The organism is Saccharothrix sp. NRRL B-16348, from assembly GCF_001280085.1.
In the GTDB taxonomy this organism is placed as follows: domain Bacteria; phylum Actinomycetota; class Actinomycetes; order Mycobacteriales; family Pseudonocardiaceae; genus Actinosynnema.
Genome location: NZ_LGED01000231.1, coordinates 1 through 57,524, shown reverse-complemented (window position 1 = coordinate 57,524; position 57,524 = coordinate 1). Strand labels below are relative to the sequence as shown.

Sequence of the window (57,524 nt, the reverse complement as noted above, 5' to 3'; positions counted from 1 at the left end):
CAGCCGCGCCGGGAAGTCCGGCTAGCGGGGAAACGTTTCCGCCACGCTGCTGTTCAGTGCTGCGCGCACACTTGGTGCGTCCGGGCTTCCCACCCAGCGGTTCCAGCTGAAGAGGAGTGCCTCGTGACGGTTCAGGATCCGGACGTCGTGGCGACGAGCGGAGCCGAGTCCGCCGCGGCCGACAGCCCGCGGGCCGGGCAGCTCGGACTCGCCGCGCGCACCGCGGCCGATGGCGTCACCGTGCTCGCGGTGAACGGTGAGGTCGACATGCTCACCGCACCGCAGCTGCGCGCGGACGCGCTCAAGCACCTCGACGCGGGCAACGCGCTGGTGCTCGACCTGTCGGGCGTGAGCTTCCTCGGCTCGGCCGGTCTGGCCGTGCTGGTGGAGGCGTCGCAGCACGCCAAGCGCCGTGACGCGGCGTTCCGCGTCGTGGCGGTGGAACGCGCCGTGACCCGCCCGCTGGCCGCGACCGGCCTGGGTGAGGTGTTCAGCGTGTTCGAGTCGGTCGAGCAGGCGCTGGAGGCGGACGAGCCGCGCTGAGCGGCCGGACGACGGGACTAGACGTGCGGCACCAGGTCGACGACTTGGTCGACGCCCGCCGCGACGAGCGCGCGGCGGGCGTGGCCGTCTTCGGGTGCGCGCACGACGACCCGGTTGCCGGCCGCGGCGGCGGCCTCCGCGACCGCGCGCAGGCTCCGGACCAGACCTTCGTTGCGCTCGCCGAGAGACCGCAGGTCGACGACCACCGGCACGGTGCCGCCGCGTGCGGCGGTCAGGATGCGGCGGCGGACGGCGGGCGCGGCGTGCGCCGGCACGTCACCGCGCACGTGCACCTCCACCCAGCCGTCCCGCGCGGTCACGTCCACCGGATCGGGTGGTGGCGGCGCGGCGAGGAACGTGCCGCGGTGCGGGTGGCGGGGCGCGAGGAGCAGGGTGACGGTGGTGCCGCCGGCGCCGCGGTCGACCAGCACCTCGTCGACGTTCTCGCGCATGAGCAGCAGCCCGCGGCCGCGGGCGGTCAGGGTCGGCGGCGGCACGCGCCAGCCACCGTGGTCGGCGACGACGACGCGCACGCTGCCGTCGGGTCTGGCGTCGGCGTCGATGTGGACCACGCCGCCCTCGTCAGGGCGGTACGCGTGCTCCACGGCGTTGCTGGCGGCTTCGTTCACCGCGAGGAGCAGGTCGTACCGGTCGTCCTCGGGCAGGCCCTCGGCGGCCAGCCAGGCGTCGAGCCGGGCGCGGACCGCCGCGAGCTGCCCGGGCTGTGCCGGGAACTCCACTCCCCAGTGGTGGTCCGCGAGTTGATCGGTCAAAAGGCCTCCCCGTCGCACCAGTCAGTCTTCCCGGCCCGCGCGTCGGCTACACGTGTGAGCGACGATCAATTCGGGTACCGATAGCTTCAGCAGCACAACGAGACAGAACGGACGACGAGGTGAGCGTGTCGCACACTGAGCCGCGAAGCGGTGAGTCGGATAACGCCCTGGCCGGGGTCGAGTTGCGGATGGCGGCCGACCCCACGCAGCTGTCGATCGTCCGAGCCGTGGCGGCGGACATCGCCATGCGGCAGGACTTCGACCTTGACTCCATCGAGGACCTGAAGCTGGCGGTCGACGAGGCGTGCTCGACCCTGATCTCGCTGGCCGCGCGTGGCGCCGTGCTCAGCGCCCAGTTCGTCGTGGTGGACGGTTCGGTGCAGGTGTTCACCAAGGTGGGCTCGGAGCGGTCCGCGCCACCGGACCGGGACAGCTTCGGCTGGCGCGTGCTGAGCGCCCTGGTCGATTCGGTGACGACGTGGGTCGCGCCGCAGTCGGACGCGTTCGAGGTGCACATCGACCTGGTCAAGCGGTCGCTGGGGACGGTGGATGCGTGACGGGGTCGGACGGGGGCACGACGCGGTCCGGCACCCAGGGTGACTACGACCACCTGGCGCCGCTGTTCGTCCAGCTCGCCGCGACCGCGAAGGACGACCCGGAGCGGGAGCGGCTGCGCGACGAGCTGGTGACCGAGCACCTGCCCGTGGCCAAGCACATCGCCCGGCGGTTCGGCCACCGGGGCGAGCCGCACGACGACCTGGTGCAGGTGGCCACGGTCGGGTTGATCAACGCGGTGGACCGGTTCGACCCGGAGCGCGGCAGCGACTTCCTGTCGTTCGCGGTGCCGACGATCATGGGCGAGGTCCGGAAGTACTTCCGGGACTCCAGCTGGTCGGTGCGCATGCCGCGGCGGCTCAAGGAGCTGCACCTGGCGATCAACGCGGGGTCGGCGCGGCTGTCGCAGGAGCTGGGCCGCGCGCCGACGCCGAGCGAGCTGGCGCAGCACCTGGGGTTGACCCGGGAGGAGATCCACGAGGGCCTGGCGGCGGGCAACGCCTACCACAGCGCGTCGTTGGACGACCTGCTCGTGGCCGACGACAGCTCCATCTCGCTGGGCAGCACGCTCGGCGAGGAGGACCCGGAGCTGGAGGCGATCGAGCAGCGCGAGGCCCTGCACCCGTTGCTGGAGAAGCTGCCGGAGCGGGAGCGGAAGATCGTGGTGATGCGGTTCTTCGGGAACATGACGCAGACGCAGATCGCGCAGAAGGTCGGCATCTCGCAGATGCACGTGTCGCGCCTGCTGGCCAAGACGCTGCGGCAGTTGCGCGAGGGACTGACCGAATAGGACGACGCGCGGAGGCCGCCTGACGATCGGGTCAGGCGGCCTCCGCGCGCGTGGGGTCCGGGGCGGGGGCGGGCCCGGGCGACCGGCGGCGACCGGCCGTCAGGCGGCGGAACGGCGGCGGTTGGCGATGATTCGGCGGCGTTCGTCCTCGCCCATGCCGCCCCAGACGCCGTACGGCTCCTGCACCGCGAGCGCGTGCTCGCGGCACGGGTCCACGACGGGACAGCGGGCGCAGAGCTGCTTGGCCTTGTCCTCGCGGGCGGCGCGGGCGGAGCCGCGCTCGTTGTCCGGGTGGAAGAAGACCGCGCTGTCACGGCCTCGGCACAACCCTTCCTTCTGCCAGTCCCAGACGTCGGTCACGGGCTTGGGCAAGCGCGCGGTGCTGGTCATCGGATGAACCCCCTTGCGGTGTCACAGGTGCTTGATCACGGCTTACCCGCTGGTCCCCGGGGGGCAAACGTGGTGCGCCTCATCGGATGGATTACCGGGCCGGCGGGATTCACTCCGGCTCCTCCTGCGCCAGCCGCTCGTCGAGCGTCTCGCCCTCGCGCAGCTCGCGTTTCGTGGTGCCGTGGCGGTCGGCGGCGCTCCAGTGCTCAGGCGGCTCGACACCGCGCTCCAGCGGATCCACGCCGAGCTCGTCCTCGTCGAACTGCTCGATCTCGTCCAGCGGTCGTTCGTTCGGATCGGTCATCGCACTCCTCCCCGCGCGGCGACGGCGCCCGTCAGCTCGGGCGCGACGGACTCGGCCCAGAACGAGAAGAACCGCTCCTGGTCCGGGCCGATCTGGTTCACGTACACCTCGTCGTAGCCCGCGTCGGCGAACTCGCGGACGCGGTCCAGGTAAGGCCCCGGGTCGGGCCCGACGGGCAGCGCCGAGGCCACCATGTCCTCGGTGACCAGCTCCGACGCCTGCTCGAAGTGCCGGGGCGTCGGCAGCACCTGGGCCAGTTCGCCGGGCAGCTGCTCGTTCGCCCACAGCCGGTGCGCCGTCTTCACGGCCGCTTCGGCGGACGACGCGTGGCACACCTTGAACCCGGCCTGCGTCGGCTTGCCCGCGCCGCCGGCGGCCCGGAACTTCGCGAGCAGCGCGGAGTCCGGCATCGTGGAGCACAGGCCGTCGCCGATCCGCCCGGCCACCTCCGCCGCCTTCGGCCCGAACGCCGACACGTACACCGGAACGGGTGACGGCGGCACCGTGTAGAGCCGCGCGTTCTCGACCGTGTAGTGCTCGCCGCGGTGGCTGACCTCCTCGCCGGTCCACAGCGCCCGCATCACCTCGACGGCCTCTTCCAGCATCTCCAGCCGTTCCGGGGCGGACGGCCACGGGTCGCCGAAGATGTGCTCGTTCAACGCCTCGCCGGTGCCCACCCCGAGGGTGAACCCGCCCCGGCACTGGACGGCGGCCGTCGCCGCGGCCTGAGCCACCACGGCCGGGTGAATTCGTAACGTCGGACAGGTGACAGCGGTCGTGATGGGCAACGACGTGACCTCCGACAGCGCCCCGATGACGGACCACACGAACGGGCTGTTCCCCTGCTCGCGGTTCCACGGGTGGTAGTGGTCGGAGATCCACAGGCGCTCGAACCCGGCCCGCTCCGCCCACCGCGCCTGCTTCACCAGCTCGCGCGGCCCGTGCTCCTCGCTGGAGAGGAAGTAACCGATGCTCACCATGGCCACCGGTTACCCGCGCAGGAACTCCTGAACCTTGGTCGCCACCCCGCGCCGGACCACGTCCCACGCGTCCGGGTCGCCCCTCAGCATCGCCTCGGCGGTGGCCTTGGTCTGCTCGAACGTCGTGTGCGGCGGGATCGGCGGCACGTTCGGGTCGCACCGCACGTCCAGCACCACGGGCCGGGAAGCGGACAGCGCCTCGTCCCACGCAGCGCCCAGGTCGGCGGGGTCGGACACGTCGATCCCGCCCAACCCGACAGACCGGGCGAACGACGCGTAACCCACGTCGGGCAGCACCTGCGACTGCTCGAACTTGGGCGCGCCACCCATCGCCCGCAACTCCCACGTCACCTGGTTGAGGTCGTTGTTGTGCAGGACGCACACCACGCACCTCGGATCCGACCACTCTTCGTAGTAGCGCGCGATCGTGATCAACTCGGCCAACCCGTTCATCTGCATCGCGCCGTCACCGACCAACGCCACCACCGGCCGTTCCGGATGCACGAACTTCGCCCCGATCGCGTACGGCACCCCGGCGCCCATCGTCGCCAACGTGCCCGACAACGACCCCCGCATCCGCCCCCGCAACTTCACCAACCGCGCGTACCAGTTCGCCGCGGAACCGGAATCAGCGGTCACGATCGCGTCTTCGGGCAACCGCGGCGACAACTCCCACATGATCCGCATCGGGTTCACCGGCTCCGCGTCCACAAAGGACTGCCGACGCAACGCCTCCCACCACTCGGCCACCCCACCCTCGACAGCCTCCCGCCAACCCCGGTCCTCCTTGCGCCGCAACAACGGGACCATCGCCCGCAACGTCGCCCCCGCGTCACCGACCAAGTTCACCTCGGTCGGGTACCGCATCCCGATGAACCGCCCGTCGACATCCACCTGCACCGCCCGCGCCTTGCCGAACTCGGGCAGGAACTGCGAGTACGGAAAGCTCGAACCCACGATCAACAACGTGTCGCAGTCCCGCATCAACTCATAACTGGGCCGCGTACCCAACAACCCGATCGACCCGGTCACCCAAGGCTCGTCATCAGGCAGCACGTCCTTGCCCAACAACGCCTTCGCCACCCCCGCCCCCAACAACTCGGCCACCTGCCGCACCTCGTCCGCAGCCCCCCGTGCACCCTGCCCGACGAGAATCGCCACCTTCTCCCCCGCGTTCAACACCTCCACCGCCCGCTCCACGTCCTCCGCCGCCGGCACGGCCGTCGCCCACCCCCTGCTGGGCGCACTGGACGGCACGTGCTTGAACGCGTGCCCGGGCGGCGAGTACTCCAACTCCTGCACGTCCGCCGGAATGATCAACGCCGTGGGCGCCCGCTCCGCCTCCGCCGTCCGAATGGCCCGGTCCAACGCGTTGGGCAACTGCTCGGGCACCGTCACGTCCACCAAGTACTCCGACGCGACATCCTTGAACAACGAGTGCAGGTCCACCTCCTGCTGATAACTCCCACCCATCGCCGTACGAGCGGTCTGCCCCACGATCGCCACCACCGGCACGTGGTCCAACTTCGCGTCGTACAACCCGTTCAACAGGTGAATCGCCCCGGGCCCGGACGTCGCCATGCACACCCCGACCCGCCCACCGAACTTCGCATACCCCACGGCCTCCAACGCGGACATCTCCTCGTGCCGCGCCTGCACAAACCTGGGCCGATCACCACTCCGCCCAAAAGCCGCAACCAGCCCGTTGATGCCATCACCCGGATAGGCGAAGACGTGCTCGACACCCCAGTCCCGCAGACGGCGCAGCACGAAGTCGGCAACGGTGTCGGTCATCGCGTCCTCCCTAGCTCTTCCTAGAAAGGAACGGGTACCCGCCCACAACGGACCCGCAACCGCCCGCAGAGGCCCTCACCCACCCAACAGCCTCACAACGGACCCGCAACCACCCCACCGAGGCCCGATTTGACATGGGTTCGGGTGCTTTAGGCTGGTCGAAGCCGGCAGGCCTGGCGGGACGCTTTACCCCGCCGGGCCTGCCGGCTTTNNNNCGGCAGGCCTGGCGGGACGCTTTACCCCGCCGGGCCTGCCGGCTTTGGCCTGCCTGGAGTGCCCGTAAGGGCCCCATGTCAAATCGAGCCGGACCGGACCACCGAGCCGCCGCCGAACCACTCACAACGGCAGCAACAACCGCCCACCCACCACCAGCGTCCCCACCGTCACCCCGGCGAACACCAGCACCCACACCAACCCGGGCACCCGCGTGATCCGCGCCAATTGGTCGGCATCGGACTGCCGCGCCAACCCCCTCATCCGCCGCCGCTGCAACTCCCCCACCGGCCGCACCCCACCCAGCAGCAAGAACCACGTCACGAACAGCGCGAACGCCGCCTGCCACTCCGCCGTCGCGTACCACGACACGCCGAACATCACCGCCCCGGTCAGCACGACCGACAGCACGCCGAACGCGTTGCGGATCATGATCAGCATCCCGACCAGCAACGCCACCGTCGCCCACAGCAACGGCCTGACCTGCTCGGACGTCACCAGGGCCGCCGCGCCCAGCCCGAGCAACGACGGCGTCACGTACCCCGCGAAGTACATGAGCACGACCGCGAAGCCGGTCGGCCTGCCGCGCGACACCGTGACCCCGGACGTGTCCGAGTTCAGCTTGATGCCCTCCAGCCGACGGCCGGTGAGCAGCGCGACGAGGGCGTGCCCGGCCTCGTGCGCGATGGTGATGACGTGCCTGCTGTACCGCCACACGCCCGGACTGGCCACGAGGACCAGCGCCAGCACGGCGGGAGCCCATTTCGTCAGTGTCGACATCACCACCCAGCATGCCAGGGGCTTGACCTGGACCGCGCTCCAGCACCCAGGCTGACCGGCATGAGACGACAGCGCATCGGTTCACTGGAGGTCAGCGCCCTGGCACTGGGCACGTTGCCGTTCGGCAAGGGGGTCGACCAGGAGACCTCGTTCGCGATCATGGACCGCTTCGCCGAGGCGGGCGGCACGTTCCTGGACACGGCGAACAACTACGTGTTCTGGGACGGTGGCACGGGCGACGAGAGCGAGCGGATGGTCGGCCGCTGGCTGGCCGCGCGGGGCAACCGCGACGAGATGGTGGTGGCCACGAAGGTGGGCGCACGTCCGCTGACCCCCGGCACCGGTCTGGAGAACGCCGAGGGCCTGGCCGGGCACACCGTCCGCCGTGCCGCCGCGGCGAGCCTCGAACGGCTGGGCGTCGACCACATCGACCTCTACTACAGCCACATCGAGGATCGCCGCGTCACGTTCGAGGACACGCTCGGCGGGTTCGCGTCCCTCGTGGACGCGGGCAAGGTGCGCGAGATCGGCGCGAGCAACCACGCCACGTGGCGGTTCGACCGGGCGCGGACCGTGTCGCGGGACAACGGCTGGCCGGTCTACACCGCCGTGCAGCAGCGGTACAGCTACCTCCGCCCCCGGCCGAACGTGAAGCTGCCCGAGGGCGGTCACGTCCACATGACCGACGAACTGCTCGACTACGCCGCGAGCGAGGGTGACGTGACGCTGGTGGCGTACTCGGCGCTGCTCGCCGGCAGGTACCGGGACAAGCCGTTGGGCGAGGAGTACGACCACCCCGGCACCACTCGGCGGCTGGCGGTGCTGCACGAGGTCGCGGCGGAACTCGGGGCCACCGTCAACCAGGTCGTCCTGGCCTGGCTGCTGCGCCAGGACATCATCCCGCTGGTGGGGGCGACCTCGGTCGCACAACTGGAGGAGACCTTGGGGGCGCTGGAGATCAAGCTGGACGACGACCAGGTGGACCGCCTGGACTCGGCCGCCTGAAGTGCCGCACACACAACGGTGCACGGTCCGCTCGGGACCGTGCACCGTTGTCGCTTCTCGCTCTCAGCTCTTGTTGCCGTCAGCTCTTCTTGCCGTCAGCACGTCACACGTCGGCGACCTCAGATCAACGTCCCCTGCTGAACCGCGACTTGTGCTGCTCCGCGATGGCCGGGTCGACCGGCTGGACGGGCCGCGGGCTCACGGTCGGGTCCATCGACTCGATCCGCTCGTCGCGGTGCGCGCCGTGCCGGGAGTCGTCGACGCGCTGCGTCGGCATCTCCTGCGTCACCGGATCGGCCTTGGGGTCGCGAATACTCGCTTCCCTCTCGTAACCAGGCCTCTCGTAATCAGCTGTCGGCACGACCGGCTCCCCGGTCCGCGTGTCGACAGGAGGTTCCGTCACGATCTTGCGCCGCGCCGGCAGCACCGCGATCAGCAGGCCGAGCGCGGCGATGCCCAGGTGCAGCCAGTTGTCGTTGACGTTGAGCGCCAGCGGGTTGCCGAGGCCGGAGACGGGGTTGGTGGAGAACACCCCGGCCAGGGCCAGGCCCCACAGCAGCACGGCGCCGTAGCCGATGAACAGGATCCAGCCGTACAGCCGGGCCAGGCCGGACGTGCTCGCCATGAGCAGGCCGAGCACACCGAACGCCAGGTGGACCACGTTGTGCAGCGGGTTCAGCGTGAACCCGAGCAGCGTCGCGTGCTGGTCGCCCGCGAAGTCGCCGAACCCGGTGCGCACGAAGCCCAGCACACCCAACGCGAGGAAGACCAATCCGACCAGGCCTGCCAGCACCTGGGCGGGTTGCAGGCCCGCGACCTTGACGCGACCGACGGTCGAGTGGTGGGTCATCTCGCCCTCCAACTGAGGACCACGAGCCCGACTGACCGGGCTCCGGACGCCCACCGACTACCCGTCCGGTTCGAACCGCAAACAGCACGCCGCCACCCGGACGCGACCCTGGGCCGAATGGCCGCGGGGGACGGGCGCACGAGCCCGTCCCCCCTTTCCCGACAGGAGTCACCCACCCCGTCGTGCCGGGGTTTATCCGCCCCGACCCACCCCATGAAGGTCGGGCCGCCGTAGCCGCGCCGAATGCGCGCCGATCATTGCGACCAATAGGCCGATAAGATTTTCCAATAATCACGCACCGTATCGTCGCATTCGACGTACGGGCAGGTCAGGAGCGCTGGCCCCGGTCACCGAACGTGCGCGTCGCGGAGCCGTTCCACTCGGTCTCCCTGCTGTTCACGTGGTCCCCTTTGTGGTTCGTCGAACACCACCGCGGTGTCGACCTGACTATCTCCGAACAGACCGCTCCACGTCAAAGCAATTACGGCGTTCGCGAATTGGTCGAACGTTCGGCCGACACCCACGACACCCGGCTCGATCGCCCGACCGGACGACCGTCACACCAAGATCACTTGACCTCGACTTAACTGGAACTCCTAGCGTGGCGGGCAGGACTTCAGAGGGGAACACGAGATGCACGCCATCGTTCAGCACGCGTTCGGCCCGGCCGAGAACCTGCGCTACGAGCAGGCACCCGACCCGGAGCCGGGCGCCGGGCAGGTGCGGGTCGCGGTGTCCGCGGCCGGGGTGCACCTGCTCGACACGTCGATCCGCCGCGGTGAGCACGGCGGGCCGTTCCCGTTGCCCGAGCTGCCCATGACGCCGGGTCGTGAGGTCGCGGGGGTCGTCACGAAGCTGGGTGACGGGGTCGAGCCGCACTGGCTGGGCAAGCGCGTCGTCGCCCACCTCGGCCAGGCCGGCGGCGGGTACGCGGAGCAGGCCGTGGCGAACGCCGCCTCGCTGCACGAGCTGCCCGACCACGTGTCCGACGACGCCGCCGTGGCCATGATCGGCACCGGGCGCACCGCCGTGGGCGTGCTGCGCATCGCCGAGCTGACCGCGGACGACGTGGTGCTCGTGACCTCGGCCGCGGGCGGGCTGGGGGCGTTGTTCGTGCAGGAGGCCAAGGCGGTCGGCGCGAAGGTGGTCGGCGTGGCGAGCACCGCCAAGCTGGACCTGGTCCGCCAGCTGGGCGCGGACGTGGTGGCCGACTACACCCGGCCGGACTGGGACGAGGGCATCGGCGAGGTCACCGTCGTGCTCGACGGCGTCGGCGGCGAAGCCGGCCGCAAGGCCCTGGAACTGCTCGGCATCGGCGGGCGGATCCTCCTGTTCGGCTGGTCGGCGGGCGATCCGACGCCCATCGAGACCGCCGACCTCTACCGCCTCGGCATCACCGCGTCGGTCGTCGTCGGACCGCGGATGATGAAGGGCACGAACCTGCGCGGGCTGGAAGAGCTGTCGCTGCGCGCGTTGACCGAGGGCCGGCTCACCCCGCTGACCACGACGTTCCCGCTCAGCGAGGCCGCCAAGGCGCACACCGCGCTGGAGAGCCGCGCCACCGTGGGCAAGGTCGTGCTCAAGCCCTGACCCCCGATGAGGCCCCCGTGCGCGATGACGCACGGGGGCCCAACCGGCCGCACCAACCAGCCGCACCGATCAGACCGGCCGACTACACCGGCACCGTGACGATCCGCTCGTCGTCGAAGTTGCGCACCTCGATCGCCGCGACGTCCTCGGGCGCGATGAGCGCCGAGCCGTCGAGGTTGGTGCCGTCCTTCTCACCGGCCGCCGAGACGAGCCAGCTGCCCGCCTCCGCCCGCCGGCCGTCCTTCGCCACGACGAACAACCTGCACTTCTCGTTCTGCTCGATGCCCGCGACGGACGCGTTCACCCGCACCCACCCGGCGGCGGGCTTGACCTGCACGGTCATCCGAGCGCCGGTGTCCGGGTCGGTGGCCGACCCGAGCTTGGTCCCGGCAGGCGGCGCGGGCGCGGTCGACGTCTGCGGGATGGCGCCCACGTCGGGCGCGGTGCCCCGGCCGACCGCGAAGCCGCCGCCGAGCACGACCGCGGCCACGGCCGCCGCGACCAGCCCCAGACCGACCTGACGACGGCGGAGCTGCCCGCCGCGTTCGGACCGCACCTGCCGCAACGTGCGCTGCAGCAGCAGGTCACCGCCCTCGGGCGGGCCGTCGAGCAACGCCTCGGGCGGCACGTCGCCCATGGCCTCCTCCATCGCCCGCAGCTCGGCCAAGTCGGCGTGGCACCGCGAGCAGGACGCCAAGTGGTCCTCCACGGCACGCGCCTCCCGCTCGTCGAGCACGCCCAGCACGTAAGCACCGAGCAGCTGTGGATCGTGGTTCGTGGTCATCCGGCCACCCCCTTCAGCGCGACCTGTTGCCCGACGAACGTCTCTCTCAACGCCCGCAGCGCGTAGTGGGATCTCGATTTCACCGTGCCCGGCGGCACCCCTAACGCCTCGGCCGCCTCCGTCACGCTCCGGCCGCGGAAGTAGATCTCCATCAGCACGTCGCGGTGGTCGGACGACAACCGGTCCAGGGCTTCGAGCACCACCATCGAGTCCACCACGGAATCCGCGTGATCACGCTCCACCGGCGGGGTCGTCGGCGTCTCGGCCACCTCCTGGGGCCGGGCCGCCTTCGCCCGGAACCGGTCCGTGACGATGTTGCGCGCCACCGTGAGCAGCCAGCCGCGGACCGAGCCCTTGCCGTTCACCAGGGTGTCCGGGTGCCGCCAAGCGCGCACGAGGGTTTCCTGGACGACGTCCTCGGCCGCCGCCCGATCACCGGTCAACCGCGTCGCGTACGCGAGCAGCGCCCGACCGTGCTCCTCGTAGAGGGATCGGATCAGTGCCTCGTCGGCCGCGGCCTCCCGTTTCCGGGACCACAGAGCCGCCATCCACCCACTCCTCTCGTCAACTCTCGCCCCGGACACGGACGCCGGACGGGTTCGGTTCACCGCGGGCGGAAGAAAGTTTCACCCGGCGGGGCGCGGTCACCCGTCAGGAGCAGGTCTGGCCGGTGTTCAGGCAGGTCGTGACGCGGTCCATCAGCTCGACCGGCATGACGTTGACGAACATCGCGTGGTCGGTGCGCGGGTCGCGCAGCTGCTCCGGGAAGCTGTCGATGGCGTACGGCCGGCCGGCGGGCACGGCGTACGCGACCCGCACGCGCAGCTTCGGCATCGGGAACGTGCCCGGCCGGCACACCCCGTTCGAACCGGGGAACTCGGCGTGCGCCCGGTGGCTCGGGCTGTCGGTGTTGCGGCCGTCCCAGCAGCTCGGGAAGTCGAACGTGCGCAGCACGTCGCTGCCCGGCGCGCACTCCGGGTAGCGGTCGGTGCGCCGGTCCTCGAACCCGGTGCAGCTCCACACCGCCCGGCCGCGACCGCTGTTCAGCGCCGCCGGGTCGCCGGTGATCATGCGCAGGAACCTCGGCATCGGCACGACCTCGCTGACCGGGCTGCCGGTGAACGTGATCTCCACCTTCGCCGGCGGCAGCACCTCGCCGGTGTTGCCGTGCGCGCCGCCGCCGGGCGCGTGCTCGTCGTGCCCGGTCCGGTCGGTCAGCCGCAGCACCGGCCAGTAGTAGGTGGACCGGTCGCCGGTCGTGCACGTGGTGCCGGCGGCGGCCAGCGAGTCGTCGGTCGAGCCCGCGTGCGTGCTCAGGTTGCCGACGTACTCGTGGGTGTGGTGCGCGCCGAACGGCTGACCGGGCGCGATGACCATGTTGTCGGCGTTGAGGTGGCGCGGTTCGTTGCGGCCGCAGTCGACGCGGAACGTGCCGGTCGACGCGTCCTCGGTGGTGGTGACCGACTCGACCGCCACCGGCACCTCGTCGATGGCCACGGTGCGGCTGTCCGCGCAGCCCGTCGCCAGCAGCACGAGCACCAGCAGCAGGGGCGACCACCTCACGGACGACAGCTTATTCGGACGCGGCAGGCGGACCACGCGCCTACTGCCCGGCTGAGACGGCAGGTGTGCCCGAGTGGGCAGATCACGGCGTCCGGGTCTTGGGCTGTGGTCACGCTGTCCAGGTCTCGAGCTGTGGTCACGCCGTCCGGGTCGCGGACGTGACCAGGACCCGGCCGTCCTCCGTGACGACGCTGACGGCGGCGACCTCGTCCGGGTCGACCATCGCGGCGCCGGCCAGGGCCGTGTCGCCGAGCCGTGAGGCGACCCAGCCGCCCGCCACGTAACGCCGGCCGCGCACGTCGGTGACCACGAGCTGGCACCGCTCCCCCGCGTCGATGCCGGCCACCACCGCGCGCAGCCGCACCCAGCCGTCGGCGGGCGTGACCGTCGTGGTCATCCGCACGCCGTCGGCCGCGGTGGCGACCAGCACCCGTTCCCCGGGCACGCTGTGCCAGCCGAGGTACACGCCACCGGCCAGCACCGCGGCGGCGAGGGCGGTGCTCACCGCCGTGACGACGCCGCCCCGGCGCCTGCGGTCGCGCGCCTTCTCGGTGCGGACCTGGCGCAGCGTGCGTTCGAGGATCGGATCGTGCATCTCTTCTCGTTCAGCTCGTGCTCGGACGTGTCCCGAGCGGCGACGGGTTGCGGCGGGGTGGGGTGGTCGGGTGGGTCGGGCGGCGGCGGGTGGCGTGCATCGGCGGGCCTTCCTCGACTGGCGACTGGCACCCCTGACACGCACCCGTGGGACGTTCGGTTCAACCGTTCCCCGACGAGCCGCGAGGCGGCCCCGGACCGAGCACCGGGACCGCCTCACGCTGGTTCGAGCACCGGTCAGTTCAGCTGCACCCGCAGGATCCGGGAGTTGGAGTTGTTCGGCGTGCTGTCCCGGTCGTCGCTGGTGGTCAGCCACAGGCTGCCGTCCGGCGCCGGCTCGACGGTGCGCAGCCGGCCGTACGTGCCCTGGAAGTGGGTCGTCTCCGAGCCGACCGACGTGCCGCTGATCACGAGCCGGTAGAGCCTGCTGCCGCGCAGCGTCGCCATGTACAGCGCGTCGTTGACGATCGCGATGCCGCTCGGCGAGGCGGTGGACGTGCTCCACGTCCGCTTCGGCGCGATGTAGCCGGCGCAGCTGCCCGACGTGCCCTCGCACGAGGGCCAGCCGTAGTTGCCGCCGCGCTCGGACAGGTTCAGCTCGTCCATGATCGTGTTGCCCAGCTCGGCCTGCCACAGCCTGCCCTGCCGGTCGAACGCCAGGCCCTGCACGTTGCGGTGCCCGTAGGTCCACACGTACCGGGCGTTGCCGCCGTTGCCGTAGTAGGGGTTGTCGGTCGGCGCGGAGCCGTCGGCGTTGAGCCGCAACACCTTGCCGCCCAGGTTCGCCAGGTCCTGCGCCCAGTTCCCGTTCTGGCCGTCGCCGGTGCCCGCGTACAGCTTGCCGTCCGGGCCGAACCGCAGCCGGCCGCCGTTGTGGTAGCGGTTGCGCGGGATGCCGGTGAGCAGCACTTGCAGCGACGCCTGCACCAGCGTGTTGTTCTCCACCTTCATCCGCACGATCCGGTTGTCGTTCGCGGCCGTGTGGTAGATGTACAGGTAGTGGTCGGACGCGAAGTTCGGCGACACCTCGATGCCGAGCAGGCCGCCTTCACCGCTGGTCGTGACGACGTTCGGCACCGTGCCCAGCGTGGTCTTCACCCCGGCCGGCGACAGCTTCACGATGTCGAACGCGTCGCGCCGCGAGTAGACACCCGACCCGTCGGGCAGGAAGTCCAGGCCCCACGGCACGTCGTTGTCCGTCGCCAGCTGCGTCACCGCGCCGACCTGGTCGCCGCCGGACGACGTGGTGACGGTGATCGCCATGCTCCAGTCGGACACGTTGCCCACCGCGTCGTACGCCCGCACGTTCATCAGGTACGAGGTGTTCGGGCGGCGTCCGCCGATGGTGGCCGACGTGCCCGTGGTCTCGCCCACCGCGGCACCACCCGAGAGCACCTCGTAGCGCGTCACGCCGATGTTGTCGGTGGACGGGTTCCACGCCAGCGACACGGAGTTCGCCGTGACGCCCGTGACGCGCAGCCCGGTCGGCGTCGTCGGCGGCTGGGTGTCGGCCTGCGCGGGCGGTGTGGTCACCTCGACGTTGTTGCCCGCCTGGGAGATGTTGCCGGCGGCGTCCTTGGCGTTGACGTAGTAGACGTACGAGCCGTTGGGGCTCAGGCCGGTGATCGTGGTGGCCGTGCCGGTGACGGACTTGACGAACTGGCCCCGCTGGTACACCTCGTAGGACGTCACGCCGACGTCGTCGGTGGCCGCGTCCCAGGCCAGGTCGACCGACGTCGGCGTGACGTTGGCCGACCGCAGGTTGGCCGGCGGCGACGGCGGCGTGACGTCCGCCTGCCCGGTCTCGCCGAACACCTGGAACTCCTGCAACGAGTAGCTGTTGTAGGGCGCGGTGCGGCAGCGCGTGGTGCCGTACATGCGGACGTACCGACCGCTTCCGCTCACCACGAGGTCTTCCACGCCGCCCGCGCCGTTCGCGGTGGCGAAGACGCTGCTCCACGTGCGCGCGTCGGACGACGTCTCGAGCCGGTAGGCGCGGGCGCACGACAGGTCCCACTGGAGCCGGACCCTGGTGATGGCGGCGGTCGCGCCGAGGTCGACCTGGAGCCACGACGGGTCGATGCCGCCCTGGCTGGCCCAGCGCGTGGACGAGTTGCCGTCCACCGCCATCGAGGGCGCGAGACCGGAGCTCCCGGAGGAGGACGCGGTCGCCGGTTTCCCCTGGGACAGCAGGACGGGCGCCGCGCTCGCGGGCGCGGCGGACACCAGGCCGGACGCCACCACGGCCAGCGCGGTGGCGAGGGTGCCGAGCGAGGTCGACAACCTTCTGGTACGGGGTGCCACAGAAGCCTCCACAGTCGTTGGCGACTCCCCCGCGACGCTGGGGGAATTGGTGCGGCGGTGTGGCGGCGGCAGAAGGCGGGTACGTCGGTCGCGTGCAGCCATTCCTCCTGTGACCGAAACGGTAAGGGCTTTCCCCCGGCAGCGTCCAGTGGTGTCCTCCGCACCGGCCCGATCAGCCGGTGAACGGCTCGGCGACGAGGCGGCCCCACACCACGAAGGCCAGCAGCGCCAGGTAGACCAGGTCCACCGCCATCAGCTTGAACTCGCGGCGCCGGAAGCGGACGATCGCCGCGCCGACCATGATGATCATCAGGCCGATGGCGGCCAGCGGCACCAGGACCGGCGCGATGTCGAGCACGGCGGGCAGGACCAGGCCCACCCCGGCCAGCACCTCCAACGCGCCGATGGCCTTGATGCCGCCCGCGCTCCAGTCCTCGGTCCACGCCGCGCTCGGGCCGGTGGCGGCTATCTTCTGCTTGGACAGGACGAGCTTGCCGCCGCCGCCGAAGAAGTAGGCGGCGGCGAGCACGCCGGTGATGATCCACAGGGCGAGGTTCATGGCGTTCCTCCTGGTCGTGCGTCTTGGTCGACCAGAAGACGCCGGTGTTCCGAGCCCTGTGACAGGGCGGCCGCGTGACGCGCGTTACAACCGTCGGCCGAGCGGAGGACAGGAGCCACCGATGGACGGCAAGGCCGACACGCGCCCCGCGACCGAGACGTTCGTGGCGCACCGCAACCTGCTGTTCACGGTCGCCTACCAGCTGCTCGGCTCGGCCGCCGACGCCGAGGACGTCGTCCAGGAGACGTGGCTGCGGTGGACGGGCGTCGACCTCGACTCGGTGCGCGACCGGCGCGCGTACCTGGTCCGGATCGTCACCCGCCAGGCGCTCACCCGGCTGCGCACGCTCGGCAGGCGCAAGGAGTCCTACGTCGGGCCCTGGCTGCCCGAGCCGCTGCTGACCACGCCCGACGTGGCCGAGGACGTCGAACTGGCCGACAGCGTCTCGATGGCGATGCTGCTGGTGCTGGAGACGCTCGCGCCGACCGAGCGGGCCGTGTTCGTGCTGCGCGACGTGTTCGACGTCGGCTACGACGAGATCGCCGAAGCCGTCGACAAGACCCCGGCCGCCGTGCGGCAGATCGCCCACCGGGCCCGCGCGCACGTCGCCGACCGCCGGCCGCGCGGCGTCACGTCCCCGGACCAGACGCGGGCCGCGCTCTCGGCCTTCCAGCGGGCGGTCGAGACCGGCGACCTGCAGGGCCTGCTCGACGTGCTCGCGCCGGACGTCGTCGTCCTCAGCGACGCGGGCGGGCTCAAGCAGGCCGCGCGCAAGCCCGTCGTCGGCGCCGACAAGGTGGCCCGCTTCCTGGCCGCCCGCTGGGACGCCGTCGGCGCCCGGACGACGGTCGAACCGGCGCAGGTCAACGGCGCCCCGGCGGTGATCCTGCGGCTCGACGGCGAACTCGACGGCGTCGTCGCGGCCCTGGTCGAGGACGGGTTGGTCACCGGCCTGTACTTCATGCGCAACCCGGAGAAGCTGTCGCACGTGGCGCGGGAGACCGCGTTGAGCCGGTGACGGCTACGGCAGCAGCAGGCCCCAGTGCACGGCCCAGGGCACGAACAGCGCGCCGCCGGCGACCAGCAGGCCGAGCCGCACCCGGCGCCCGGTCGTGAGGTCCGCCCTGGCCTGCCACGCCTGCCGGGCCGTGACGACGGTCGCGACCACCACCGCCACCGCGAGGAGCTGGAGCGCGAGCCAGGGCAGCGGCCGACCGAGCACCACCACGCCGAGGCTCTTCGCGCCGGTGGACGCGAGGTGGCCGAGGTAGCCGAGCAGGCCGAGGACGCTCAGCAGGCCCGTCGTGGCGAGCAGGCGCGCCGGTCGTCGCACAGGTGCCTTGCCCGCTCGTCGCCACCGCACCCCGTACGCGGCGAACGCCACCAGCAGTAGCACGACCGCGGCGAGCTGCACCGCCGGCGACCCGGCCTCGACCGGCGCGCTCTGCCGCTCCTGCCGCGGCAGCGGGCCGACGTCGGCGGCAGGCGGTTCGGCGCTGTTCACCCAGGCGGCGACCTGCTCCAGGTAGGCCGGGGACAGGTCGTCGCCGCGCTGGAAGCCGTCCGGTGACCGGCGCATCGTGTGATCGGCGCCGGGCACGGAACGCAAGGTGTAGTGGCGGTTGCCGCCCCGGTCGAGCGACTCCTGGAACACGCGCAGGCTCTCGACTCCGGGGATCACCCGGTCGAGGTCACCCCACAGGCCGAGCACCGGTTGGGTGATCCGGGCCAGCACCGGCGCCGGGTCGTAGCCGGCCTCGGGGAACTGGCCCGCGCCGACGAGCAGGCCGAGCGTCGTGCGCGAGACGGTGTCCACCAGGGAGCCGGACACGCCGGCGGCGGCGAGGCGGTTGACCAGGTTCCAGGACTGCTGGCGTTCGGGCGCCACGCCGGGTGCGCCGACCGTGACCACGAACGCGACGTCGGTCGAGCCGGCCGCGGCCAGCGGCGCCACCCAGCCGCCCTCGCTCACGCCCCACAGCCCGGTCCGGTCCGGGTCGACGCCCGGGTGGGTCCTCAGCGCGCGCAGCGCGGCCAGCGCGTCGTCCGCCAAAAGCTCGAAGTCGACGTCGGACTTGGATTGCTTGGGCCGCTTGTCGTAGATCAACGTGACGATGCCGGACCGCGCGAACGCCTCGGCCTCCTGGCGGTAGCCGTCCCGCGACACCCGGCCGGAGCCGTGCACCATCACCATCGCGGGGTGACGGGTGCCGGTGTCCGGGGCGATCACGGTGCCGTGGAACGTCAGCTCACCACTCGAAAAGGTGATTTCCTGCTCGACCAACCCGGCGGGGTCCGCTCGGGCGGGCGGCGCCGCCGCGCTGATCACCACCATCGCCGCCACGGCGCACAGCCGGACGAGGGCACGACGAAGTCGCGAGTTGCGTTCGGGGAGCACGGGTGCTCTCCTTCCTGAGGAAGTTCGCACGTACGAGGAACACGCCGGATTCGGCGTGGTGCTGCGGCTTCCGCCCCGCCCGGGTCGTCGAGTGCCAGCTCGACGGCCCGGGCCTGTGTCAGGGGCGGTCTGTGGGCACGGGGAACGCGAAGAAGCGCACGGCGACGTGCCGTGCGCCCGCGGGCGTTTCGTCCACTGGCCGTTGGTAGCGCTTGAGCAGCGCCATGTACTCGTCGAAGAACTCGTGCAGCTCGGGCAGCGTCACCCGCACCGAGCCGCGCGAGTACGGCAGCGCGTCCGCCCACTCGCCCAGCTCCGACCGCCGGGCCAGGAACTCGTCGAACAACTCCTGGTCGGCGGCCAACTTGAGCTGCCTGAGCTGGTCCACCAGGGACCGCACTTCCGGGTCCTCCGGCGCACGGGGCCCGCGCAGGTCCTGCACCGGCGCCCGCCACCACCGTTCACGGCCGTGCGCGCGCTCGGGCACTTCCTCCACGAACGCGTGCTTCGCCAACATCCGGAGGTGGTAGCTGGTCGCGCCGCTGCTCTCGCCCAACGCCTTGCCGAGGATGCTGGCCGTCGCCGGACCGTGCTGCCCGAGGTGGCGCAGGATCCGCTGGCGCAACGGGTGCGCCAGCGTCCGCAGTTCGTCGACGTCGGAGATCTCGCGCGGTGCGACCATGATGCAAAGCTACCGTTGCAAAGACATCTTTGCAACCTCGTCCTGCAGCCTCTGCCAGTCCTCGTGCCGGTCTCGCCACGCGGCGCGCTCGAACAGCGCGGCCTTCGCCTGCCCCAAGGAGAGGCCGAGGACGCGTGCCGCGACGTAGATCGCCTCGACCGGCGACTTCCCGCGTTCCCGCAGCTCGTGGAACACGTGCTCACCGTCCCGACCGGCCATGCCCGCCGCGAGAGCGTCCAACTCCACCCGATCCACCGAGCCTCCCCTCCGAGGCCGTGGACCGAGGTGGCCACGCCGCACGACGAGCATCAGATCAGGCGTAGAGCCCGTCGTACAACGCGGCGTGCGTGGCGTGCACGACCTTCCGCTTCACCTTCAACGTCGGGGTCAGCTCGCCGTCGTCCTGGCTCAGGTCGCGGTCCAGGAGGGCGAAGCGCTTGACCTGCGAGACGTGCGCGAAGTGGGAGTTCGCCTCGTCCACCACGCCCTGGATCAGGTCACGCACCTCGGGCGCGCGGGCCAGGGAGGGCAGGTCCGTCGGCAGGCCCTGCGCCTTCGCCCACGGCACGATCTCGTCCTCGTCCAACGTGATCAACGCGACCAGGTACGGCTTGAGGTCTCCGTAGACCACCGCGTGCGAGATCCAGCGCGACTGGCGGAGTTGGTTCTCGACGTTCGCGGGCGCGATGTTCTTGCCGCCGGCGGTGATGATGATGTCCTTCTTGCGGCCCGTGATGGTGACGAAGCCGTCGTCGTCGACCTCGCCCAGGTCACCCGTGTGCAGCCAGCCGTCGGTCAGCACCTCGGCGGTGGCGGCGGGGTTGTTCCAGTAGCCCGCGAACACGTGCGGCCCCTGCATCAGCAGTTCGCCGTCCTCGGCCACCTTGAGCTGCAGGCCCGCCATCCCGAACGTGCCGACCGACCCGAGCTTGTGCCGCGCCACCGTGTTCACCGTGCCCACGCCCGTGGACTCGCTCATGCCGTACCCCTCCAGCACGGGCACGCCGGCGGCGGTGAAGAACTCCAGCACCTCCACCGAGATGGGCGCCGCGCCGGACAACGCCTGCCGCAGCCGGCCGCCGAAGATCGCCCTCACCCGCGCGAACACCGGGTCCACCTGCTCGAACGCGGCGGCCAGCTCGGGCGGCAACGGTTGGTCGGCGGCCTGCAGCCGACGCACCGCCAGCCCCACCTTCACCGCCTGCCGCAGCTGCTCCTCCGGCACGCCGGCCGTGGCGGCGGTGTAGATCTTCTCGAAGATCCGGGGCACGGACGGCAGGAACGTCGGCCGCACCTGCGCCAGCTCCGCCACGACCTTCGACGTGTCACCGCCGTAGAACGCGACCGCGTGCCCGGTGTACAGCGCGCCCAGGTGCACGATCTGCGCGAACACGTGCGCCAGCGGCAGGAACAGGTACGCCACGTCGTCCCGCAGGACGTACGACAGCTCCTCGCTGAGCCGGCACATGGTCAGCCAGTTCCGGTTCGTCAGCACGCAGCCCTTGGGCGGACCCGTGGTGCCCGACGTGTAGATGATCAACGTCGGGTCGTCGGGGTCGATCGCGGCACGGCGGTCGTCCAGCTCGCCCGGCAGCGGTGACGTGCGGCCCTGCGACCGCAGCTCGGCCAACCCGCCGCCCTCGATCACGACCACGTCCCGCAGCGAGGGCACCTGCGCGCGGACCGACTCGACCTTGGCCCGCTGCTCCTCGTCCTCCGCGACCACGAGCACCGCGCCCGAGTCGCCGATGATCCACGCGCACTCCTCCGCCGCGCTCGACGGGTAGATCGGCACCACCACACCACCCGCCGCGAGCACCGCCAGCTCCACCGCCGACCACTCGGGCCGCGTCTCCGACAGCACGCACACCCGGTCGCCCGGCTCGACGCCGAGGTGCACCAGCCCGGACGCCAGTTCCATGACCCACTCGGCGACCTCGGTGAACGTCAGGTCGTGCCACTGCCCGTCACGCAGGTGGCGCCACGCCACCCGGTCGTCGTGCGCCTGGGCGGCCACGAAGGGCAGGTCGGCGATGACGCGCGCAGTCGTCGTCACGGGCATGGCGGTGCTCCTCACTGGGCTGCGGAAGGGGTGACGCGCACGTGGACGCCGTTGAGCACGGCGGTGCCGGACAGCGGGTCCACGGCCAGGTCGTCGGTGAGCAGGTTGACGTTCACGCCGGGATGGGCGCGTGCGGTGGCGAGTCGCGTGCCGGGCCGGTCGTGGCCCCAGCCGTGCGGCAGGCTGACCACCCCGGCGGCCAGGTCGGCGCTGACCTCGACGGTCGCCTCGACCTCGCCGACCCGTGACGTCACCCGCGCCGCGCCGCCGTCCTCAAGACCCAGCCGCGCGGCGTCGGCCGGGTTGACCAACAACGTGCACAACTGCTTGCCCTTCACCAACGCGGGCACGTTGTGCAGCCACGAGTTGTTCGACCGCAAGTGCCGCCGCCCGATCAGCACCAGCCCGTTCACGGGCGCCCGCAACGCCGCCGCCACCCGGGGCACGTCGGCCACGATCGGCTCGGGGCACAGCTCGATCCGCCCGGACGGCGTGCGCAGGACCTCCGGGATCCGGCTCGTCAACGGCCCGAGGTCCACGCCGTGCGGCCGTGCCAGCAGGTCGTCCACCGACAACCCGTACGCCCCGGCCCGCAACCGCGCGTCCAGCAGCCGTTCCTCACGGGTGTGCTCCGACTCGCCCGACAGCCCGACCAGCGCGTCCAGGTCGGCGTCGGGCCCGAGCCCGCCGAGGATCCCGGTCAACCGCAGCAGGATGTCGCCCTCGTCCAGCTCGTCCGGCCCGAGCGGCACGGCGGGCCGCGAGTACTTCGCCACGTTCCGCACCGTGAACGACAGGAACGCCAGGTCGTAGTGGGCACGCCTGCCGGGCGGCGGTGGCGGCAGGATCACGTCCGCGTGCCGCGTCGTCTCGTTCAAGTACGGGTCGACCGACACCATGAAGTCCAAAGTGGACAGAGCCGCGTCCAGTCGAGCCGAGTTGGGCACCGACAACGCCGGGTTCCCCGCCACCGTCACCAACGCGCGGACCTGCCCGTCACCGGGCGTCTCGATCTCGTCGGCCAACGTGACGACGGGCAACTCCCCCGCCACCTCGGGCAGCCCCCGCACCCGACTGCGCCACCGCCCGGTGACGAACCCCTTGCCCGTCCCCGTCCCCCGCCGGTGGTGCGCGGGCAGCGGGAACATCGCGCCGCCGGGCCGGTCCAGGTTCCCGGTCAGCACGTTCAGCACGTCCACCAACCAACTGGCCACCGTGCCGAACTCGACCGTCGTCGTGCCGATCCGCCCGTACACGGCCGCCCGCTCCGCCGCCGCGAGCCGGTGCGTCAACGCCCGGATCTCCTCCGCCCCGATCCCACACCGCCCCGCCACCGCCTCCGGCGTGAACGGCGAGGCAAGCTCCCGCACCCCGTCCACGCCGTTCACGTGCGGCGCAAGTGCCTTCAGGTCGACCAGCGACGCGGCGAACAACTCGTTCACCATGGCCAACAGCAGGAACACGTCCGTGCCCGGCACGATCGCCAAGTGCCGATCCGCTGCCGCCGCCGTACGACTGCGACGCGGATCGACCACCACGAACGCCCCACCACGCCGACGCAACGCCTTCAACCGCCCCGGCGCGTCCGGCACGGTCCACAGGCTGCCGTTGGACGAGAACGGATCCGCACCGAGCAACAACAGGAAATCCGTCCGGTCGATGTCCGGCACCGGAATCGTGTAGATGCCGCCGTAGAGCATCCCGGACGACACGTGCTTGGGCATCTGGTCGACCGTGGACGCCGTGAACACGTTCCGCGACCCCAACGCCTTCCTCAACCCACCCGCGTACAACCCACCGGCCAACGAGTGCACCATCGGATTGCCGAGGTACATCGCCACCGCGTCCCGCCCATACCCACCGATGACCGCACTCAACCGCTCATCGACCAGCGCGAACGCCTCATCCCACGACACCGCCTCAAACGCCCCACCACGCCGCGCCAACGGCCCCCTCAACCGATCCGGGTCAGCGTCCAACGCCCCCAACGACGCACCCTTGGGACACAGGAACCCACCGCTGAACGTGTCCTGCCGATCACCACGAACCCCGGTGATCCGATCGCCCTCGATCGTCAACTCCAGACCACAGGTCGCCTCACACAACGGACACGTCGTCAATGCGGTGCGCATACGCCCTCTCAACAACCTTCCGGACCACCCTGGCCCTCACCAACGGCCCACAACGGACCCGCAACCCGCCAGGCCTCCTGACCCAACGGCCGAACAACGGACCCGCAACCACCCCACCGAGGCCCGATTTGACATGGGTTCGGGTGCTTTAGGCTGGTCGAAGCCGGGCAGGCCTGGCGGACGCTCTTCGGACGCTCTTCCCGCCAGGCCTGCCCGGCTTTGGCCTGCCTGGAGTGCCCGTAAGGGCCCCATGTCAAATCGAGCCGGACCCGAGCGTTGAACTCACCGCTCCCGAACGTAGGACTCTCGCCCCGCGAACGTAGGACTCTCGCGACCTGAGTGTTCGACACGCACGACCTGAGGGTTCGACACGCGCGACCTTGAACGTAGGACTCTCGGCACGTCACCAACACAACACGCCCGGGTTACCACCGGGTCAGTGCGGCTTCCACAACAACTAAGCGAACAACTAAGCGCGCCCGTCCAGCACCCGCGCCAACTCCAACCGCGACGACACCCCCAACTTCGCGTAGATCCGCGACAGGTACACCTCGATCGTCCGCGGGCTGTAGTGCAGCGCCGCCGCGATGTCCCGGTTCCGCATCCCCTGCTGCACCAGCCGCGCGACGTTCTCCTCCGCCGCCGTCAACACCCCGGGCGCCCGCCCCCGCGCCCGCGGCACCTTCGCGCCCAACTCCCTCAACCGCCCACCGGCCTGCCGCCGCAACCCGTGCGCCCCCACCCGCTGGAACATCGCGTACGCCTCCAGCAGCTCGGCCACCGCCGCCCCGTCCACCAGCCCCAACGCCAGCTGCCCCCGTGCCCTCTCGAACACCAGCCCCGCGACCTCCGCCTCACGCACCGCCTCGCGCAGCTCCGCGCCGTCCCGCTCGACCACCCCGCTCACCCGCCGAACGGTCGTCCGGGTCCACGGCGCCACCCGGTCGGCCGCCACCTCGCGCAGCCTGCCCAACACCCGCCGCGCCTCCTCCACCTTCCCCCCGGCGAAGTCCAGCTCGACCAGACGGCCCAGCAGCACGCAGCTGTACGCGGACATCCCGTCGTCGTCGACCGCCTCGACCAGCACCGCCCGCGCACCTTCGACGTCACCCCGCGCCGCCAGGTACCCGGCCATCGCCAACGCGTGCAGCCGAGCCATGTTGGGGCTGTTCGGCACGCCCAACGCGGCCAGTCGCGCCGCCACGTCCAGCTCACCCCGCCAGGTCCGGACCTCCAGCTCGATCGCGCGCAGCCCGTCCAACATCATCAGCTCCTGCCGCGACTCCAGCTCCGCCGCGGCGCGCCCCACCCGCTCCAGGCACGCGTCCCACTCCCCGCCGAACCAGTCCAGCGCCACCCGCGCCATCTCCAGCTCGCCGCGGAACGCGTGGCCGCCTGCCCGTTCCCGCAGCTCCTCGGCCCGCCGCAACCGCCACGACGCGTCATGCACCAGGCCGGCCAACGCCCCGGTGGACGCACCGACCGCCAGCGCCTGCAGCTCCAACGCTGGCTGGCCGGCCGCCGAGGCCAACGACCGGTTGGCGTAGTCGACCGTCTTGTCGTGCCGGAACAGCATGGACGTGATGACCGCCAGCCGGTCGAACACCACCACCCCTTCGGCGGCCGACGTCAGCGGCATGGCCTCGATCCGCTCGGCGGCGGCCAGCGCCTCGGCGTGACGCCCGGTGAACACCAGCAGCAACGCCCGCTGCGCGTGCAGGGCGGCCGGCGCGTCCCCCGCCGCCACCTCCGCGTCCACCAGCCGCAACGCCTCCGCGAACCGCCCGACCAGGAACATGCTGGTCAGCACCACCACCGCGCACCGGGACCGTTCCACCCCGGCGGGCAACGCCGCCAAGGCCGCCAACCCCGGCCCGATCGCCGCGCCCGGCCGTGACGCGTGCGCCAACGCCCGGCACTGCGAGGCCAGCAGCCCGGCCCGCTCCGGCGCGGCCATCGGCAGCAGCTCCAACGCCCGCGCGCACAACGCCGCCGCCGTCTCCGGCGCGGTGGTGCGGTTCGCCGCGGCGGCCTGCGCCATCACCCGGACGGCACGCAGGTCGCCCGGCGGCGCCGACTCGGCCAGGTGCCAGGCCAGCTCCATCTCGTCGACCGCCAGCCCGCGCGCCCGGTCGTCCAGCAGTCGGGCGCTGATCAGGCTGTGCAGGTGCCTGCGCTGGGCGGGCCCGATCTCCTGGTACAGCGCCTCGCCGACCAGCGTGTGCGAGAACCGGTACCCCCGGTCCTCGTCACGCACCACGATGTGCGCGCGGAGCAGCCCGTCGAACGCGTCCACCACGACGTCCTCGGGCAACGACGACACCCGCGCCAGCAGCCCGATCTGGTCCAGCCGCACCCGCCGGAAGATCGACACCGCCCGCGCCACCGCCCTGGTGTCCCGGTCCAGCGGCGCGACCCGCCGCAGCACCGCCTCCCGCCTGGTCAGCCGGATCGCCGACGGCGACACGGCGAGCCGCGCCCGGTCGCCGTCCACCGCCACCAGGTCCAGCTCGCGCAGCGACCGGGCGATCTCCACCGCGAAGAACGGGTTGCCGTCCGCCCGCTGGTGCACCTCGTGCGCCAGGCCGTCGTCCACCGGCGTGCCCAGCACGGTCTCCACGATCCGCGCCACGTCACCGCCGCTCAACGGCGCCAGCCGCACGCGGACCACGTCGGCGTGCCGTTCGATGCGGTCCAGCAGCTCCTCGACACCGGGGTTGCGGTGGTGCTCGCGGACCGCGGTGATCAGCACCAGCGGCGCGGCCGTGACCCGGCGCAGCACCACGGCGAGCATGGCCAGCGAGTCGTCGTCCACCTGGTCGACGTCGTCCAGCACGAGCGCGGCCGGCCGTTCCACGGCGAGCCCGGTCAACGCCCTGGCGACCAGCTCGCACGACCGCCCGAACCAGGTCGCGTCCGGCTCCGCCGTCAGGTCCAACGCCTCCAGCGCGGCCTGCACCTCAGCCGCGCCCGCCCCGCCCGGCGCGACCGCCACCGACCTCAACGCCGTGGCCACCGCCGCGTACGGGATGCGCCTGCTCACGTCGTCCGACTCGGCCGCGGCCACCGCGGACCCGCGCTCACGCAGCCGACGACCCACCTCGGCGAGCAGGCTGGACTTCCCGATCCCGGGCTCGCCCGACACCACGACGGCCACCAACCCGGCCGCGGGCACGCGCTCGACCGCGTCGAACACGGCCGCCAACTCGGCCTCCCGGCCGAAGAAGGACCGGCCGACGAAAGACGACAACAGGCGACCTCCCGCCGTCGGAGCGGCCACCACCCTACCCACTGAGGAATCCCTACTCACGTGGTGTGGCTCACGGTGGTGGCATGGCGGCAGACAACTGCCGCACCTGGAGGGTCCATGACGGTCGAGGGCACCTGCGCCGACGAGTTCGCCGAGGTCCGCGCCGAGTTCGAACGCAACTTCGCCGAACGCGGCGAGCTGGGCGCCGGCGTGCACGTGACGGTCGACGGGGAGACCGTGGTCGACCTGTGGGGCGGCGACGCGGGCGGGCGGCCGTGGACCGAGGACACCATCACGCACGTGTGGTCGTGCACCAAGGGCGCGACCGCGTTGTGCGCGCACGTGCTGGCGTCACGGGGCGAGCTGGACCTGGACGCGCCCGTCGTCCGGTACTGGCCGGAGTTCGGGGAGCACGGCAAGGCCGACACGCTGGTGCGGCACCTGCTGGCGCACCAGGCCGGGTTGACCGCGGTGCGGGAGCCGGTGCCGCCGGGCGGGATGCTCGACTGGGAGCTGATGACCGGCCTGCTGGCGCGGCAGGAGCCGTTCTGGGCCCCGGGCACGCGGCACGGCTACCACGCGTTGACGTTCGGGCACCTGATCGGCGAGGTGGTCCGGCGGGTGTCCGGGATGGCGTTGGCCGAGTTCTTCGAGAAGGAGGTGTCCGGTCCGCTGGGGCTGGACTTCTGGCTGACCTTGCCCGACGACCTGGAGCCGCTGGCCGCGCCGACCGTCCCGGCCGACCGGGGCGAGGCGTTGCCGAGCGTGTACGTGACCGGGCTGTCCAGGCCCGAGTCCATGCAGGGACTGCTCCTGGGCAACACCGGCGGTTACGTCACGGCGTCGAACACCCGTGAGGCGCACGCCGCGCAGTTCGGCGCGGTCGGCGGGATGAGCAACGCGCGCGGCCTGGCGCAGCTGTACCGGCCGCTGGCGCTGGGCGGCGAGTACAACGGGGTACGGCTGATGGACGAGGCTCAGCTCCCGGTCATGTCGGGCGTGGCGGTGGCCGGGTTCGACGAGATGCTGCTCGCGCCGACCCGGTTCTCGCTCGGGTTCATGAAGTCGGCGGGCAACCCGCACCTGCCTGCCGTGGAGCGCGGCGCGTCGATGTCGGAGGACGCGTTCGGGCACTCCGGGATGGGCGGCTCGCTGGGGTTCGCCGATCCCGGCGCGCGGATGTCGTTCGGGTACGCGATGACGAAGATGGGCTCCGGCCTGGGCCTCAACGCGCGCGGACAGTCCCTTGTGGACGCCGTCTACCGCGCCCTGGGTTACCGCCAGGCACCGGACGGCACCTGGTTCCGCTGACCGGGTCAGCGGGCGCGGAAGTGGCGGGCGCGGAGGTGGCGGGCGGCGTCCAAGGCACCCTTCAGCTCCGGGAAGTCCCGCTGCGCCTCCTGGTCGTCCCCGATGTCGTCCAGCCACTCGTGCAGGTGCAGCTGTTCGGCGACGGCTTCCAGCCCACCCCAGCCGCCGTCGGACAAGCCGTGCTCGCGAGCCGCCGTCACCAGGGCCGCGAACGCGGCGTAGTGGAGGCCGTCGGCCATGTGCTCGCGGTAAGGCGCCAACGCCTCGTCGGGAAGCAGCGCGGCCACGTCCACGAGGTGTGCGCGGGCACGAGCCTGGCGCTGGAGGTCCACGTCGTCGCCCGGGTCCTCCAACGCCGCTTCGTCGACCGGTTCGAGCAGCGCCCACATGGACCAGATCTGTTCGAAGCCCGACGGGTCGTCCTCGGCGCGCGGGACCCACAACATGCTGCCCTCGACCAACCGGCGGGCTTGGTCGTCGGGCAGGCCGGCGCCCTTGGCGTAGTAGACGATCGCCGCCGACTTCGACACCCCGCGCCCGCCCAGCATGGCGAACACGTCCTCGTGACCGACGCCCCGGGTGTGGGCGTCGCGGACCATCGCGATCAGCTCGGGGTCGTCGTGCACGTGCTCATGAGCCGATCGCGTAGACGGAGCGCAGCCAGACGCAGGTCAGCGTGTCGACCAGCGCGCGGTCCCGGGCGGACGACCGGCGGGACCGCGAACGGCTCAGGAAGGCCTGCTCGTTCATCGACACCAGCACCGTCGCCAGCGACTTGGCGTCCGGGCCCGGCGGCGCGACGCCCGCTTCCCGCTCGATCTCGATCTGCGACGCGGTCGCGTCGATGAACCGGCGGGCGACACCGGCCCAGAACTCGCGCATCAGCGGGTCGGTGTCGCGGGCCCGGACGGCGGCGCGCAGCACCGGGCCGTGCTTGCGCCACAGGGCGAGGCTCGCGCCCAGCGCACGGCGGATCGCGTCCTCCGGCGGTTCGCTGCCGCGCCGCAGCCACGACGACGCCGACTCGTAGAGGGCGTCGAGGATGCCACCGGACAACGCGTGCAGCACCGCTTCCCGCGACGCGAAGTGGAAGTAGAAGGTCGACCGCGAGATGCCCGCTCCCGAGGCCAGCTCGTCGACCGCGATGTCGTCCAGGGAGCGGGTCTGCAGCAGCCGTTCGGCGGTGTCGAGGATCGCCTGCGAGGTCAGGTCGCCCTTGCTGGGCCTGCGGCGCGACCCGACCGTGCCGGCACGTGGGGACATGCGGGACATCCTCGGTTCCGCGCACGTTCGGCCGCAAGGTTTCCGCGCGCAACGCTGCCAAGTCGAGAAGGTTGACGCGCACCGACGCGCCCGGCGGAGTAGAAAAGCGGGTGTGGATCCGCTCTGGGCACTGCGACAGGTGGCGTTCCAGCTCGAGCGCGCCGGTGAACCCACCTACCGCGTCCGGGCGTTCCGCAAGGCCGCGGAGGTGCTGGCGGCGTTGCCCGACGGCGAGGTGGAGCGGCGGGTCGCGGCGGGCACGCTGACCGACCTGCCCGGCATCGGCAAGGCCACCGCCGGCGTGATCGCGGACGCCGTGGCGGGGCGCGAGCCGAGCTACCTGAGCCGGTTCCGCGAGCCGGTGGTGGGCGGGCAGGAGCTGCGGGCGCTGCTCAAGGGCGACTGCCACACGCACTCCGACTGGTCCGACGGTGGCAGCCCGATCCGCGAGATGGCGGAGACCGCGCGCGGTCTCGGGCACTCGTGGATGGCGCTGACCGACCACTCGCCCCGGCTCACGGTCGCCAACGGGCTGTCCGCCGACCGGCTGCTGAAGCAGCTGGACGTGGTGGCGGAGCTGAACGCCGAGCTGGCGCCGTTCCGGATCCTGACCGGCATCGAGGTGGACATCCTGGACGACGGCGCGCTCGACCAGCGGCCCGAGCTGCTGGAGCGGCTGGACGTCGTGGTCGCCAGCGTGCACTCGAAGCTGCGGATGGCGGCGCCGGAGATGACGCGGCGCATGGTGGCCGCCGCGGCCAACCCGCACGTCGACGTGCTCGGGCACTGCACGGGACGGCTGGTGGTCGGCAAGGGTCGGCCGGAGTCGACGTTCGACGCGGAGGCGGTGTTCTCGGCGTGCGTCGAGCACGGCACCGCGGTGGAGATCAACTCCCGGCCGGAGCGCCGCGACCCGCCGGGCAGGCTGCTGCGGCTGGCGGTCGAGCTGGGGTGCTCGTTCGCGATCGACAGCGACGCGCACGCGCCGGGCCAGCTGGACTGGCTGTCGTTCGGCTGCGAACGGGCCGAGGAGTGCGGCGTCACCCCGGACCGGGTGATCAACACGCTGGAAGCGTCGGACTTCCTGTCCCGCTGACACCCGACCACCGACTCCCGCCGATCGCCTAACGCCCCGCGGTGGCCGGGCGTTGGGCCCTCGACGCGCGGACCAGGTGGCCGTACCACGGGATCAGAGGGCCGGTCCGGCCGTCGACCAGGCGTTGCCAGGTGGCGCGGCACAGGGCGAGGAACGGTGCCGCGTCCCAGTAGCGCGCCAGTTCCGCCAGCGGCCGGGTCTGGACGTTGCCGAGGCCGTAACGGCGGTCGAAGCCGTAGGACACCGGCACCGCCGCGCCGTTCGCCTCGATCACCAGCGGGGTCAGCCAGCGGCCCAGGGGTTGGGCGTCGTCGACCGGCGCGGCCATGAACGCCTCCGGTTTGCGGGCCAGCATGGTGCGCGGCACGGCGTCCAGTTGGACGGCCAGACCGTGCTCCTCGGCGATGCGGCCCAGCTCCACCGCCGCGTACGCGAGTTCGACGGCGTCCGGGCGTTCACCGGCCATCAACCTGTTCGCGGCGCCTTCCGGCTCCAACGGGTGAACTTGGAGCAGCAGGGCCCCGGATTGGACGGCGGCCAGTGCGACGTCACCCAACTGGGTGGCGTTCCCCTGGGTCAACGTGGTGATCACGCCGACCGGGATGCCGACCTCGGTGAGCCTGCGGATGCCGGCCAGGGCCTTCTCGTAGCACCCCTCCTGATCGCGGATCCGGTCGTGCGTGGCCCGGTCGCCGTCCAGCGACACGGCCACCAGGTCGACCAGCCCGCGCACCAGGCCGATCCGCCGCTGCGTCAACGCCACCGCGTTCGTCGTGACGGTCGTCCGCATCCCGGCGTCGCGGGCGGCACGCAGGAGGGCGGGCAGTTCCGGGTACAGGAACGGCTCGCCGCCCGACACGTTCAGCACGTCGTAGCCGAGCCCGGCGGCGTCCCGCACCACGGCCGACAGCACGCTGATGGGGATGGACTCGGCGACGTCCGGGCCCGAACTGGAGTAGCAGTGCAGGCAGCGCAGGTTGCACAGCCTGGTCGGGTGGACCTGCAGGACCGCCCGGCCACTCGTCTGGCCCATTCCACCCTCCCGCGGTGCTCGATATCCCTATGGAGCACGCACGAGGCGCTGTGATACGTCCCACCGCCAACACGCTTCGTAGCCATTCCCCCCAACGTGGGAACCTCGCCGCGATTTGAAACGGCATGTGACGGCCCGACGACTCTCCATACAGGCGAGGCGGCCGGCGTCACGGCGCGGCAGCCCGCGTGCTCACCCACTGGGGGAGGGGACATGCGCCGCGAGTTCATCGTTCCCGACGACGCCGCCGACGAGGCGAGACGCCGGCTGCTGCGCGACCTGCACGACGGCCTGGGTCCGGCGCTGGCGGCGATCGCGCTCGGGCTGCGCGCGGCGCGGCACCTGGCCGTCCACGACCCCGCCTCGGCCGGTCCGCTGCTGGCCCGGCTGGAGGAAGAGGTGCACACCGCGGTCAACGACGTGCGCCGGTTGGCGTCCGGCGCCTGCCCGGCGGTGCTGGCGCGGCTCGGCCTGGCCGGCGCGGTGCGGGCGCACGTGGCGTCGTTGGCCGACCGGCACCCGGTGCGGGTGGACGTGCGGTGCGCGGACGTGCCGGAGCTGCCGGCGCACGTGCAGGTGGCGGCGTACCGGATCATCTGCGAGGCGTTGACGAACGTGGTGCGGCACGCGGGGGCGCGGCACTGCTCGGTGCGGCTGCGGTTCGACGGCTGCCTGCACGTGGAGGTGGTGGACGACGGCGTCGGCCTGGTGCCGGACCAGGGCGTCGGCGTGGGCCTGGGTTCGATGCGCGACCGGGCCCGCGAGGTCGGCGGCACGTGGCGGGTGGAGCACGCCGCCGCGGGCGGCACCCTGGTCGCGGCCGACCTCCCGCTCACCGCGGAACTCCCCCGCGCCACCGAACTCCCGCCCACGGCGGAACTCCTGCTCACCACCGGACTCCCCCACGCCGCCGAACTGCCGCTCACCGCCGGACACCCTCGCGCCGCCGAACTCCCGCTCACCGCCGAACTCCCCGACGCGGCGGAACTTCCCCGCGCCGCCGGACTGCCACACGCCGCTGAACTCCCGCTCTCCGCGGGACTGCCACACGCCGCCGGACTTCCGCTCACCGCCGGGCTCCCCGACGCCGCTGAACTCCCGCTCTCCGCGGAACTCCCCCGCGCCGCCGAACTGCCGCTCGCGGCGAAACTCCCCGTCGCGGCGGAGCTGCCGCTCGCGGGCGGGGTGTGAGGCGGCATGCCGGCGCTGCGGGTCCTGGTCGTGGACGACCACCCGCTCTTCCGGTACGGCCTGTCCGCCGCGTTGGCCGCCGCGCCGGACACCGCGGTGGTCGGTGAGGCGTCGGGCGGCGGGATGGCGGTGTCCATGGCCGCCACGCTTCACCCGGACGTGGTGGTGATGGACCTCAACATGCCCGATCTGGGCGGTGTGGAGGCGACGCGCCGGATCGTGGCGCGGGACCCCTCCGTCCGGGTCCTGGTGCTGACCATGTTCGACGACGACGAGTCGGTGTTCGCGGCGATGCGCGCGGGCGCGCTCGGTTACCTGCTCAAGGCGTCCCGGCCGACGCAGATCGTGCGCGCGGTGCGGTCCGTCGGCGAGGGCGAGGCGATCTTCAGCCCGTCGATCGCGGTGCGGCTGCTGGCGTACTTCGCCACCGCGCCGCGCGAGCGGGTGGAGGCGTTCCCGGAGCTGACCGCGCGGGAGCGGGACGTGCTGCGGCTGATGGCCGAGGGCCGGGGCAACACCGCGATCGCCCGGTCGCTGGTGCTCAGCCCGAAGACGGTGCGCAACCACGTGTCGAACATCCTGCGCAAGCTGCATGTCGCCGACCGGGCGCAGGCCGTGTCCCGGGCGAAGCAGGCCGGTCTGGGCGACGGTCCGGGACACGTCGGGACGGTGCGCCCGTAGTGCCGGGACGCCCCGGGCGGTCACGATGGCGGTGGCACATCGGGGGCTTGAGGCGGGGAGCACGGAGATGAACGCGCACCAGCAGATCGCGGTCGTCCTGCACGCGACGGACTCCATCACCAGGGCCGGGGTGACCGCGGCGTTGCGGTCGCGGCCCGAGCTGCGGCTGGTCGGGCCGGACGAGGCGGCGCCCGTGGCGCTGGTCGTGCTGGACCGGCTCGACGCCGAGGCGCAGGTGCTGCTGCGCAGGCTCCAGGCGCCGGGCAGCGCGGGCATCGTGCTGGTGGCGGGCGACATCGCCGACCCGGAGCTGCTCAACGTGGTCAGCAGCGGCGTGTCCGCGGTGATCCGCCGCTCCGACGCCACACCGGACACGTTGGTGCGCCTGGTGAAGGCGACCGCGGCGGGTCAGGGCGCGCTGCCGGCGGATCTCCTCGGCCGGCTGCTGGACCGGGTGTCGCGGTTGCAGCGCAACGTGCTCAACCCGAACGGCTGGAGCATGGCGGGCATGTCGGACCGGGAGACCGAGGTGCTCCGGCTGATCGCGGACGGCTTCGAGACCCGCGAGATCGCCGAGAAGCTGTGCTACTCGCAGCGCACCGTCAAGAGCATCCTGCACGACATCACCAACCGGTTCCAGCTGCGCAACAGGGCGCACGCGGTGGCGTTCGCGTTGCGCGAAGGCCTGATCTGACCCGAACTCAGACTGACCGGCCGGCGAACGACACCGACGGCCGGCAGTTGCCCTTCCCGTCCGGGTTCTGGCAGCTGACCTGCACCACGATCCGCTCGCCCGGCTTGAACCGCAGCGGTTCCACGTAGTGGCGGTCGAGGTCGCGGAAGTTGGCGAGGCCGACCTCCAGCAGCACGCTGCGGGTGCCGTTCGCGTCGCGCAGCACCCGGACCGTGCCGGTGTCGCCGCGCGGGTTCTGCAGCACGATGTCGGTGATCAGCAGCGTCTTGTCGGCCGGCGGGGTGAACGCGAAGTCGGTGTAGACGTCCGGGTTGGCCACGATCGCGGCGTCGGCGGCCACCCGGAAGTCGGTCGGCTCGCCGACCGGGCCCGCCTGGTCGCCCGGCTTCGCGGTGGGCGGCGAGCCGGGAGGCGCCTCGGGGTCGAGCCCGGCCGCCTTCATGGCCTCCTCGGACTTCGCCTCGGCTTCCTTCGCCTGCTCCTGCGCCTCCCCGGCGCCGGCCTGGGCCTGGTCGACGGCGGCCTTGACGTCCTGCACCTGCTGCTGCGCGGCTTCCCGCGCGGCGGACTTCACGGCCGGTCGCAGCACGGTGAACCACAGCGCCACCAGCACCGCGGCCAGCGCGAGCAGCGCGATCAACGCGGGCAGCAGCCACTTGGGCAGCAGTTGCCGCTGCACGAGCGTGCCCGCGGCGGACAGCGGCGGCCCGGAGCTGGGCACCACCTCCACCCGGAACGGCCGCGGCTGCGACGGTCCCCGCAGGAACGTGTCGCGCGGCTTGGCGACCAGCTTCACGAACGCCGCCGTGCCGGGCGCGAGCACCAGGTCGGTCCGGTCGAGCTTGAACTCCAGCTCGCCGTCCGGGTCGGTCGGGCTCAGCCGCACGGCGACCGGCTGGTTGCCCACGTTGTCGACGACCACCTCGAACTTGCCCCGCGCGCCCGCCTCGACCTTGGCGGGCACGAGTTCGGCGGACATGTCGGTGAACGCGCCGACCTCGACCACGCCCTCCTCGACCACCGACCCGTACGGGTCCTCGCGGGAGGTGACGCGCACGCCGAACGGCACCGGGCCCGCGCCCACCTCGGCGGCACGCGGCGGCGCGAACCGCACGACCACCGAGGCGGACGCCTGGGGCACGAGGTTGACCGACACCGGTTCGGCCGTCGCCCACCCGGCCGCGTCGCCGACCACGTCCACGGCGAACTCGTCCACCAGGTCTCCGGTGTTGCGCACGACGACCGTGCAGGTGACGTCTTCGCCGGGCGCCACGGCCAAGCCGGTGGCGGACAGCGTCGCGGTTGCGCCCATGGGTGAATCCTCCGGTGGTCGGGCCGTCGCGGCAGGTGGCGGAAGGGTGGGGCGGGGTGCGCCCGGCGCTGCCCCAACGGGCAGCCGCCGGTGTCACCCGCGGGACGCGAAGTCGGGCGGTTGCAGGGTTCTCGGCACGACCAGGAAGTCGCCGGACCGCACCGGGCCGAACGCGGGCCCGACGACCGGTGTGCCTTCGAGCTGCCGCACGCCGACGCGGTCGTTGTGGAACACCAGGACTTGTGCCTCGAACGTGCCGTCGGGCCGCACGACCACCTCGCCGGGTGTCGGCGAGAGGCCGGGCGTCCAGCCCAGGCGCACCGTCGCGCCGGGCGGGAACGACCGGCCGGTGGCGCGCGCCACGAACCCGGTCGGCCCGGTGCCCGGGTCGACGGCGATCTCCGGCTGCCGCACCAGGACGCGGGCCACCGCGGTGTTGTCGGCCGCGTTGTTGTCGGGTCCGACGCCGAGAACCGAGCCGCCCGCCGTGCCGTCCACGGCGGCCCTGGCGGGCAGCACGACCCGCACCTCGGCTTCCTGCCCCGGCGCGAGCGTGCCGATCGCGCAGGTCGCGCCGTCGGCCGCGCAGCCCGCGACGGCGTCCACCGGCAGCAGGCGCGGCGGCAGGGAGGTGACCACGCGGACGTCGGTCATCGGCACGGACGCGCCGTTGCGCACCCGGTAGGCCAGCACGAGGTCGTCACCGCCGACGTAGCCCTCCTGCGGCGTCAGCGCGACGGCCAGCGACAGCGAGCCGGGGTTGTCCGGCGGCCTGATCTCGTCGGCCACGGTCACCGGCACGTCGACCCGGTTGTCGCCCGGGTTGACGTCGGCCGCCAGGGCCGCGCCGACGACGTGCCGCCCGGCCGCCGTGCCGGTGACGGTGACCCGGATGTCGGCGGTGCGGTTCGGGGCGAGACGGCCCAGGGCGCACGACGTCGCCGCGCACGTGCCGACGGTCGTGGCGACCGCGTCCACGCGCAGCCCGGCGGGCACGGTGATCGCCAGATCGGCGGCGCGCGGCGCGGTCAGGCCCGCGTTCGTGACGCGCAGGTTCACGGTGGTGGCGCCGCCGAACGCGATCCCGGCGGGCACGGCGGCGCCGGTGAGCCGCAGGTCGGGCAGGCGCTGGAACGCGGGCCGCGCCACGTCGTCGCCACCGAACCCGACCAGTTGCCGGGGCTCGCCGCCGCCGGCGGGCACGGACCACACCCGGTCGGGGCCGTCGCCCGAGGACCGGGTGAACGCGATCAGCGCGCCGTCCGGCGACCACGCCGGGTGCCGGGTGCGGCCCGTCACGATCTCCGCGGCGCTCGCGCCGGAGGCGTCCGCCACGCACAGCGCGTCGCCGTGCTCGTAGACGAGCCGGTTGCCGTCCGGCGACCACGCGGGCGCGCCGTCCCGACCGCCGCAGGCCTCGGTGAACCGGCGGGTCAGGTCGGTCTGGCGGCGGATCGCGGACCCGTCCACCTCGGCCAGCCAGACGTCGCGGCGGTCGCCGTCGCCGGGCACGTGGACGGTGAGGAGCGTGCGCGCGGTGGCGGTGCGGCCGGCGCGGTCGGTCGCGGTGCAGGTCACCGTGGTCAGGCCGACCGGGAACAGCGCGCCGGACGTGGCGTCGCACCGCGTCGGGAGGGACGTGCCCGCGTCGTCGGTCGCGGTGGCGGTGAACGGGACGGGCGCCGGGTCGCCGTTCGGGCTCGGGGTGGCGTCGGCGGCCACGACCAGGGTCGGGCCCGGCCGGCGGCTGACGTCGAGGTGCTGCTCGTAGGGCTGGTCGGGGGTCAGGCCGTCGAACTCGAACCGGATCGTGCAGTGGGCGTCGCCGAGCGCGGCGCGGGCCGGGCCGGGATCCGCGAACCGCACGGTCTCGGTGAACGTGACGTCCGTGCCGCCGCCCGCGGTCGCCGTCTCCGGGTGGAAGGTGACGGAGACGCCCGCGGGGCACTCGGCGATCGGCCGGACGGTCACCGGGATGTCCGTGATGCCGTCCTCGATGGCGGTGACGATCTCGGGCGGCGTAGCGCCCGCGGCGACCAGGAAGCCGTCGGTGGCGTCGGTGATCGCGGTGGCCTGGCCCTGGCGGTCGAGGGCCTCGAACTCGGAGGTGATGACCGGGACGCCCACCACGTGGATGTCGCGGGACGGGTCGCCCTCGCCGTGGGTGGTGAGGTCCTTGATGATCGTGGAGCGCTGCCAGTAGGCGCCGCACCCGGGCGGTTCGGCGGCGTTGAGCCGGTGGCCGAAGCGCGGCGGGTCCTGGGTGGGCGTGCCCGTCGGGGTGGACGTGGGCGGCACGGTCAGGTCGCACTCGTGGCTGCTCGCGTCGCCGGCCAGCACGACGATCCGGTTCGTGCCGGGCTTGGTGAACACCGGGTCATCGCCCCTGGCCAGCTCGTGCAGCGCGTTGAACCAGTCCTCGGGCAGGTCGCCGCCGTCGCCGATGGTGATCCCGTCCAGCGCGGTCTGCACGGCCTCCGGGCCGCCCAGCTTCGCGGGCAGCCGGTAGCGCCGGTCGCCGTCGGTGACGTCCTCGTAGGTGGCCAGGCCGAACGTCGCGCCCGGCTCGGAGTCGGCGATCCGGGCCATCACGTCGCGCAGCTTGTCGCGCAGCGTGCCGATCGCGCCGTCCATCGAGTAGGTGGTGTCCACCAGGAACACGATCTCCGGTTTCGCCGGCACCGTCGGCGTGCGCAGGGTGGCCGCGGTGGTGAACGAGTCCGAAGTGGACGCTCCGACGGTGAACGGCGTGACGCGCGGCGTGGTCGGGCGGCCGGTGCGGCGGGCGAAGGCGATCGTGTCGCCGTCGGGTGACCACGCCGGTTGGCTGTCGCTCACGTCGACGTGCGCGGGCGCGGGGATCTCGGCGAGCACCACGCCGTCGGCCGCGCGCACCACGGCGATCCCGTCGTCGCCGCTGACCGCGAGCATCGTGCCGTCCGGCGACCAGGACGGCTGCGCCTCGCCGCGCCGGTCGCTCAGGTAGCGGGGAGCGGAGCCGTCGGCGTTCGCGACGACGATCCGGCCGGGCGACTCGTCGCCGGTGAACTCGGTGTAGGCGACGAGCGTGCCGTCCGGCGAGTAGTCGGGGTCGGTGTCGTGCCGCTCCGCCGTGGCGGTGGCCTGGCGCGGGTCGGCGCCGGTGGCGTCGGTGCTCCAGATGTCGCCGTCGGGCGCGGACCGGCTGACCCCGATCCGGTACGGCGCGAGCGGACCGGGTTGCGCCGCGGCCGGCCGTGCGGCGACGACCAGCCCGGCCAGCAGGACCACCACGAGCGCCAGGTGCCTCACCGCTCACCTCACCGCGAAGAATTCGATCTCGGCGAGCGCGACCTCGTTGCCGCGCAGGGAACCGTGCCACTCGACCACGTGCACCTCGACGCTCCGGGCCGCGCCGCCGCTCTCGACCTTCACGGTCTGCTGGTCCGGGGTGTCGGCGATGTCGATGTCGGACGTGCGGCCCGTCGGGAAGACGAGGTGCAGCTTCTTGGGGCGGTGCGCGGCTTGCAGGTCGGCCGGGTTGCCGACCCGGACGATGGCCTCGCGGAGATCCACCTCGCGGCCGAAGTCCAGCACCAGCGCGGGTGGTCGCGGTTCGACCGGCGCGAGCCAGAACGTGGTGGTCGCGTTGTCGAAGGCGAGGTCCGGCGGGTGGCCGGGCGACTCGGCGGTGGCGGTGATGCCCGTCGGCCGCACGGGGGTGAGGGCGATGACGAAGAGGCCCTTGACGTCCTGGGTGATCGAGACCGCCCGGCTGTTGACGAGGCCGCGGAACGACGGCACGAGCCCGTACGCGCCGACCGCGCCCAGCAGCGCGACGACGAACGACCAGCGGAGCACCTGGCCGACCCGGCGGCGGACGGAGCCGACCCGGCGGCGCGGACGGCTGCCCGTCTCCGGCGGCTTGCGCCTGGGCAGCAGCTTCCGCCACCACTTCTCGGGGACGACGGCGGCTTCCACCAGCGCCGAGCCGCAGCGGGCGCAGAACCTGCGGGTGGGCGGGTTCGCCTCGCCGCACTGGCCGCAGATGAGGTCGCCCGCCCGGGGTGTCCGGCGCTCGGTGAGGCGTGGCCGGTGGGTGCCGGCGGGCCGCTGGTCGGTGGGCTGCACCGCGCCGGGCTGCACGGGCGCCGGCTGCGACCGGACCGGCTGGAACGGCACCGGCTGCGGCGGCGCCTGCCCGGTTCTCGGCAGTGCCTGCGAGGGAGCTGGTGGGGCTGTCTCCGGCTGAACGGTGTGCGGCTGCACCTGCGGCGGAACGGCATTCAGGGCTGCCCACGGCCCGGCGGTTCGTGGCGGTGACGGCGGCCCGGTGGTTCGTGGCCCGGCGGTTCGCGGTGGCTGCGGCCCGGCGGTTCGCGGCCCAGCCACACCGGGTCCAGCCACACCGGGTCCAGCCACTCCAAGTCCAGCCGCTCCAAGTCCGGCAGGTCCGGATCCAGCCGCTCCGGGTCCGGCGGATCCGGGTCCGGCGGGTGCCGCGACCTGGTCGGGCACGCCCTCGGGTTCCCACTCCAGGTACGTCCCGCACGCGCCGCAGAACTCCGCGCCCGGCGCGTTGCCCTCACCGCACTGCGCACACACGATCATTCCCCCACCACCTCCAGCTCGACCGCGACGTGCGCGGGCACCGCACCGGCGACCGCGGCGGCCAGCCGGGTCCGGTCCACCTCGGCCGGCCGCGCCACCCGCACCCGGACGTGCACGCTCGGCGGGTCCTCCGCCACCGCGAGCCCCGGCCGGTCCGTCGACGTGCAGCCGCCGCTGTCGCGCACCTCCACCTGTCCCCCGGTCAGCAGCGCCACGTGCTCGGCCAGCCCGCGCCGCGTGCCACGCCACCGGTGCAGCTCGACGGCCCGCGCCACCAGCGCCCGCCGTTGCGCGACCGGCCAGCCCTCGCCCACGTCCAGCGCCACCCAGTGCGCCAGCCACTCCAGGAAGTCCTCCGGCGCGAGCCGCGGGTCGAGGTAGCCCGGGAACCCGTCCAACGTGGTGAACACCGGCGCCAGCACCTCGTCCAGCGCCGCCAGGAACCGCTGGGTGAACCCGTCCTCCAGGTACACGGCGGGCAGTCGCTCGGCCAACGGGTGCGGTGTCGTCATCGCGCCACCCGCACCTGGTGCCCGTAGGAGAACGCCAGCCCGTTCGGCGGCAGGTCGAGCCGGGCCGCCGCGTTGCCGCGCTCGCCGGTCACCGGGTTCGCCCCGAACAGCTTGATCTCCTCGACCAGCTCGACGCCGGCCAGCCGTTGCAGCACCGCGAAGACCTCGCCGGACTGCACGGGCCGCCCGAACGGCCACCCGTCGCCGTCCGGTCCGCCGCTGACCGGGTTGAAGTAGTCGTACAGCGCCTGCACGGACCGCGTGCGCAGCACGTCCTCGGGCGTGCCCGCCTTCGCCTTGAGCCGCGCCACCACCGTGACGCCCTGGTAGTAGGGCGGCTCGACGGACACCCGCGCGCCGACGCACCGGCGTTCCTCCAGGAACCGCTCGATCCGCTCGCGCACGTCCGCGCTCGGCTGCAACGCGGCGAAGTCCGCCTCCTCGTGCGTGCCGACGGACGGCACGACCAGCACCCGCACGGCCGCCGACCCGGGACTCGCGGGCACGCACCGCACCCGGGCGATCTCCGGCGCGGCCTCCCGCGTCAACACCTCGTAGTCCTCGGCCGTCACGGCGCGGTCGCGCGTCCGCAGCAGCAACGGCCCGCGCAGCGCCGCGTCGCGCACCGACTCGCCCGCCACGCCGCCGGACGCGGGCCGCCGGTTCGCCACCGCCGTCACGAACGGCACCGGGTCCCGCTGCACCTGCAACAACCCGCGCGCCACGTTGCCGCGCAGGCCGCCGCCGGTGCGGTACTCGGGCACCCGGATCGCGGCCGACTTCGCCGGGATCGCGCCGTAGAGCCGCACGCCGCCGCCGGGCTGCCGCACCGCCGGTCCGAAGATCACCTCGCCGCCGACGCGGTCCAGCACCACGTGCCGGTCGGCAGGCCCGGACTCGGCGAACGACCGCACCTCGGTCCACCGCTCCCAGCCGTCCGGTGCGGCGACCTCCACCACGAGCGTGCCGTCGTCCACCACGACCGGGGTGCGGGCGAGCGGGAACCGCTGCCCCGGCACGCCTTCGGACACGCCGATCGTCTCGCCGCGCACGATGTCGGCGTGCGTGACGCCGGTCGTGCCGCCGATGGTGGCGGCGGTGACGGACACCAGCTTCGGCGGGCGCTGGTAGAACGGGCGGTCCGGCGCGGGCGCGACGGCACGGCACCGCAGCCACCCGGCGCGTTGCCGGGCGATGACGGACACGGCGTGCGTGCGCGGCACGTGCAGCACCACGTCACCGGGCTGGTTGAAGCCGCCGGTGGTGTCGCGGTCCACCTCGCACGGGCTCCAGCCGGCGCCGTTCCAGGCCTCCCACGCCCACGGCGGGTCACGGGGGTCGACACCGCGGCCTTCGGCGTGCGCGTCCACCCGCAGCAGCACGGCGCAGCCGGGCACGGCGTCCGACAGTCCGAACAGGACGGCGTCGCCGGGTGCCGGAGGTGACGCGAAGACGTCAGGAGCCTTGCCGTCACGCAGTTCGTCGGTGCGGTCGGCGGGCGGGACCGACGAGTCCTCCACCGCGGTCACGAGGTGCGTCAACGAGCACGGCACGATCGCCAGCTCCCGCTCCACGGTGAACACCACCGGGTCCTCGACCTCGCTGCGCTCGGTGGCCACCTGCGCGCCCGCGGGCACCACCACCGGCACGTCGCGCGGCGCGGACAGCCAGAACGTGACGTCGCCGCGCGCCGCGGTCGGCGGGAACAGCGTCACCCCGATCAGGTCGAGGAACCGCAGGTAGTGCAGGTCGGGCACGCGGTTGAGCCGGTACAGCAGCTCGTCGACCATGTGCGCGAACGCCTCGATCAGCGTCACGCCCGGGTCGGACACGTTGTGGTCCGTCCACTCGGGACAGTGCTGCTGCACGCGCCGCTTCGCCTCGTCCACGAGGTCCTGGAACCGGCGGTCGTCCAGGTTGGGCGCCGGCAGGGAGGTCATCGCGCGTCCTCCTCGGCGGTCTCGTGCGGCGGGATGACGTAGAAGGGGAACACCAGGTTGCGTGGGTCGTTCGTGCCGCGCAGCGCGTACCGGATGTCGATGAGCAGGGTGCCCTGGTCGACCTCGTCGAAGCCCACGGACACGTCGGTGAGCGTGATGCGCGGTTCCCAGCGCTCCAGGGCCAGCCGCACCTCGTAGGCGATGCGGCCGGCGGTGGCCGCGTCCGCGGGCGCGAACACCAGGTCGTGGATGGCGCAGCCGAACTCCGGCCGCATGGGGCGTTCACCCGGCGTGGTGGCCAGGATCAGCCGGATGCTCTCCACGATCTCGCGCTCGCCGCCGACGAGCGCGACGGAGCCGGTGGCGTCGGTGTGCACGGGGAACGCCAGGCCGCGGCCGATGAAGTCCACGTCACCCTCCGATGAGGACGGTCGGGCAGCCGACGACGACCGGCGCGCCGCAGCCCGCCAGGTCGCCCATCCGGGCCGCGGGCCTGCCGCCGATCAGCACGGTCGGGCAGCCGGGCGGCAGCACGGGCGTCGGCGGGTGCGGAGGCAGGCCGGGGAACGAGCAGGTGTGGAGGTTGCCGACGGTGGCGGCGGGCAGGCCGCCGATGAGCACGGTCGGCACGCCCGGCGGCGCCAGCACGCCGGGGTGCCCGGTCGGGTCGCCGACCCTCGCCGCTGGTGGCATGTCCATCCCCCTCAGTTGATCCGGACGACCGCGCCGCGCACGGTCACCGGCCCGCTCGCGGTCAGCTCCGCCTGGCCCTGGCCGGTGACGGCCACCGTCGCGCCCTCGACCTTGACGCCGGCCGTGCCGGACGCCTTGAGCTGCGCGCCCGCCTCGATCGCCACGTCGGTCCGCGCCGTGGCGGTGATCTTCTGGCCCTTCAGCTCCAACGGGCCGGAGCCCGCGTCGATGGTCACGCCGTCCCGCGCCTTGATCGTCACGGCCTTGCCGCTGGTCACCTCGACGACCTGGTTCTTCTGGTCGAGCCTGACCACGAACTTGCCGTCACCGCTCGCGATCGTGATGCCCTCGTCCTCCACGAACTCGACCTTGTGGTGCTTGCGGGAGACGAACCCGCGGGCCGTGACCTCGCCGCTGTTGGCGTCCACCGGCTCCTTGGCCAGCGTCGGTGGCTTGTCCTTGCCGTTGTAGAGGCCGCCGAGCACGTACGGCGCGTCGAAGTCGCCGTGCTCGAAGCCGACCAGCACCTCGTCGCCGACCTCGGGCAGCACCAGTTCGCCGTAACCGTTGCCGGCACTGCTGTGCACCGTGCGGGCCCAGCCGCCGGCGAAGTCCGGCGCGAGCCACGGGTAGGTGACCTTGACCCGGCCCGCTTTCGCCGGGTCGCGCACGTCGCTGACGATGGCGGGCACCAGGCCGCGGTCCGGCGAGCCGTGCGCGCCGCCGTTCGCCAGGCCGTACAGGGAGCGTTCCTGGCGGCCGGACACGGTGAACTCGGTGGTGTAGCCGGTCTGCTCGGTGAACAGGTGCCGGGTGCCGGCGAGCGTGTACTTGCCCGCGAACGGCTCGCCGACGTTGGTCAGCGCCACCGCCGTGCCCGCCCGCAGCTTGGGGTTGCCCCGCGCCACCCCGGCCAGCTCCGCGCACGCGCCGCCCAGCTGGGTCGCCAACGCCGAGGCCACCGCGTTCGCCACGGCCTGGTTGCGGTGCGCGCCGTTCGCCAGGAACGGTGGGGCGGCGAACTTGGCGCCCAGGGCGACCGGGTCGAGGCCGGTGACCTCCGTGCCCAGGGCGTTCGCCGGCTTGACCGCGACGACCGCCTGCTTGCTCTCGTCGTCCCAGCCGCGCACCCGCACCTCCGGCACCTGCTCGGCGGCCGTGATCGCGGCGCGCAGCGACAGCAGGGTGCGGTGCAGTTCCAGCACCAGCGGGTTCGCCTTGGCCTTCGCGGTGGCGGCGGGCGCGGACGTCGGCTCCTCGGGCAGGCCGAACTCCAGCTTCCCCGCCACCACCGCGATCTGCGCGCCGACCAGCCCGGCGAGGCGGGACAGGAACTCCCAGTCGCTCACGCCGTCCTGGCTGAGCTGGGTGTGCGGGCGGCCGAAGCCCTTGACGTCGTCGATCTGCCCGACCGGGATGTCCGCCCGCTGCGCGACCTTGCGCACCACGTCGGCGACGGTCATGTTCGGGTAGGAGGCCACCCGGCGGCCGCGGAACAGCCGGTGGCCCAGGTCGTAGCCGCGGACCTCGGTGAACGTGCCGCCCGCGTCCAGCTCGACGCCGACCGCGGTGACCTCGCCGCTCATCAACGGCTGCGGGCCGCCCGGGTCGGACGTCTGGACCTTGAGCGCGATCTTCGCCCCGATCGTGAACTTGCCCTTGCCCAGCACCACGTGGCCGGGGTCGCGGAAGCGCAGCGCGAACACGTCCGGCAGGTTGCGGCTGTCGTCCACGAAGGCGTGCGTGAGCAGGGACTTGACGTCGGCGGGCAGCGGACCGCCCTCGACCTCGACCACGAGCGAGTTGGCGAAGCTCTCAGCGGCCATCGCGGACCTCCTCCAACGCGGGCACCAGCAGCCGTGCGCCGGGCCGCAGCCGCATCGGGTCGTCGATGTCGTTGGCCTCCGCGATCTCCCGCCACAGCTCGGCGTTGCCGTACGCCTTGTAGGCGACGGACTGGAGCGTGTCGCCGGCGACCAGGACGTGCGAGTCGCGTGCCGCGAGGGCGCCGGACGTCGGGTTCTGGCCGCCGAGCTCGCCCGCGATCTCCTCCAGGTTGACCGTGCAGGTCGCGCGGACGGGCACGCCCGCGGGCGTGAACAGGGTGTACTTGGCGCTCACCGTGGCGACGAACGCCGGGAAGCCCGTCATCCCGCCCCACTTGAAGATCACCCACGGCGGCGAGCCCTTGCCGTGCTGCCGGCTGTCCTCCGTCGGCACGCAGCAGGCGAACAGCTGCTCGACCTTCTTCACCACGCCGTCGTCCATGTGCTCGGTGGCGTCGAGGAAGACTTCGAGGGCCAGCTTGACCGGGTCCGAGCCCTTGAACTCCGGGGTGCCGCTCTTGGCCACGTTGGGTTGGCGGCTGCGCTCCCACTTGGCGTTCTTGGTCAGCAGGAGTTCCTTCGGGTTGAACTGGAAGGTGATTTCGTGCAGGAGGTCGCCCGGCTTGGCCGCGCCGCCCGCGTTCGGTGGGCGGTGCACGCTGAGGAGGGCTTTCTGGAGGTTCGTCGGCGCGGCGTAGCTGGTGGCCTTGGCGCTCGTGCCGGCCGAGGTGAAGGTGATCGGGGAGGCCATCGCGTCACCTCGCCGTCGAGAGGAAGCCGTGGTGGGCGAGTTCCAGGGTCTCGGTGGCGACCTTGGGCGAGTCGGCGGTCAGCTGCGGGCCGCTCCAGCGGACCGGGATCACGCCGGAGAGCGCCCAGCTGGCGATCACCGTGCCGTCGAGCGTGCGCGCCTCGATGATCGCGGTCTTGCGCTTGACGCCCGCCGCCATGCCCGCGATCCACTTGATGATCTTGGCGCTGTCCTTGGTGACCGGACGCGTCAGCTTCACGTTGGAGTACTTGATCCGGGTGGGCAACTGCCAGACCATCCCGTTGTTGCCGCCTTCTTCGCGCTGCTCGACGGTGAACTCCACGCCGAGCCCGTCACAGCTGTTGAAGGAGCCGAGGCTCTCGTCGTCGATGCGCACGACGAAGCACACGGACACCGCCTCGTCCACCCCGGCCATACCGTTCACCTCCACCGATCGGTCAACGCTCCGCGCCGTTCGCGGTCGAGCCACAGGTCGGCCTTGAGCCGGCGGACGAGCGGGTCGTAGAGCTTCTTGAGCAACTCCTCCGGCTCCAACCCACTCGCCTGCTCCCCCACCGCCTGCCCTGCAACTGCCTTTTCTGCCTGTCCCGCCTGGACTTCCTGAACTTCCTCACGAGCCACCACCGCTTCCACGGGCACGGGTGCCGCGATGGCGTCCGGGGCTGTGCTCGGCGCGGTGCTCGGGGCGGTGCTCGGTGACTCAGCCGGCACGAGGCTCGGGGAAAAGCTCGACTCGGTGGTCCTCGCGAGGGTCGGCGAATAGCTCGACGCGAGCCCCGACGAAGGCAACCCGGAAGGCTCCGCCACCACAGGCCGCCCCAACCCGGACACCGGCCGACCGGCAAGTGCCCCGGCCACCTCCCCCACCCGCCGCACCACCGCCCGCTGCACCACCGCCCCGGCCGGCACGACCGACTCCGGACCCCTCGCCATCCCGATCAACGGCCCCGCCACCTCAGGCGGCGAAAACGGCAAACCCAGCCCAACCCCGGCAGGCCGCCGACTCCCCACCACCCCAACAGCCCGACCCACCTCAACCGGTGCCATGGGACTTGCCGGAGCGACTGGAGTGGCCGTCTCACCCACCACCCGCTGCATCCGGAGTGCTGAGTGCGTCCCGATCTCGCCCGACTTCGGACCGACCTCACCCGGCGGCACGACCTGACCAGGCTCGAAGCCGACCTGCTCCCGCAAGCCCAACCGCTGTACCTGCCGGCTCCGGCTCAAAGTTGCCGAGTGGGGAACCGCCGAACTCCGCACGGCAAGGAACCGCGCTTCCGGAACCTCACCACCCGATGCCACACCCGCCCAAACTTGAGCAGCCAGAACCTGAGTCGCCAGAACCTGGGGGACTGGAGCCCGGCTGCCTGGGCTCTGAATGGCTGGGGTCTGGGTAGCCGGCATATCGACCACCGCACGCTGAAGTGTCGGGCGCTGCACCACCGGACTCCCAACCACCGCACTCGCGACCTCCGCGGCGGCAACAGCCGACCCCTGAGCGACCGGAACCTGGGCGACCGGCCCTTGAGCGATCGGACCCTGCGAAACCAGAACCTCTGTTGCCGCACTGGAGGCGGTAAGCCCTTCGGTGGTGGCCTGAGTCGCCGAATCTGAGGTCACCGGATCTCGGGTCGCCGGATGCTGGGCAGTCGAGCGCTGAGCAGTCGGGCGCTCGGCCGTTGGATGTCCGGCGGTCAGATGCTCAGCTATCGGATGTCCGGCGGTCGGGTGCTCGACCGGGATGGCGGCGTCGGGCTCGGGCTCGGCTTGGAGTTCGGCCTCCGCCCTCTGCACCGGATGCGCCACTTCTCGCTGTCCCACTTCACGGTGCGCCAAACCAGGTCTCGCCACATCAGGTGGTGCCACGTCAGGTCGCGCCGCTACACGTTGGGCCACAGCAGGTTGGGCCACAGCAGGTGTTGCCACCTCAGTCCGAGGTTCGCGCGAAATCCTGACCCGCTCCTCCGGCCCTTGCACCGGTGGTGTCAGGGCAGCCGTCAAGGCCGGCACCGGGGCAGGGGCCGCGTGGTCTGCAGGCTCTGCCGCAGCAGGCTCCGAGGCCGCCACAACCTCCACAGGCTCCACCGCCGCAGGACCAGCCGCACTAACCGAACCAGCCGACCCAGCCGAACCCACCATCCGCGACCACAGGCTCCGCCCCCGCGACACGGGCCGCCGGGCGAGGGGCAGTACCACCCGTTGCACGACACCGTCGATCACGCCCGACGGCTCCTCCGCCCCCACCCGGTGAGCCAACGGCGCCAGGTAAGCCGGAGAGCGCCACGACGTCAAAGACGCCGAGAACCGCTCCACCGGGTTCACCAGCGGGTGATCCGTCACCACCCGCTGGATCGGTGCCAGCCCACGCCACTCCCCCCGCCGCACGGGCGGCGGTTCAGGCCTGGCGGCACCAGCACCGGCACCCGCCGCGTCACGTCGCCACGGCCACATCGCACCCTCACCGTCCCTGGCTGATCCGTGTGTTGATCCGGGCGATCTCGGCGACGTACCGCAGCCGGTCCGGGTGCTCCAGGTCGAGGATCGAGTCCCACGACCAGTGGAAGTGGTACGCCACGTACGCGACCTCTTCGTGCAGCCGGTCGGCCGCGTACGTCACGATTCCCCCAGGCGCCCACCCGCGACGTCCACGCTGAACCCGTGCCCGCACTCGGGACAGGCCACCGCCGCCCGGGTGTGCCCCTCGCTGTTCACCCGCCGGTACATGTCCTGCAGGAACGCCAGGTCCGACGCGAACAGGTTCTCCACCACGCCGGCGTGCACGTCGGTCACCGAACCGATCCGCACGATCACCCGCGCCAGCAGCACCACGGTCAGGTAGGCCGCGTTCTCCCGCACCCGGTCGTCGCGCAGCGGCACCAGCTCGTCCCGCGCCGTCGCCAACCGCATCACGCCGGAACGGTGCACCGCACCGCTGTCGTCGACGTACCCGCGCGGCAGCTCGAAGGCGAACTCGGTGCGCATCGGCTCCACCGACGGCCCGGAAGGCGCGGAAGCCACCTCGGACACCACCGACGGCCCCACCGACGGCACCAACGACGCCATCACCCTGCGCATGGCGTCACTCGGCTTCCATCATCTCGTACGTGACCACGAGCTTCTCGGTGAGGATGCTGGTGTCGCCCGCCTTGAGCGTGCCGATCTCCAGCGACTTCGGCCACGCGTTGGTCAGCTTGTACCGCTTGATGGGCTGGCCCTCGTAGTCGTAGACGATGATCGCCCCGCCCTTGCGCGCGCTGGCCATCTTGCCGAACTGCGCGTCCTTGACCCACTTCTGGAAGCTGGTGTCGCCGGTGAGCCCGCGCGTGAGGGTGACCTCGCCCGCCTTCGGCCTGCCGGGCACCTTCTTGATGACGTACTTGCCGTCCGCGGTGTTCGTCTTGTACTCGATGACGTCCTGCTCCATCTTGAGCCCGGACACCTCGGAGATCTGCGTGATCGCGACGCCGTCGACTTCGAGGCCGAACGAGTGGCCGACCGAGCTGTCGAGGTCGGGAAGTGCCATGACCAACCGCCTTTACCTGTGACTCGAGGACAAGGGACTGCTACTCGTTGACGAGGCTGGTGCCGCCGGAGACCTGCGCCAGCCGGAACACCACGAACTCCGCGGGCTTGACCGGCGCGATGCCGACCTCGCAGATCACCTGGCCGAGGTCGATGCTCTCGGCCGGGTTGGTCTCGCGGTCGCACCTGACGTAGAACGCCTCGTCGGGCGTGAGCCCGAACAACGCGCCCTTGCGCCACTCCGTGACCAGGAACGCGCTGATGGTGCGGCGGATCCTGGCCCACAGCGCGTCGTCGTTCGGCTCGAACACCACCCACTGGGTGCCGTCGAGGATCGACTCCTCCAGGTAGTTGAACAGCCGCCGCACGTTCAGGTACCGCCACGCCGGGTCGGACGACAGCGTGCGCGCGCCCCACACCCGGATGCCGCGGCCGGGGAACGACCGCACGCAGTTGATCCCGATCGGGTTCAGCAGCTCCTGCTCGGCCTTGGTCAGCTGGGTCTCCAGCGCCACCGCGCCGCGCACGACCTCGTTCGCGGGCGCCTTGTGCACGCCGCGCGTGGCGTCGGTGCGGGCCCACACGCCGGCCATGTAGCCGCTCGGCGGGATGAACGCGTGGTCGTCGCTCGCCGGGTCGAAGATCTTGATCCACGGGTAGTACAGCGCCGCGTACTTCGAGTCGTAGCCCGCGCCGTTCATCCGCCAGTCCTTGACCTGCTGCGGGTTCAGCCCGGGCGGCGTGTCGAGCACGGCGATCCGGTCGCCCATCAGCTCGCAGTGGGCGATCATCGCCAGCTGCACGGCCTTCACCGACTCCAACGTGATCGCGCCGCGCTGGTAGCTGCTCATCAAATCGGGCACCGTGACCATGGTGATCTCGTCGACGGCTTCGAGGCCGCCGAACCCGGTGCGGTCGGCGACGTTGCCCACGTAGTCGTCGGCCGCGATCTTGTGCGGCGCGGACGACGGCACGGGCGATGGCGCGGCCACCTCCTTGAGCGTGACGCTGCCCTTCTCCACCTTGGCCAGGCCCGCGCCCGCCGTCTCCTCGACCGTGATCAGGTTCGACTTCTCCTGCACGACCGTGACGATGTGGTCCTTGGTGCGCTTGGTGGAGACGTTGTGCGTCTCGACGACCTTGCCGTTCTGCTTGACCAGCAACGTGAACCGGTCCTCGGGCTGGTTCTCCCCGACGGCGTCCGCGACCTCCACGGTGATCTCGGGCGCGCCGAGTTCCCGCGCGGTGATCCGGTAGCCGCCGAGCGCCGCCTGCGCGCCGCTGTCCGCGGGCAGTTGGCCGTTGCCCTTGGCGCGGTCGCCGCCGATGCGGACGACGTAGCAGTTCGTGCCGCCGTTGAGGAAGTACCCGTACACGGACTGGGCCAGGTAGCAGTCGGGCACGAAGTCGCCGAAGACCTGCGTGTACTGCGTCCAGTTGGACACCAGCGTCGGCGTGTTGAACGGGCCTTCGGCCGCGAAGCCGACGAAGGCGGCGACGGCGGTGCCCACGCCCTCGATGGGTCGCGCACCAGCCTCCACCTCCTCGACGTACACCCCCGGGGAGAGATAGGTGGGCATCCGTTGCCTCCCAAGTCGTGCGACGGCGCCGGCGGTTCTCCGGCTGTGCCGTCGATGCTGCTGCGCTTCGGCAACGGGCGAAACGACCGCGAGGATGTGCCGGGGTACGCCGATACCTGCCCAAAGGTGCAGCCGCGCATCCGTTGTCACGCACGAAAAACCCCGCCGCGCCCGAACGGTGGGCGCGGCGGGGTGTGCCGGGTCGGTCAGACCGCTTCCTCTTCGTCCTCTTCCCGCTGCACGGTCGGCGCGACGTAGGTCTGCGCCGTCTCCTCTTCCTCCGCCGGCGCTTCCTCCCGCTGCACAGCGGACACGGCAGGTACAGCGGGCACGGGCGACGACATGATCCGGTCGGCGGTGCTGCTCGCCTCGCGCTCGAACCGGTCGGACGGGTCGCTGAGCTTCACCCCACCACCGGCGTCCGTGCCGTCCACGGGTCCGTTGCGCTGCTGCACGACGTGCGTCAGCTCGTGCGCCAGCACGTGCTTGCCGGAGTCGGACGCGGGGTCGTACTTGTCGCTCTGGAACACGATGTCCGAGCCGACCGTGTACGCCTGCGCGTTGACCGACTTCGCCGACTCGTGCGCCGCGCCGTCGGTGTGCACGCGCACGTCGCCGAAGTCCTGCCCGAAGCGGGTCTCCATGTCCGCGCGCACGTCGGCGTCCAGCGGCGCGCCGCCGGACCGCACCACCTCGTGCACCGGCGATCCGCCGGGTTCCTCCACCACCGTGCTCGCGCCCGCGTTGCCGACCGCCCGTTGCAGGTCGAGCATCCCGGCGGCGCCGAGGACGTCCGGCCGACCGGCCGCCGCCGCCCGTCCCACCAGGTCGTGGTCCTCGTGCTCGACGCGGTCGCCTCTGGGCCGGAACCCGCCGTCGGCCTCGTGGTCGTGCTCGCGCATGGTCGCCCCCTAGAACGGAGTCTGCGTCCATCCTGCAACCCCGCCACACCGCCGAGCCAGGACCGCGGGGGCGGCTCTCACTGCCCGAAAGGGCGGCTCACCGGCCCACGTCCGCCACCGCCAGCCCCAGGTACCGCCCGAACTCGCGTTCGCCGACGAGCCGGCCGAGCTTGCGGTACTCGCGCGCCACCGCGCCGACGACCTCCGCCATCCCCACCGGGCCACCGGCGTCCGCCGCCAGGTACGCGGCGGTCACCGCGGCCGACCGGATGTGCCCGCCGGCCAGCTCGAACGCCGAGGCGAGGAAGTCGAGGTCCACGTCGGCGCGCGGCGCCGTCACGCCGAGGCAGCGGTCCCACAGCAGGCGGCGCAGCGGCTCGTCGGGCAGCGGGAAGTCGACCACGACGTCCAGCCTGCGGGTGAACGCCTCGTCCAGGTTCGCCCGCAGGTTCGTGGCCAGCACCGCGATGCCGTCGAAGGTCTCCATGCGCTGCAACAGGTACGCGCTCTCGATGTTGGCGTAGCGGTCGTGCGCGTCACGCACCTCGGACCGCTTGCCGAAGATCGCGTCGGCTTCGTCGAACAGCAGCACGCCGTTCACGCCCGCCGCCTCGGTGAAGATCCGCTCCAGGTTCTTCTCGGTCTCGCCGACGTACTTGTCCACCACGGTGGCCAGGTTCACCGTGTAGAGGTCGAGGCCCAGCGACGCGGCGATGACTTCCGCCGACATCGTCTTGCCGGTGCCCGAGTCGCCCGCGAACAGCCCGGTGACGCCACGTCCCCGACCACCGCCCGGTCGCATCCGCCACTCGTCGATGACCTGGCCGCGGTGCCGGGCACGGGCGGCCAGCTCGTGCAGCAGGCCCGTCACGCCGGACGGCAGCACCAGGTCGCCCCAGCCGACGGCGGGCTCGACGCGGCGGGCGAGGCGGTGCAGGCCGGCGGCGTTCTGGCTGCGCGCGCCCGCACGCAGGTGCTCGGACGTGACGACACCGCCGTCGACCAGCGCGGACACCGACGCGGCACGGGCGGCGCGGGCGATCTGGCCCGGCCCGAGGACGAAGTGCGCGGTGGCCGCGGCCGGGTCGACGCCGGGCGCGAGGCCGCCGCCGAGCCTGGCCTGCCACAGCTCGGCGCGGTCGGCGACGGGCAGCGGCGCGGCGTCGTGCAGCAACGGCGGGTCGGCACTCCACCGCGGGTCCCACACGTTCGGGCCGAAGACCACCAGCGGGATCGCGGGGTGGGTCAACGCGGTCAGCGGCGGCTCGTCCTCGACCGGGCCGAGCACGATCCCGGCGTGCCGCGACACGGCCTCGCGCAGCACGGCGGCCGTCAGCGCGTGCTGGTCCGGTTCCGCGCGCAGGCGGGCGGCGTCGACCTCCAGCACGGCGAACCCGGCGTGCCGCAGCGCGGCGGCGGCCAGCTCACGCGCACCGCCACCGGGCCGTTCCCGCAGGTAGGCCAGGCGCACCTGAGCCCGCAACGCGCGGTGCAGCCTGCCGGCGTCGGCCGGGACGACCTCGTCCACGACCCGGGCGACACCGACGAGCGTCGCGTCCAGCAGGTCGTCGCCCAGCAGGTGGCCCACCACCCGGTCGGGCACGCGCAGCGACCGCGACAGGAACGGCCGCTCCCGGTCGTCCACCACGAGCAGCCCGGCCGACCGCAGCGGTGACGCCGGGTCGAGCCGCGCCCGGCCCGCCGCCGACGCCTCCGGCAGCCCGCACAGCCGCAACGCCAGGCCCGCGGTGGCGCGGCGGCGCGTCACGTCGTCGTTCAGGTAGCCGTAGAACTGCTCGAACCGGCTGTCCACGTCCGGCGCGAGGGCGACCAGCAGCAGCTCGACGTCCAGCCCGGAGAGCCCGGCGGTCTCGGCGAGCCTGCCCAGCCTGCCCGACGCCGCCGACGCCTGGAACGGCACGAACGGCTCGCGCCGGGTGGCCAGCAGGGCGTCGATCGCCTCGTCGGACAGGTAGAGGCCGCGGAACGGGTCGTCCGGGTTGGTGTCGGCCGCGCGCCGGGCCGCGACCGCCGCGCGGATCCGCCGCTCCAGCGCGGCGAGCCGGGCGAACAGGTGGGGCAGGCTGCCGGTGTTCACGGTCGCCTGCGGCTCATCGCCACGCGGTGGCCGACCAGGTCGTCACCCATGGCCAGCCGCAGGCCCTCCTCCACCGGCGGTCCGGCCGCGTACACCCGGCCGGCGTCGACCGGTGCGGACACCACCACGTCCAGCGACGGTTTCAGCTCGCCGCCCAGCGCGGTCCAGACGTCGGCGAACGCCCGGTCCTCCGGCGGCGGCAGGGCGACCGTCATCGGCACCGGCAGCCCCAGCTCCGCCAGCGACCCGGTGAGCAGCCCGACCGGCACGGACTCGTGCCGCAGGAAGCCGACCAGCAGCTCGGACAGCAGCCGGTGCTCGTCCTCCGACCGCTGGGTCCACGCCGTCATCAGGTAGGACAGCTTGATGTGCCGGGGCGGCAGGCGACGGGCGGTGACCTGGCCGTTCTCGTACTCGTTCAGCAGGCCCCGCTGGCGGCGGCGGAGGTCTTCGCGGATGTCGTAGAGGTAGACGTTGACGGTGGGCGCGTTCCGCCGGGCCGCCCAGTCCTTCGTGGGCGCGTCGAACGCGACCTCGACGTCCGTGCCGCGCAACGCGTCGTCCCGGACCAACCGCCTCAGCGCCTCGTCAACCTCGTGGATCACCCACCCACTCTCACCCCGTCACCGTGCCCGCGGACAGCGGCCACCCGACGAACCTTGGGGCAGCGCGCGTTGCCCCTCCGGGCAGCGCCGGCACCCGAGGCCATGCTCGCACCGCGCCTATCGCCGCAATCGTGCGGACAACCCGGAAAACTACTCGGATTGACGCTTTCGGCCTCCATCCGGGCGATTGCTGCTAGCGTGCTGCGCCAGTCGAGACATTACCCGACATTATCCCGAGATCGGCTCACGTCTTGGACCTGAAGGGGTCGCCGACATGGATGACCAGGACTTGAACAACGCACGCTTTCGCCGGAAATACTTGCCAGTGGCGTGGTTGTCCGCCGCCGGGGTGGCCGTACTCGTCGTGGGAATGATCATCGGCAGCTCACTCGACGCCGAACCGGCCACACTCCTCGCCGACCGTTCAACATCATCACCGCAGGTCCAGACCACCACAGCGACCTCGGAGAGCACCGCGCCACTGAGACCGGGCGTCACTTACCTGGCCGACCTGCCGCCGGTCGACAGCAGTTCGATCGACGCCACGTACGTCGAGAGCCCGTGGACCGCCGGCCCCGCGAAGGTGCGGAAGGCGCAGTACACGAAATCCGTTTCCGCCACCGGCGCCTGGTGCTCGTCCGCCCGGCTCACCTTCGCACTGGACGGCAAATACGACCGGTTCACCGCCCAGGTCGCGATCGCGGACAATTCATTGGCGACCAAAGAACTCGACTTCTACGTCCTGGTGGACGATCAACGAGTCGCCGAGGTGCCGAACACGGGCACCACACCCCAACCGGTCGACGTCCCCGTCACCGGCGCCCGCCTGCTGGCCATCGGCGTCGAACCCCCACCGGAGGAGGCCAACGGCTGCCCCGGCCCGGAACGCGTGGGCGTCTGGGCCGACCCGACCCTGACCCCCGCCGGGGCGGCGTCCTAGGCGGTCGGCGTCTCGCCGACCCACGCGCCGGACAGCAGGTCGGGGGGCAGGTAGTCGGACTCGACCCGCACCTCGATCCCGACCTGCCCGGCGAGCACCGAGATCGCCAGCGGCGCGAGCGCCACCATCCCGTCCGACCGCGTCTCCCGCCCGCCCGTCGTCCAGTAGCGACGGTGCCCGGTCAGCGCCCGTTCCAGCGAGTCGTTGAACCGCTCCTCGTCACGTCGGAGCACGAAGTACAGCATCTCGATGGGCGGGTAGAGCAGGTCGAGCAGGACGTCGGTCGACGCGATGGTCACGACCTCCGGGTCCGTCCCGTTCATCGTCGCGGTGAACGCGTCCTCGAGGGCCGGGTCGGTGCGGAAGAACTTCTGCAACGAGTCGACCCAGTCGTACATGAACCTGTCGTACTCCGTGCCGGAGGCGCGCAACAGGTCCTGAGGGACCGCCGCGAGCTGCTGAGCCCGTTCCTCGTCCCGGCTCACCACCGCCAGCCACAGCGCCACCAGCCAGTTGCCGACCTTGGCGTAGCTGCCCGGTTCGACGTCGCCTCGCGTGAGCGCGGCGAAGTACCCCGAGTACGCCTCGGCGGCGTCGGTGAACCGAGCGCGCGTGGCGGCGTCCTCGGCACGCGGGTCGAGGACGCAGCCGAGCTGTCCGAGCATCAGCAGGTGTTCGGCGAGGCTCGCGAGCCCGACGGCGTCATTCCGGGCGGCCTCCACCAGCCGTTCGGTTCCCGTGTCCAACACGTCCAAGCGGACGCGGACCTGGTCCGCGTCGACGGGGTGCCTCGGCACTGTTCGCAAAGCGCTGTCCACTTCCTCGTCAGTACATCTTGACCGGCTTGCGGTCGTAGCCACCGTACGTGTGGCCGCTGGAGTCCTGCACGACCCGGGCGCGGACCTCCACGTAGTTCACCCGCTTCTGGTCCACCGCGTGTTCCAGGTCCAGGCCCAGTTTGATGTCGGCGGGATCGTTGCTGTCCTTGAGCGCCCGGACGACGTCGTCGAAGTAGTCGCGCCGGCACTGGCTCACGCTCGACCCGTCCGGCAGGTCGCGCTTGGAGTACTTGCCGCCGGGTGCCTTCGCCTCCACCACCTCGTAGGTCGGTGTGGGGACGCCCGGGCGCCGGTCGTGGATCTCCCACACCCGGTCGAACCGGCCGCTGCCGGGACTGTCGACGTGCCGGGGGACCGCGGTGCCGACGACCTCGCCGGACCGGGTGTCGACGATCTCGATGACCTCGCGGTCGTCGTAGGGCGGATCACCTTGGCGGGTGCGCATGTCGATGTGCGGGTTGGGCGGCGCGTCCGGGTCGTGCGGGTCGCGGCTGAACTGGTCGTGGATCTTCTCGCGAGTGGCGTGGTCGCCGACCTGTTCGCCCATGGCCTCGGCGGCCTTGCCCTGCTGGCCGTGGGCGGTGGAGAGCTCAGGCGACGGGTCGCCGTGCGTGGCGAGCGCGTTCTGGCGGTCGGCGATGGCCTGCCGCCGGTTCTCGATGGCGCTGTCGACCTGTTCGAGGCTGTCCTCACGCCAACCGTCCGTGCTCGGCCGGTTGGCCGGTCCGTGCCGGACCTCATCGATGTTCGGCACGTCGAACTGCGGCGGCAGGGGCTCGGGCAGGTCCTCGACGGCTTCCCACTGCCCGTCCTTCCACCTGATCTTGGGTACCGGGTTGTCGTTCTCGTCGACCGCGTGCCGGTCGTGCCGATGGCCGTCGCTCTCGCGGTAGTACTTCCTCAACCAGTCCTCGTCGGTGTTGGCCTTCACCAGCTGGGCATCGCGGATCGCCTTCCTCCGCTGCGCCTCCGGCGAGTCCTTCTTGCCGCGGTCGCGGGCATCGGTGGGGTCGAGGCCTTGCTTGTCGGTGTCCTTGGTTCCGGGGACGAAGCCGTCGTCGCTCGCCTTGGTGGTGGTGCCGTCGGGGCGGTGGGTTTGCCATTCGCCGTTGGGTGGGATGCGGGGTTGACGGTTGCCGTCGGGGCCGATGTCGGCGTCGCTGGTGTAGACGCGGCCGTTGGTGTCGGTCCAGGCGGGTTTGGTGGGTGCGAGGACGTCGGCGCCGGTG

53 protein-coding genes and 1 pseudogene are annotated in these 57,524 nt (G+C 72.3%); 12 read left to right on the top strand and 42 right to left on the bottom strand.

The window, feature by feature from the left end:
• Nucleotides 1–123 precede the first annotated feature (123 nt).
• A complete protein-coding gene (locus tag ADK67_RS35030) occupies nt 124–543 on the top strand; it encodes an STAS domain-containing protein (RefSeq protein ID WP_053720854.1) in 420 nt (139 codons plus the stop codon).
• A 17-nt stretch (nt 544–560) separates the two neighbouring features.
• Here the strand turns inward: ADK67_RS35030 and ADK67_RS35025 are convergent, their stop codons facing one another.
• The gene (locus tag ADK67_RS35025) at nt 561–1,316 is read right to left on the bottom strand and encodes an ATP-binding protein (protein WP_053720853.1); all 756 of its coding nucleotides are present in this window, start codon (nt 1,314–1,316) and stop codon (nt 561–563) included.
• Nucleotides 1,317–1,441: 125 nt separating this feature from the next.
• Between ADK67_RS35025 and ADK67_RS35020 the strand changes: the two genes are divergently transcribed.
• The gene (locus ADK67_RS35020) at nt 1,442–1,873 is read left to right on the top strand and encodes an ATP-binding protein (protein WP_063797833.1); all 432 of its coding nucleotides are present in this window, start codon (nt 1,442–1,444) and stop codon (nt 1,871–1,873) included.
• Complete coding sequence (locus tag ADK67_RS35015; RefSeq protein ID WP_053720851.1) at nt 1,870–2,661, top strand: SigB/SigF/SigG family RNA polymerase sigma factor; 792 nt, start codon at nt 1,870–1,872, stop codon at nt 2,659–2,661. Before ADK67_RS35020 ends, ADK67_RS35015 begins: the two co-directional genes overlap by 4 nt.
• 99 nt (nt 2,662–2,760) lie before the next feature.
• Here the strand turns inward: ADK67_RS35015 and ADK67_RS35010 are convergent, their stop codons facing one another.
• The 5 genes from ADK67_RS35010 to ADK67_RS34990 form a co-directional block, all read right to left on the bottom strand.
• On the bottom strand, nt 2,761–3,051 hold the full coding sequence (locus ADK67_RS35010; RefSeq protein WP_053720850.1) for a WhiB family transcriptional regulator: 291 nt from the start codon (nt 3,049–3,051) through the stop codon (nt 2,761–2,763).
• Between the two features lie 109 nt (nt 3,052–3,160).
• A complete protein-coding gene (locus ADK67_RS35005; protein WP_053720849.1) occupies nt 3,161–3,355 on the bottom strand; it encodes a hypothetical protein in 195 nt (64 codons plus the stop codon).
• The gene (locus tag ADK67_RS35000; RefSeq protein ID WP_053720932.1) at nt 3,352–4,335 is read right to left on the bottom strand and encodes a TIGR03557 family F420-dependent LLM class oxidoreductase; all 984 of its coding nucleotides are present in this window, start codon (nt 4,333–4,335) and stop codon (nt 3,352–3,354) included. The genes ADK67_RS35005 and ADK67_RS35000 overlap by 4 nt, the downstream gene beginning before the upstream one ends.
• 9 nt (nt 4,336–4,344) lie before the next feature.
• Nucleotides 4,345–6,129 (bottom strand): thiamine pyrophosphate-requiring protein, encoded by a 1,785-nt coding sequence (locus ADK67_RS34995; RefSeq protein ID WP_053720848.1) that lies wholly within the window; start codon nt 6,127–6,129, stop codon nt 4,345–4,347.
• Nucleotides 6,130–6,465: 336 nt separating this feature from the next.
• A complete protein-coding gene (locus tag ADK67_RS34990; protein WP_053720931.1) occupies nt 6,466–7,122 on the bottom strand; it encodes a M50 family metallopeptidase in 657 nt (218 codons plus the stop codon).
• Nucleotides 7,123–7,182: 60 nt separating this feature from the next.
• Here ADK67_RS34990 and ADK67_RS34985 point away from each other — a divergent pair, with 60 nt between their 5' ends.
• Nucleotides 7,183–8,127: an aldo/keto reductase gene (locus ADK67_RS34985; protein WP_053720847.1), complete on the top strand. Its 945-nt coding sequence runs from the start codon at nt 7,183–7,185 to the stop codon at nt 8,125–8,127.
• Between the two features lie 124 nt (nt 8,128–8,251).
• On the opposite strand, the gene ADK67_RS55155 is transcribed toward ADK67_RS34985, so the two are convergent.
• Complete coding sequence (locus ADK67_RS55155; protein WP_053720930.1) at nt 8,252–8,977, bottom strand: DUF4383 domain-containing protein; 726 nt, start codon at nt 8,975–8,977, stop codon at nt 8,252–8,254.
• 633 nt (nt 8,978–9,610) lie between these two features.
• Between ADK67_RS55155 and ADK67_RS34975 the strand changes: the two genes are divergently transcribed.
• A complete protein-coding gene (locus ADK67_RS34975; protein WP_053720846.1) occupies nt 9,611–10,567 on the top strand; it encodes a zinc-binding dehydrogenase in 957 nt (318 codons plus the stop codon).
• Between the two features lie 82 nt (nt 10,568–10,649).
• Here the strand turns inward: ADK67_RS34975 and ADK67_RS34970 are convergent, their stop codons facing one another.
• From ADK67_RS34970 to ADK67_RS34945, 6 genes are all read right to left on the bottom strand, one after another.
• Nucleotides 10,650–11,351, bottom strand: coding sequence for an anti-sigma factor family protein (locus ADK67_RS34970; RefSeq protein WP_053720845.1), 702 nt, complete (start codon nt 11,349–11,351; stop codon nt 10,650–10,652).
• Entirely contained in the window at nt 11,348–11,899 is a 552-nt protein-coding gene (locus ADK67_RS34965) for a sigma-70 family RNA polymerase sigma factor (RefSeq protein ID WP_053720844.1), read from the bottom strand. The genes ADK67_RS34970 and ADK67_RS34965 overlap by 4 nt, the downstream gene beginning before the upstream one ends.
• A 103-nt stretch (nt 11,900–12,002) precedes the next feature.
• A complete protein-coding gene (locus ADK67_RS34960) occupies nt 12,003–12,914 on the bottom strand; it encodes a DUF1996 domain-containing protein (RefSeq protein WP_053720843.1) in 912 nt (303 codons plus the stop codon).
• Between the two features lie 136 nt (nt 12,915–13,050).
• Complete coding sequence (locus tag ADK67_RS34955; protein WP_053720842.1) at nt 13,051–13,509, bottom strand: hypothetical protein; 459 nt, start codon at nt 13,507–13,509, stop codon at nt 13,051–13,053.
• A 236-nt stretch (nt 13,510–13,745) separates the two neighbouring features.
• Nucleotides 13,746–15,812, bottom strand: coding sequence for a PQQ-dependent sugar dehydrogenase (locus tag ADK67_RS34950; RefSeq protein WP_231648494.1), 2,067 nt, complete (start codon nt 15,810–15,812; stop codon nt 13,746–13,748).
• Between the two features lie 172 nt (nt 15,813–15,984).
• Nucleotides 15,985–16,371 (bottom strand): DoxX family protein, encoded by a 387-nt coding sequence (locus tag ADK67_RS34945; protein WP_053720840.1) that lies wholly within the window; start codon nt 16,369–16,371, stop codon nt 15,985–15,987.
• Between the two features lie 121 nt (nt 16,372–16,492).
• Here ADK67_RS34945 and ADK67_RS34940 point away from each other — a divergent pair, with 121 nt between their 5' ends.
• Nucleotides 16,493–17,389, top strand: coding sequence for an RNA polymerase sigma-70 factor (locus tag ADK67_RS34940; RefSeq protein WP_053720839.1), 897 nt, complete (start codon nt 16,493–16,495; stop codon nt 17,387–17,389).
• A gap of 3 nt (nt 17,390–17,392) precedes the next feature.
• Here ADK67_RS34940 and ADK67_RS34935 read toward each other — a convergent pair whose 3' ends face one another.
• The 6 genes from ADK67_RS34935 to ADK67_RS34910 form a co-directional block, all read right to left on the bottom strand.
• On the bottom strand, nt 17,393–18,769 hold the full coding sequence (locus tag ADK67_RS34935; protein ID WP_231648493.1) for an alpha/beta hydrolase family protein: 1,377 nt from the start codon (nt 18,767–18,769) through the stop codon (nt 17,393–17,395).
• Between the two features lie 118 nt (nt 18,770–18,887).
• Nucleotides 18,888–19,451: an ArsR/SmtB family transcription factor gene (locus ADK67_RS34930; RefSeq protein ID WP_053720838.1), complete on the bottom strand. Its 564-nt coding sequence runs from the start codon at nt 19,449–19,451 to the stop codon at nt 18,888–18,890.
• Nucleotides 19,452–19,460: 9 nt separating this feature from the next.
• Nucleotides 19,461–19,706: a hypothetical protein gene (locus ADK67_RS34925; protein ID WP_157621139.1), complete on the bottom strand. Its 246-nt coding sequence runs from the start codon at nt 19,704–19,706 to the stop codon at nt 19,461–19,463.
• 58 nt (nt 19,707–19,764) lie between these two features.
• Nucleotides 19,765–21,513, bottom strand: a complete 1,749-nt coding sequence (locus ADK67_RS34920; protein WP_053720836.1) for an AMP-dependent synthetase/ligase — start codon at nt 21,511–21,513, stop codon at nt 19,765–19,767.
• Nucleotides 21,514–21,524: 11 nt separating this feature from the next.
• Entirely contained in the window at nt 21,525–23,645 is a 2,121-nt protein-coding gene (locus ADK67_RS34915) for a molybdopterin oxidoreductase family protein (protein ID WP_053720835.1), read from the bottom strand.
• A 469-nt stretch (nt 23,646–24,114) separates the two neighbouring features.
• Nucleotides 24,115–26,895 (bottom strand): ATP-binding protein, encoded by a 2,781-nt coding sequence (locus ADK67_RS34910; protein WP_053720834.1) that lies wholly within the window; start codon nt 26,893–26,895, stop codon nt 24,115–24,117.
• A gap of 117 nt (nt 26,896–27,012) precedes the next feature.
• Between ADK67_RS34910 and ADK67_RS34905 the strand changes: the two genes are divergently transcribed.
• Nucleotides 27,013–28,206, top strand: a complete 1,194-nt coding sequence (locus tag ADK67_RS34905) for a serine hydrolase domain-containing protein (RefSeq protein WP_053720833.1) — start codon at nt 27,013–27,015, stop codon at nt 28,204–28,206.
• Nucleotides 28,207–28,211: 5 nt separating this feature from the next.
• On the opposite strand, the gene ADK67_RS34900 is transcribed toward ADK67_RS34905, so the two are convergent.
• Together ADK67_RS34900 and ADK67_RS34895 are read right to left on the bottom strand one after the other, a co-directional pair.
• On the bottom strand, nt 28,212–28,832 hold the full coding sequence (locus tag ADK67_RS34900) for a hypothetical protein (RefSeq protein WP_053720832.1): 621 nt from the start codon (nt 28,830–28,832) through the stop codon (nt 28,212–28,214).
• 4 nt (nt 28,833–28,836) lie between these two features.
• Nucleotides 28,837–29,469: a TetR/AcrR family transcriptional regulator gene (locus ADK67_RS34895; protein ID WP_053720831.1), complete on the bottom strand. Its 633-nt coding sequence runs from the start codon at nt 29,467–29,469 to the stop codon at nt 28,837–28,839.
• Between the two features lie 112 nt (nt 29,470–29,581).
• On the opposite strand from ADK67_RS34895, the gene ADK67_RS34890 reads away from it, so the two are divergent.
• Entirely contained in the window at nt 29,582–30,565 is a 984-nt protein-coding gene (locus ADK67_RS34890; RefSeq protein ID WP_053720830.1) for a PHP domain-containing protein, read from the top strand.
• Between the two features lie 28 nt (nt 30,566–30,593).
• Here ADK67_RS34890 and ADK67_RS34885 read toward each other — a convergent pair whose 3' ends face one another.
• Nucleotides 30,594–31,598 (bottom strand): radical SAM protein, encoded by a 1,005-nt coding sequence (locus ADK67_RS34885; protein ID WP_053720829.1) that lies wholly within the window; start codon nt 31,596–31,598, stop codon nt 30,594–30,596.
• A gap of 213 nt (nt 31,599–31,811) precedes the next feature.
• On the opposite strand from ADK67_RS34885, the gene ADK67_RS49725 reads away from it, so the two are divergent.
• The 3 genes from ADK67_RS49725 (at nt 31,812) to ADK67_RS34870 (ending at nt 34,164) form a co-directional block, all read left to right on the top strand.
• On the top strand, nt 31,812–32,789 hold the full coding sequence (locus tag ADK67_RS49725; protein ID WP_082404265.1) for a sensor histidine kinase: 978 nt from the start codon (nt 31,812–31,814) through the stop codon (nt 32,787–32,789).
• A gap of 6 nt (nt 32,790–32,795) precedes the next feature.
• Complete coding sequence (locus ADK67_RS34875) at nt 32,796–33,470, top strand: response regulator (RefSeq protein WP_053720828.1); 675 nt, start codon at nt 32,796–32,798, stop codon at nt 33,468–33,470.
• A gap of 67 nt (nt 33,471–33,537) precedes the next feature.
• On the top strand, nt 33,538–34,164 hold the full coding sequence (locus ADK67_RS34870) for a helix-turn-helix transcriptional regulator (protein ID WP_053720827.1): 627 nt from the start codon (nt 33,538–33,540) through the stop codon (nt 34,162–34,164).
• Between the two features lie 7 nt (nt 34,165–34,171).
• On the opposite strand, the gene ADK67_RS34865 is transcribed toward ADK67_RS34870, so the two are convergent.
• The 18 genes from ADK67_RS34865 to ADK67_RS34785 form a co-directional block, all read right to left on the bottom strand.
• Nucleotides 34,172–35,476, bottom strand: coding sequence for a hypothetical protein (locus tag ADK67_RS34865; protein ID WP_053720826.1), 1,305 nt, complete (start codon nt 35,474–35,476; stop codon nt 34,172–34,174).
• Nucleotides 35,477–35,569: 93 nt separating this feature from the next.
• Nucleotides 35,570–38,767 carry an HYR domain-containing protein gene (locus ADK67_RS34860; RefSeq protein WP_053720825.1) on the bottom strand — a complete coding sequence of 1,066 codons (3,198 nt, stop codon included), beginning with the start codon at nt 38,765–38,767 and terminating at the stop codon, nt 35,570–35,572.
• Between the two features lie 3 nt (nt 38,768–38,770).
• Nucleotides 38,771–39,637, bottom strand: a complete 867-nt coding sequence (locus ADK67_RS34855; RefSeq protein ID WP_053720824.1) for an NADase-type glycan-binding domain-containing protein — start codon at nt 39,635–39,637, stop codon at nt 38,771–38,773.
• Nucleotides 39,638–40,062: 425 nt separating this feature from the next.
• A complete protein-coding gene (locus tag ADK67_RS34850; protein ID WP_053720823.1) occupies nt 40,063–40,578 on the bottom strand; it encodes a phage tail protein in 516 nt (171 codons plus the stop codon).
• The gene (locus ADK67_RS34845; RefSeq protein ID WP_053720822.1) at nt 40,575–42,518 is read right to left on the bottom strand and encodes a putative baseplate assembly protein; all 1,944 of its coding nucleotides are present in this window, start codon (nt 42,516–42,518) and stop codon (nt 40,575–40,577) included. Before ADK67_RS34845 ends, ADK67_RS34850 begins: the two co-directional genes overlap by 4 nt.
• Nucleotides 42,515–42,928 (bottom strand): GPW/gp25 family protein, encoded by a 414-nt coding sequence (locus ADK67_RS34840; RefSeq protein WP_053720821.1) that lies wholly within the window; start codon nt 42,926–42,928, stop codon nt 42,515–42,517. Before ADK67_RS34840 ends, ADK67_RS34845 begins: the two co-directional genes overlap by 4 nt.
• A gap of 1 nt (nt 42,929) precedes the next feature.
• On the bottom strand, nt 42,930–43,211 hold the full coding sequence (locus tag ADK67_RS34835) for a PAAR domain-containing protein (protein WP_053720928.1): 282 nt from the start codon (nt 43,209–43,211) through the stop codon (nt 42,930–42,932).
• 11 nt (nt 43,212–43,222) lie between these two features.
• Nucleotides 43,223–45,037, bottom strand: coding sequence for a VgrG-related protein (locus ADK67_RS34830; RefSeq protein ID WP_053720820.1), 1,815 nt, complete (start codon nt 45,035–45,037; stop codon nt 43,223–43,225).
• On the bottom strand, nt 45,027–45,788 hold the full coding sequence (locus ADK67_RS34825; RefSeq protein WP_053720819.1) for a CIS tube protein: 762 nt from the start codon (nt 45,786–45,788) through the stop codon (nt 45,027–45,029). Before ADK67_RS34825 ends, ADK67_RS34830 begins: the two co-directional genes overlap by 11 nt.
• A gap of 4 nt (nt 45,789–45,792) precedes the next feature.
• Complete coding sequence (locus ADK67_RS34820) at nt 45,793–46,224, bottom strand: phage tail protein (RefSeq protein WP_053720818.1); 432 nt, start codon at nt 46,222–46,224, stop codon at nt 45,793–45,795.
• Between the two features lie 5 nt (nt 46,225–46,229).
• Nucleotides 46,230–46,751, bottom strand: coding sequence for a hypothetical protein (locus ADK67_RS34815; protein WP_157621136.1), 522 nt, complete (start codon nt 46,749–46,751; stop codon nt 46,230–46,232).
• A 1,516-nt stretch (nt 46,752–48,267) separates the two neighbouring features.
• Complete coding sequence (locus ADK67_RS51550; protein ID WP_106618461.1) at nt 48,268–48,426, bottom strand: DUF6760 family protein; 159 nt, start codon at nt 48,424–48,426, stop codon at nt 48,268–48,270.
• Nucleotides 48,423–48,884: a hypothetical protein gene (locus tag ADK67_RS34810; RefSeq protein ID WP_053720816.1), complete on the bottom strand. Its 462-nt coding sequence runs from the start codon at nt 48,882–48,884 to the stop codon at nt 48,423–48,425. Before ADK67_RS34810 ends, ADK67_RS51550 begins: the two co-directional genes overlap by 4 nt.
• Before the next feature lie 4 nt (nt 48,885–48,888).
• A complete protein-coding gene (locus tag ADK67_RS34805) occupies nt 48,889–49,332 on the bottom strand; it encodes a phage tail protein (protein ID WP_053720815.1) in 444 nt (147 codons plus the stop codon).
• Nucleotides 49,333–49,372: 40 nt separating this feature from the next.
• Nucleotides 49,373–50,911: a phage tail sheath family protein gene (locus tag ADK67_RS34800; RefSeq protein ID WP_053720814.1), complete on the bottom strand. Its 1,539-nt coding sequence runs from the start codon at nt 50,909–50,911 to the stop codon at nt 49,373–49,375.
• 206 nt (nt 50,912–51,117) lie between these two features.
• Nucleotides 51,118–51,813 (bottom strand): eCIS core domain-containing protein, encoded by a 696-nt coding sequence (locus tag ADK67_RS34795; protein ID WP_053720813.1) that lies wholly within the window; start codon nt 51,811–51,813, stop codon nt 51,118–51,120.
• Between the two features lie 97 nt (nt 51,814–51,910).
• Nucleotides 51,911–53,911, bottom strand: coding sequence for an ATP-binding protein (locus tag ADK67_RS34790; protein WP_053720812.1), 2,001 nt, complete (start codon nt 53,909–53,911; stop codon nt 51,911–51,913).
• The gene (locus ADK67_RS34785; RefSeq protein ID WP_053720811.1) at nt 53,908–54,516 is read right to left on the bottom strand and encodes a DUF4255 domain-containing protein; all 609 of its coding nucleotides are present in this window, start codon (nt 54,514–54,516) and stop codon (nt 53,908–53,910) included. The genes ADK67_RS34790 and ADK67_RS34785 overlap by 4 nt, the downstream gene beginning before the upstream one ends.
• A 187-nt stretch (nt 54,517–54,703) precedes the next feature.
• Between ADK67_RS34785 and ADK67_RS34780 the strand changes: the two genes are divergently transcribed.
• Nucleotides 54,704–55,456, top strand: coding sequence for an NPCBM/NEW2 domain-containing protein (locus ADK67_RS34780; protein ID WP_157621133.1), 753 nt, complete (start codon nt 54,704–54,706; stop codon nt 55,454–55,456).
• Here the strand turns inward: ADK67_RS34780 and ADK67_RS34775 are convergent.
• A complete protein-coding gene (locus ADK67_RS34775) occupies nt 55,453–56,253 on the bottom strand; it encodes an immunity 49 family protein (RefSeq protein WP_053720809.1) in 801 nt (266 codons plus the stop codon). The genes ADK67_RS34780 and ADK67_RS34775 overlap by 4 nt on opposite strands.
• Nucleotides 56,254–56,281: 28 nt before the next feature.
• Nucleotides 56,282–57,524 (bottom strand): annotated as a pseudogene (locus ADK67_RS52895) (hypothetical protein); the annotation flags it as partial.

Bases quoted from the DNA above. Each gene is read 5' to 3' on its own strand.
- ADK67_RS35010 (WP_053720850.1), bottom strand. From the start codon at position 3,051: ATGACCAGCACCGCGCGCTTGCCCAAGCCCGTGACCGACGTCTGGGAC.
- ADK67_RS35005 (WP_053720849.1), bottom strand. From the start codon at position 3,355: ATGACCGATCCGAACGAACGACCGCTGGACGAGATCGAGCAGTTCGAC.
- ADK67_RS35000 (WP_053720932.1), bottom strand. From the start codon at position 4,335: ATGGTGAGCATCGGTTACTTCCTCTCCAGCGAGGAGCACGGGCCGCGC.
- ADK67_RS34995 (WP_053720848.1), bottom strand. From the start codon at position 6,129: ATGACCGACACCGTTGCCGACTTCGTGCTGCGCCGTCTGCGGGACTGG.
- ADK67_RS34990 (WP_053720931.1), bottom strand. From the start codon at position 7,122: ATGTCGACACTGACGAAATGGGCTCCCGCCGTGCTGGCGCTGGTCCTC.
- ADK67_RS34985 (WP_053720847.1), top strand. From the start codon at position 7,183: ATGAGACGACAGCGCATCGGTTCACTGGAGGTCAGCGCCCTGGCACTG.
- ADK67_RS55155 (WP_053720930.1), bottom strand. From the start codon at position 8,977: ATGACCCACCACTCGACCGTCGGTCGCGTCAAGGTCGCGGGCCTGCAA.
- ADK67_RS34975 (WP_053720846.1), top strand. From the start codon at position 9,611: ATGCACGCCATCGTTCAGCACGCGTTCGGCCCGGCCGAGAACCTGCGC.
- ADK67_RS34970 (WP_053720845.1), bottom strand. From the start codon at position 11,351: ATGACCACGAACCACGATCCACAGCTGCTCGGTGCTTACGTGCTGGGC.
- ADK67_RS34965 (WP_053720844.1), bottom strand. From the start codon at position 11,899: ATGGCGGCTCTGTGGTCCCGGAAACGGGAGGCCGCGGCCGACGAGGCA.
- ADK67_RS34955 (WP_053720842.1), bottom strand. From the start codon at position 13,509: ATGCACGATCCGATCCTCGAACGCACGCTGCGCCAGGTCCGCACCGAG.
- ADK67_RS34945 (WP_053720840.1), bottom strand. From the start codon at position 16,371: ATGAACCTCGCCCTGTGGATCATCACCGGCGTGCTCGCCGCCGCCTAC.
- ADK67_RS34940 (WP_053720839.1), top strand. From the start codon at position 16,493: ATGGACGGCAAGGCCGACACGCGCCCCGCGACCGAGACGTTCGTGGCG.
- ADK67_RS34930 (WP_053720838.1), bottom strand. From the start codon at position 19,451: ATGGTCGCACCGCGCGAGATCTCCGACGTCGACGAACTGCGGACGCTG.
- ADK67_RS34920 (WP_053720836.1), bottom strand. From the start codon at position 21,513: ATGCCCGTGACGACGACTGCGCGCGTCATCGCCGACCTGCCCTTCGTG.
- ADK67_RS34915 (WP_053720835.1), bottom strand. From the start codon at position 23,645: ATGCGCACCGCATTGACGACGTGTCCGTTGTGTGAGGCGACCTGTGGT.
- ADK67_RS34905 (WP_053720833.1), top strand. From the start codon at position 27,013: ATGACGGTCGAGGGCACCTGCGCCGACGAGTTCGCCGAGGTCCGCGCC.
- ADK67_RS34895 (WP_053720831.1), bottom strand. From the start codon at position 29,469: ATGTCCCCACGTGCCGGCACGGTCGGGTCGCGCCGCAGGCCCAGCAAG.
- ADK67_RS34885 (WP_053720829.1), bottom strand. From the start codon at position 31,598: ATGGGCCAGACGAGTGGCCGGGCGGTCCTGCAGGTCCACCCGACCAGG.
- ADK67_RS49725 (WP_082404265.1), top strand. From the start codon at position 31,812: ATGCGCCGCGAGTTCATCGTTCCCGACGACGCCGCCGACGAGGCGAGA.
- ADK67_RS34875 (WP_053720828.1), top strand. From the start codon at position 32,796: ATGCCGGCGCTGCGGGTCCTGGTCGTGGACGACCACCCGCTCTTCCGG.
- ADK67_RS34870 (WP_053720827.1), top strand. From the start codon at position 33,538: ATGAACGCGCACCAGCAGATCGCGGTCGTCCTGCACGCGACGGACTCC.
- ADK67_RS34865 (WP_053720826.1), bottom strand. From the start codon at position 35,476: ATGGGCGCAACCGCGACGCTGTCCGCCACCGGCTTGGCCGTGGCGCCC.
- ADK67_RS34850 (WP_053720823.1), bottom strand. From the start codon at position 40,578: ATGACGACACCGCACCCGTTGGCCGAGCGACTGCCCGCCGTGTACCTG.
- ADK67_RS34845 (WP_053720822.1), bottom strand. From the start codon at position 42,518: ATGACCTCCCTGCCGGCGCCCAACCTGGACGACCGCCGGTTCCAGGAC.
- ADK67_RS34835 (WP_053720928.1), bottom strand. From the start codon at position 43,211: ATGCCACCAGCGGCGAGGGTCGGCGACCCGACCGGGCACCCCGGCGTG.
- ADK67_RS34830 (WP_053720820.1), bottom strand. From the start codon at position 45,037: ATGGCCGCTGAGAGCTTCGCCAACTCGCTCGTGGTCGAGGTCGAGGGC.
- ADK67_RS34825 (WP_053720819.1), bottom strand. From the start codon at position 45,788: ATGGCCTCCCCGATCACCTTCACCTCGGCCGGCACGAGCGCCAAGGCC.
- ADK67_RS34820 (WP_053720818.1), bottom strand. From the start codon at position 46,224: ATGGCCGGGGTGGACGAGGCGGTGTCCGTGTGCTTCGTCGTGCGCATC.
- ADK67_RS34810 (WP_053720816.1), bottom strand. From the start codon at position 48,884: ATGCGCAGGGTGATGGCGTCGTTGGTGCCGTCGGTGGGGCCGTCGGTG.
- ADK67_RS34805 (WP_053720815.1), bottom strand. From the start codon at position 49,332: ATGGCACTTCCCGACCTCGACAGCTCGGTCGGCCACTCGTTCGGCCTC.
- ADK67_RS34800 (WP_053720814.1), bottom strand. From the start codon at position 50,911: ATGCCCACCTATCTCTCCCCGGGGGTGTACGTCGAGGAGGTGGAGGCT.
- ADK67_RS34795 (WP_053720813.1), bottom strand. From the start codon at position 51,813: ATGCGCGAGCACGACCACGAGGCCGACGGCGGGTTCCGGCCCAGAGGC.